At 55.7% G+C, this 57,671-nt stretch carries 47 protein-coding genes and 1 tRNA gene (1 of these 48 only partly in view); 19 read left to right on the plus strand and 29 right to left on the minus strand.

Annotated elements, in window-relative coordinates:
- Nucleotides 1-130: 130 nt before the first annotated feature.
- The 5 genes from AC1RSM_RS07960 to AC1RSM_RS07980 form a co-directional block, all read right to left on the minus strand.
- A complete protein-coding gene (locus AC1RSM_RS07960; protein ID WP_492931164.1) occupies nucleotides 131-1,078 on the minus strand; it encodes a FecR family protein in 948 nt (315 codons plus the stop codon).
- On the minus strand, nucleotides 1,075-1,569 hold the full coding sequence (locus AC1RSM_RS07965; RefSeq protein WP_492931166.1) for an RNA polymerase sigma factor: 495 nt from the start codon (nucleotides 1,567-1,569) through the stop codon (nucleotides 1,075-1,077). Before AC1RSM_RS07965 ends, AC1RSM_RS07960 begins: the two co-directional genes overlap by 4 nt.
- A 170-nt stretch (nucleotides 1,570-1,739) precedes the next feature.
- Nucleotides 1,740-2,279 carry a hypothetical protein gene (locus AC1RSM_RS07970; RefSeq protein WP_492931168.1) on the minus strand — a complete coding sequence of 180 codons (540 nt, stop codon included), beginning with the start codon at nucleotides 2,277-2,279 and terminating at the stop codon, nucleotides 1,740-1,742.
- A gap of 330 nt (nucleotides 2,280-2,609) precedes the next feature.
- Nucleotides 2,610-2,954, minus strand: a complete 345-nt coding sequence (locus AC1RSM_RS07975) for a zinc ribbon domain-containing protein YjdM (protein ID WP_492931170.1) — start codon at nucleotides 2,952-2,954, stop codon at nucleotides 2,610-2,612.
- A 124-nt stretch (nucleotides 2,955-3,078) separates the two neighbouring features.
- On the minus strand, nucleotides 3,079-3,249 hold the full coding sequence (locus AC1RSM_RS07980) for a hypothetical protein (RefSeq protein ID WP_492931172.1): 171 nt from the start codon (nucleotides 3,247-3,249) through the stop codon (nucleotides 3,079-3,081).
- Between AC1RSM_RS07980 and AC1RSM_RS07985 the strand changes: the two genes are divergently transcribed.
- On the plus strand, nucleotides 3,244-3,453 hold the full coding sequence (locus tag AC1RSM_RS07985) for an IclR family transcriptional regulator domain-containing protein (RefSeq protein ID WP_492931494.1): 210 nt from the start codon (nucleotides 3,244-3,246) through the stop codon (nucleotides 3,451-3,453). The two genes, AC1RSM_RS07980 and AC1RSM_RS07985, sit on opposite strands and share 6 nt — an antisense overlap.
- Nucleotides 3,454-3,524: 71 nt before the next feature.
- On the opposite strand, the gene AC1RSM_RS07990 is transcribed toward AC1RSM_RS07985, so the two are convergent.
- Both AC1RSM_RS07990 and AC1RSM_RS07995 read right to left on the minus strand, forming a co-directional pair.
- Nucleotides 3,525-4,733, minus strand: coding sequence for a GGDEF domain-containing protein (locus AC1RSM_RS07990; protein ID WP_492931174.1), 1,209 nt, complete (start codon nucleotides 4,731-4,733; stop codon nucleotides 3,525-3,527).
- 287 nt (nucleotides 4,734-5,020) lie between these two features.
- Complete coding sequence (locus AC1RSM_RS07995; RefSeq protein ID WP_492931176.1) at nucleotides 5,021-5,893, minus strand: LysR substrate-binding domain-containing protein; 873 nt, start codon at nucleotides 5,891-5,893, stop codon at nucleotides 5,021-5,023.
- Nucleotides 5,894-5,997: 104 nt separating this feature from the next.
- On the opposite strand from AC1RSM_RS07995, the gene AC1RSM_RS08000 reads away from it, so the two are divergent.
- Nucleotides 5,998-6,702, plus strand: coding sequence for an SDR family oxidoreductase (locus tag AC1RSM_RS08000; protein ID WP_492931178.1), 705 nt, complete (start codon nucleotides 5,998-6,000; stop codon nucleotides 6,700-6,702).
- Nucleotides 6,703-6,977: 275 nt separating this feature from the next.
- Here the strand turns inward: AC1RSM_RS08000 and tauC are convergent, their stop codons facing one another.
- The 6 genes from tauC to AC1RSM_RS08030 form a co-directional block, all read right to left on the minus strand.
- Nucleotides 6,978-7,868: a taurine ABC transporter permease TauC gene (gene tauC, locus AC1RSM_RS08005; protein ID WP_492931496.1), complete on the minus strand. Its 891-nt coding sequence runs from the start codon at nucleotides 7,866-7,868 to the stop codon at nucleotides 6,978-6,980.
- Between the two features lie 16 nt (nucleotides 7,869-7,884).
- Complete coding sequence (tauB, locus tag AC1RSM_RS08010; protein WP_492931180.1) at nucleotides 7,885-8,670, minus strand: taurine ABC transporter ATP-binding subunit; 786 nt, start codon at nucleotides 8,668-8,670, stop codon at nucleotides 7,885-7,887.
- A gap of 5 nt (nucleotides 8,671-8,675) precedes the next feature.
- Entirely contained in the window at nucleotides 8,676-9,674 is a 999-nt protein-coding gene (tauA, locus tag AC1RSM_RS08015; protein WP_492931182.1) for a taurine ABC transporter substrate-binding protein, read from the minus strand.
- Between the two features lie 241 nt (nucleotides 9,675-9,915).
- Nucleotides 9,916-10,317 carry a hypothetical protein gene (locus tag AC1RSM_RS08020; RefSeq protein WP_492931184.1) on the minus strand — a complete coding sequence of 134 codons (402 nt, stop codon included), beginning with the start codon at nucleotides 10,315-10,317 and terminating at the stop codon, nucleotides 9,916-9,918.
- Between the two features lie 16 nt (nucleotides 10,318-10,333).
- Nucleotides 10,334-10,978 carry a VUT family protein gene (locus tag AC1RSM_RS08025; RefSeq protein WP_492931186.1) on the minus strand — a complete coding sequence of 215 codons (645 nt, stop codon included), beginning with the start codon at nucleotides 10,976-10,978 and terminating at the stop codon, nucleotides 10,334-10,336.
- 330 nt (nucleotides 10,979-11,308) lie between these two features.
- A tRNA-Met gene (locus AC1RSM_RS08030) sits at nucleotides 11,309-11,385 on the minus strand.
- A 324-nt stretch (nucleotides 11,386-11,709) separates the two neighbouring features.
- Between AC1RSM_RS08030 and AC1RSM_RS08035 the strand changes: the two genes are divergently transcribed.
- The 4 genes from AC1RSM_RS08035 (at nucleotide 11,710) to AC1RSM_RS08050 (ending at nucleotide 17,527) form a co-directional block, all read left to right on the plus strand.
- On the plus strand, nucleotides 11,710-13,113 hold the full coding sequence (locus tag AC1RSM_RS08035; RefSeq protein ID WP_492931188.1) for a GntP family permease: 1,404 nt from the start codon (nucleotides 11,710-11,712) through the stop codon (nucleotides 13,111-13,113).
- A 519-nt stretch (nucleotides 13,114-13,632) separates the two neighbouring features.
- Nucleotides 13,633-16,452, plus strand: a complete 2,820-nt coding sequence (locus AC1RSM_RS08040; protein ID WP_492931190.1) for a xanthine dehydrogenase family protein molybdopterin-binding subunit — start codon at nucleotides 13,633-13,635, stop codon at nucleotides 16,450-16,452.
- Complete coding sequence (locus tag AC1RSM_RS08045) at nucleotides 16,449-16,991, plus strand: (2Fe-2S)-binding protein (protein WP_492931192.1); 543 nt, start codon at nucleotides 16,449-16,451, stop codon at nucleotides 16,989-16,991. Before AC1RSM_RS08040 ends, AC1RSM_RS08045 begins: the two co-directional genes overlap by 4 nt.
- A 263-nt stretch (nucleotides 16,992-17,254) precedes the next feature.
- Nucleotides 17,255-17,527, plus strand: a complete 273-nt coding sequence (locus tag AC1RSM_RS08050) for a hypothetical protein (RefSeq protein ID WP_492931194.1) — start codon at nucleotides 17,255-17,257, stop codon at nucleotides 17,525-17,527.
- Between the two features lie 125 nt (nucleotides 17,528-17,652).
- Here AC1RSM_RS08050 and AC1RSM_RS08055 read toward each other — a convergent pair whose 3' ends face one another.
- The 3 genes from AC1RSM_RS08055 to AC1RSM_RS08065 form a co-directional block, all read right to left on the minus strand.
- Nucleotides 17,653-18,639 carry a tripartite tricarboxylate transporter substrate binding protein gene (locus AC1RSM_RS08055; protein ID WP_492931498.1) on the minus strand — a complete coding sequence of 329 codons (987 nt, stop codon included), beginning with the start codon at nucleotides 18,637-18,639 and terminating at the stop codon, nucleotides 17,653-17,655.
- Between the two features lie 55 nt (nucleotides 18,640-18,694).
- On the minus strand, nucleotides 18,695-19,594 hold the full coding sequence (nadC, locus tag AC1RSM_RS08060) for a carboxylating nicotinate-nucleotide diphosphorylase (protein WP_492931196.1): 900 nt from the start codon (nucleotides 19,592-19,594) through the stop codon (nucleotides 18,695-18,697).
- A 94-nt stretch (nucleotides 19,595-19,688) separates the two neighbouring features.
- Nucleotides 19,689-20,633, minus strand: coding sequence for an NUDIX hydrolase (locus AC1RSM_RS08065; RefSeq protein ID WP_492931198.1), 945 nt, complete (start codon nucleotides 20,631-20,633; stop codon nucleotides 19,689-19,691).
- 399 nt (nucleotides 20,634-21,032) lie between these two features.
- On the opposite strand from AC1RSM_RS08065, the gene AC1RSM_RS08070 reads away from it, so the two are divergent.
- The gene (locus tag AC1RSM_RS08070) at nucleotides 21,033-22,763 is read left to right on the plus strand and encodes a methyl-accepting chemotaxis protein (protein WP_492931200.1); all 1,731 of its coding nucleotides are present in this window, start codon (nucleotides 21,033-21,035) and stop codon (nucleotides 22,761-22,763) included.
- Between the two features lie 286 nt (nucleotides 22,764-23,049).
- Nucleotides 23,050-24,705, plus strand: a complete 1,656-nt coding sequence (locus tag AC1RSM_RS08075; RefSeq protein ID WP_492931202.1) for a methyl-accepting chemotaxis protein — start codon at nucleotides 23,050-23,052, stop codon at nucleotides 24,703-24,705.
- A gap of 99 nt (nucleotides 24,706-24,804) precedes the next feature.
- On the opposite strand, the gene AC1RSM_RS08080 is transcribed toward AC1RSM_RS08075, so the two are convergent.
- From AC1RSM_RS08080 to AC1RSM_RS08135, 12 genes are all read right to left on the minus strand, one after another.
- The gene (locus tag AC1RSM_RS08080; protein WP_492931204.1) at nucleotides 24,805-26,121 is read right to left on the minus strand and encodes a DUF445 domain-containing protein; all 1,317 of its coding nucleotides are present in this window, start codon (nucleotides 26,119-26,121) and stop codon (nucleotides 24,805-24,807) included.
- A gap of 198 nt (nucleotides 26,122-26,319) precedes the next feature.
- Nucleotides 26,320-27,900, minus strand: a complete 1,581-nt coding sequence (locus tag AC1RSM_RS08085; RefSeq protein WP_492931206.1) for a vWA domain-containing protein — start codon at nucleotides 27,898-27,900, stop codon at nucleotides 26,320-26,322.
- A gap of 4 nt (nucleotides 27,901-27,904) precedes the next feature.
- A complete protein-coding gene (locus AC1RSM_RS08090; RefSeq protein ID WP_492931208.1) occupies nucleotides 27,905-28,411 on the minus strand; it encodes a hypothetical protein in 507 nt (168 codons plus the stop codon).
- Nucleotides 28,412-28,421: 10 nt separating this feature from the next.
- Nucleotides 28,422-29,168 (minus strand): hypothetical protein, encoded by a 747-nt coding sequence (locus AC1RSM_RS08095; RefSeq protein ID WP_492931210.1) that lies wholly within the window; start codon nucleotides 29,166-29,168, stop codon nucleotides 28,422-28,424.
- Between the two features lie 33 nt (nucleotides 29,169-29,201).
- Entirely contained in the window at nucleotides 29,202-30,758 is a 1,557-nt protein-coding gene (locus tag AC1RSM_RS08100) for a formylglycine-generating enzyme family protein (RefSeq protein ID WP_492931212.1), read from the minus strand.
- Nucleotides 30,748-31,956 carry an ABC transporter permease gene (locus AC1RSM_RS08105; protein ID WP_492931214.1) on the minus strand — a complete coding sequence of 403 codons (1,209 nt, stop codon included), beginning with the start codon at nucleotides 31,954-31,956 and terminating at the stop codon, nucleotides 30,748-30,750. The genes AC1RSM_RS08100 and AC1RSM_RS08105 overlap by 11 nt, the downstream gene beginning before the upstream one ends.
- On the minus strand, nucleotides 31,947-32,660 hold the full coding sequence (locus tag AC1RSM_RS08110) for an ABC transporter ATP-binding protein (protein WP_492931216.1): 714 nt from the start codon (nucleotides 32,658-32,660) through the stop codon (nucleotides 31,947-31,949). The genes AC1RSM_RS08105 and AC1RSM_RS08110 overlap by 10 nt, the downstream gene beginning before the upstream one ends.
- A gap of 1 nt (nucleotide 32,661) precedes the next feature.
- Nucleotides 32,662-34,653 (minus strand): vWA domain-containing protein, encoded by a 1,992-nt coding sequence (locus tag AC1RSM_RS08115; protein WP_492931218.1) that lies wholly within the window; start codon nucleotides 34,651-34,653, stop codon nucleotides 32,662-32,664.
- The gene (locus AC1RSM_RS08120) at nucleotides 34,650-35,696 is read right to left on the minus strand and encodes a hypothetical protein (RefSeq protein WP_492931220.1); all 1,047 of its coding nucleotides are present in this window, start codon (nucleotides 35,694-35,696) and stop codon (nucleotides 34,650-34,652) included. Before AC1RSM_RS08120 ends, AC1RSM_RS08115 begins: the two co-directional genes overlap by 4 nt.
- Nucleotides 35,693-38,269 carry a virulence factor SrfC family protein gene (locus AC1RSM_RS08125; protein ID WP_492931222.1) on the minus strand — a complete coding sequence of 859 codons (2,577 nt, stop codon included), beginning with the start codon at nucleotides 38,267-38,269 and terminating at the stop codon, nucleotides 35,693-35,695. Before AC1RSM_RS08125 ends, AC1RSM_RS08120 begins: the two co-directional genes overlap by 4 nt.
- A 5-nt stretch (nucleotides 38,270-38,274) precedes the next feature.
- Entirely contained in the window at nucleotides 38,275-41,493 is a 3,219-nt protein-coding gene (locus AC1RSM_RS08130; RefSeq protein ID WP_492931224.1) for a virulence factor SrfB, read from the minus strand.
- A gap of 16 nt (nucleotides 41,494-41,509) precedes the next feature.
- Nucleotides 41,510-42,997 carry an SrfA family protein gene (locus AC1RSM_RS08135; protein ID WP_492931226.1) on the minus strand — a complete coding sequence of 496 codons (1,488 nt, stop codon included), beginning with the start codon at nucleotides 42,995-42,997 and terminating at the stop codon, nucleotides 41,510-41,512.
- A 494-nt stretch (nucleotides 42,998-43,491) separates the two neighbouring features.
- Between AC1RSM_RS08135 and AC1RSM_RS08140 the strand changes: the two genes are divergently transcribed.
- The 3 genes from AC1RSM_RS08140 (at nucleotide 43,492) to AC1RSM_RS08150 (ending at nucleotide 50,380) form a co-directional block, all read left to right on the plus strand.
- Nucleotides 43,492-45,582, plus strand: coding sequence for a PhoX family protein (locus tag AC1RSM_RS08140; protein WP_492931228.1), 2,091 nt, complete (start codon nucleotides 43,492-43,494; stop codon nucleotides 45,580-45,582).
- A 409-nt stretch (nucleotides 45,583-45,991) separates the two neighbouring features.
- Nucleotides 45,992-47,068: a FliC/FljB family flagellin gene (locus tag AC1RSM_RS08145; RefSeq protein WP_492931230.1), complete on the plus strand. Its 1,077-nt coding sequence runs from the start codon at nucleotides 45,992-45,994 to the stop codon at nucleotides 47,066-47,068.
- Between the two features lie 159 nt (nucleotides 47,069-47,227).
- Nucleotides 47,228-50,380: an O-linked N-acetylglucosamine transferase, SPINDLY family protein gene (locus AC1RSM_RS08150; protein WP_492931232.1), complete on the plus strand. Its 3,153-nt coding sequence runs from the start codon at nucleotides 47,228-47,230 to the stop codon at nucleotides 50,378-50,380.
- A 456-nt stretch (nucleotides 50,381-50,836) separates the two neighbouring features.
- Here the strand turns inward: AC1RSM_RS08150 and AC1RSM_RS08155 are convergent, their stop codons facing one another.
- The gene (locus AC1RSM_RS08155) at nucleotides 50,837-51,598 is read right to left on the minus strand and encodes an RNA polymerase sigma factor FliA (RefSeq protein WP_492931234.1); all 762 of its coding nucleotides are present in this window, start codon (nucleotides 51,596-51,598) and stop codon (nucleotides 50,837-50,839) included.
- A gap of 227 nt (nucleotides 51,599-51,825) precedes the next feature.
- Between AC1RSM_RS08155 and AC1RSM_RS08160 the strand changes: the two genes are divergently transcribed.
- From AC1RSM_RS08160 to fliF, 8 genes are all read left to right on the plus strand, one after another.
- The gene (locus tag AC1RSM_RS08160) at nucleotides 51,826-52,227 is read left to right on the plus strand and encodes a flagellar protein FlaG (RefSeq protein ID WP_492931236.1); all 402 of its coding nucleotides are present in this window, start codon (nucleotides 51,826-51,828) and stop codon (nucleotides 52,225-52,227) included.
- Nucleotides 52,228-52,316: 89 nt separating this feature from the next.
- Entirely contained in the window at nucleotides 52,317-53,705 is a 1,389-nt protein-coding gene (fliD, locus tag AC1RSM_RS08165) for a flagellar filament capping protein FliD (RefSeq protein WP_492931238.1), read from the plus strand.
- 6 nt (nucleotides 53,706-53,711) lie between these two features.
- Entirely contained in the window at nucleotides 53,712-54,143 is a 432-nt protein-coding gene (fliS, locus tag AC1RSM_RS08170) for a flagellar export chaperone FliS (RefSeq protein WP_492931240.1), read from the plus strand.
- Nucleotides 54,144-54,220: 77 nt separating this feature from the next.
- Nucleotides 54,221-54,556: a flagellar protein FliT gene (locus tag AC1RSM_RS08175; protein ID WP_492931242.1), complete on the plus strand. Its 336-nt coding sequence runs from the start codon at nucleotides 54,221-54,223 to the stop codon at nucleotides 54,554-54,556.
- Nucleotides 54,553-55,833 (plus strand): flagellar hook-length control protein FliK, encoded by a 1,281-nt coding sequence (locus AC1RSM_RS08180; protein WP_492931244.1) that lies wholly within the window; start codon nucleotides 54,553-54,555, stop codon nucleotides 55,831-55,833. Before AC1RSM_RS08175 ends, AC1RSM_RS08180 begins: the two co-directional genes overlap by 4 nt.
- On the plus strand, nucleotides 55,823-56,143 hold the full coding sequence (locus AC1RSM_RS08185; protein WP_492931246.1) for an EscU/YscU/HrcU family type III secretion system export apparatus switch protein: 321 nt from the start codon (nucleotides 55,823-55,825) through the stop codon (nucleotides 56,141-56,143). The genes AC1RSM_RS08180 and AC1RSM_RS08185 overlap by 11 nt, the downstream gene beginning before the upstream one ends.
- 143 nt (nucleotides 56,144-56,286) lie before the next feature.
- Nucleotides 56,287-56,622 carry a flagellar hook-basal body complex protein FliE gene (gene fliE, locus AC1RSM_RS08190; protein ID WP_492931248.1) on the plus strand — a complete coding sequence of 112 codons (336 nt, stop codon included), beginning with the start codon at nucleotides 56,287-56,289 and terminating at the stop codon, nucleotides 56,620-56,622.
- Between the two features lie 114 nt (nucleotides 56,623-56,736).
- Nucleotides 56,737-57,671, plus strand: the 5' portion of a protein-coding gene (fliF, locus tag AC1RSM_RS08195) for a flagellar basal-body MS-ring/collar protein FliF (RefSeq protein ID WP_492931250.1). 799 nt of this gene lie beyond the right edge of the window; the window shows 935 of its 1,734 coding nt (coding positions 1-935); the start codon lies at nucleotides 56,737-56,739; its stop codon lies beyond the right edge, outside the window.

Raw genomic sequence — 57,671 nt, forward strand, 5'->3', positions numbered from 1 at the left:
GACGGCTTGTACAGCAAGGCGCACTTCATGATTGAGCATCCTATTTAAATAACTACCTGCAGGACGCTCTGACACCCGCCGTACCTCACCCCTATTTTTCATCGTATTTTTTAATTGATAATAGTTATCATTAGTAAATAACTATAAGCCCAGGAAGTTCCACAATTTTCAGGCCATATCCGCTGGTCAATAACTCCAGGGCAGCAACAGGCCAGGCCGCTTGGACCAGGCCAGACACGCGGATGGAGCCAGCCCGTTCGCTACCTATCCATATGGCTCTATGGGTGTAGTCGCCCAGTTGCTGGGCTGCCTGACGCACACTGACATCATCAAAGCTCAATAAGCCGCTGGTCCATGCGGGCGCAGATTCCACCCTCAGCGCGTCGCTGGGCTTGGCCACATGGACATCCATCTGTCCGCCTGAAATTTGTGCACTATCGCCCGGCTGCAAAACAGCCTGCTGTTGCGTCATGCAAGAAAGACATTGCACCTGAACCGCATGCTCATAAACGGAGACACCGCCCACCTCATTGATGAAGCTGACCTCGTAGCGTGTTCCCAAAGCCCTTGCTTGAGCCTGTCCGGCCTGTACCGTGAATGCACTCATCCCGCTGCCGGCTGGCACCACCTGGAAGAAGGCCCGCCCCCCTTCTACCTTGACCTGCCGTTGGCCTTCATCAAAATTTAGCCGAAGGCGCGTTTGCGCATCCAGAATGGCCAGGGAGCCATCAGGCAAAGTGAGCTGCGTCACTGCAATGCCGCTGGTGACGGTGTTCTGCCCATCAAAGATAGTCCAGGCATAGAGAGAGGCCCCTGCCAGCACACAGGCGCTGGCCAGGGCCTTGGCCCGGCTTCGTGGTTTTTTCCTGTGGGCTATGGGCAGGCGGGAGACTTGGTCCAGACGCCGCCAGCTTGCTGCCAGGGCCTCGTAGGTCTGCGCATGTACTGGATCAGCCGCGTACCAGGCATCAAACTGCGCCGCCGCCTCCGGCTCCAGGGTGTCGCCTTCTTTGCGCACCACCCAACGTGCGGCCTCTTCGTCCACTCGGTTCCAAGCCGGATTTTGCAACGCACTCATGGTGTCGAATTGAAAACGTGATGCGCCACCAGCAAAATGCGCATCATGTGTTTTTGGACGGTACTTTCAGTGACGGACAAGACTTGGGCGATCTGGGCATAGCTCATATCGTCACAGCGACTCATCATGAAAATACGCACACTGCGCTGGGGTTGGGCCAACAAAGCCTGCTCCAAGCGTTGCAGGGTTTCTCTGGCCAGCACTTCTTCGTACGCATCTGCCGCTTGATGACCCGCCACGCTCAAGGCGTAGCCGTCAAAGGCCGTTTGTTCGCGCTGCTGGCGTCGATACCAGTCCGTCGCAATATTGGCGGCGACTCTGAAAACATATGCTTTATGGTTTTCAACCGTGACTCGCTTGCCCTTTTCCAGCAGGCGTAGCCAGGTATCGTGCGCGCAGTCCTGCGCCAGTTCAGAACAATGGGTACGCCCGCGCAGAAAGCGGATCAAATCCGGGTAACAAGACAGGAACGCCGCCGTCAGCTTGGACATATAAAGACAATCAGGTTTATCTAATTAATAATCATTCTCATTATTATATACACCGATCGTCCTAGGTCGGCTACTGAAAATCATCAAGCAGGAAATCGAATACAAGCTAATCAGCGGAGAGTAGAAAGCTTAGCCGGACGCAAGCCCTTGCGTCTTTGGCTACGCAGCAATTACTGGCTGATCGCCCCCAGCGGCAATGTTGGAATCACGAACGGCGCCCACATGATGGACTCAAGCAGATTGTGTGGCGCGCTCAAACTGCCTTTCAAATAAGCCACCTCAAGCTGAATCGGGGATGGAAATTTAATGGCGGTCCCTGTGGCAGGCTGCGCTTCAAGCACCCGCCCTTTAGCCATCCTGGCCTGCTTGATATAGAGCGTATCGCTCCGCGTCAGGGCCTGGGCCAAAGCCGGAATCCGACGCACAAAACTGGCGCTGTCCGGTCTGAAAATCTGGAATTGATGCGTATCGATCAAAGCAGCTTTGTCCGCCTCGCTCAGACTGTGCGCCCCTATGTAGATATAGAAAGTCGCCTGTACTTCCTTGCTGGGAAACACCCGAACGGCACTGGATAAATGGGAGATCTGCGCGCCCAAAGGAGATTGCCAGAACGAGACAAATGGTTCGGCCTGCACTTTGGGAAAAGCGTAGGACTGCTGATCTGCCGTCAACAGGTAGACCTCGCTTTGATCCACGACGATCCCCGTCATGCTTGTCTTGTCCGTCTTTTCTGGCGAGTACGTCGTGGAACAGCCCGCAATTAGGCCAAGCAGAAAAACCAGCCCATATTTCAGCCAAGGAGTCATACCAGCACGCGTCATTCTTGCCTTGTTCCCTAAAGATGCCCAGAAGCAATCTGATGGCGATTAATCCAAAAACCGCCCCAGCGGCTTGCCATGCAGATGCCAACAATGCGACTGAGTGTACACGGCCCTACTGCCGCTCCTGCCCATCCAAAGAAGTACAGAACCGAACACTTCACAGGCAACAAAAAAGCGCAGTGCGAAGACACTGCGCTCAAGCCAGCAAAGACGTAGAACTTACGCCTTTTTCAAATACATGGCTTTTAGCAAGTAGCTGATGCCATCAATTTTGCAATCGACTTCGTGGTCCCCACGCACCAGGCGTATGCCTTTGGCTTTCGCACCCTTTTTCAAGGTTGTGGAGCCTTTGACCTTCAGGTCGCGGATCAAGATCACGTCATCGCCTGCGCTGAGCAGATTACCGTTGCTGTCTTTGACGATCAGCTCATCGCTATCGTCTTGCGTGTCTGCGGCACTTTCTGTGTCTTGCCATTCATAGCCACAATCGGCACAAACCCATTGTTCACTGTCGTGGTAGGTGTTTTCCAAGGTGCACTGAGGACAGGGAAGTAATGCGCTCATGTTGGTTCCTGTAAAAAAGCTGGGTGCTGCTGCACCAGAAGTGCGGCCAGTGTAGCCCTTTGTTTCAGGAAGGCCAAAAACAGGCCGGCGCGGCGGATATGCAAGGCCGGCCTGTTAGGTGAAACTACATGCTAGGCATCAAGAGCTGTGGCAACCAGGTCGACAGTGCCGGTATATAAGTCACCATCACCAACAGAACCAGCAAAATTAAAAAGAACGGGGTGGTGCCGCGTATCACCTGCGACAAAGGCACTTTGCCTATGTCTGATACGACAAACAAACGAGACAGATTCATTTTTTTAACCGCAGCGGCGAGCAGCATTTACATCTAGCGGAACTAGCGGCCTTGGCCGTGCCGGTATTCAGTGGCGATGGAAAACTATTGGGGGCGCTGGGGCTATCGGGAACCAGGACACGGTTCCAGGAGAATGACTACAGGAAGGAACTCTGTGCGCACTTAAGTGCTGCGCTGGAGCGTATCAATAGCGCTGTTCCTTAAGTTCAAAGCAGGCCCCGTCTGGTCGATGCAACCTGCTCTCTGGCCAAAGTTCTCCCCCTTTCTGCGAGCTGTTATCCCATCAAAGTAGATTCAGGCACAGGAGCCAGATCCCAGCTACCCACACCGGGGGGCCCTTCCACGCGATCCCGCCCCGCCGCCTTACCCTTGTAAAGCGCCACATCAGCTTGTCGCAACGCGTCTTCAAAGCCCTGCCCACTATGAAAAGCAGGTGAAATTCCGATCGTAATAGTGCAATGCAACGGCTGCTCAAGGCCTGACAGCATGATCACCTCATTTTTCAGCCTGGTGCGCAAACGCTCTGCCAAACGCCAAACACCAGCTTCATCGGTCTCCAGACAAATAGCCACAAACTCCTCGCCCCCGATACGCCCGGTCAAATCCCCACGACGCACCGTAGAAGACAACAGATCTGCAACATGGCAAATCACCCCATCCCCTGCCTGATGTCCATAGCTGTCATTAATTTTCTTGAAATGATCAATGTCGATCAGCAGCAAATAAGCGGGTAGCGCACTACGCATATTAAAGTACACGTGCAGCGCCTCCATCAAACCCCGGCGATTGAACAGATTGGTCATAGGATCACGCGCGGCCCGATTACGCAGATCATCCGTCAGGCGTCGCAGTACCAACCAGACAATAGACGGCGGCACTATCGTTGCCAGCGTAGACATATAGATGTAGAAAACCAGTTGGAAGCGGCTATCCATTTGCAGCGCATCCAAACCGCCATCCAAGATCTTCAGGAACTTAAGGGCATTAAGAATGCAGATCCCGCCAATCAGCAAGGCGAAGAAAATCATCTCTCCATGCAAGTCTTTGGCAAACGTGCGTACCCCGTAAATAACCGTGATCGTCATCACCAAAAAAAGCAAAGAGGCCATGGCCGCCAACATGGCATAACGCCCCGTGGGCCCCAGCCCCCAATGTGCCAGCCATTGCATCAAGCTATAGGCTACGAAAAACAGAATCAAGGGGCGCCACAACTGAACCGGTCGCGCAAAAAAACGCATGGCACCCAACAAATACGCCATGGGGGAGGCCAGAGTCAGGTTGTGATTGATGACACTAAGCAGACTCCAGGCTGGGCCTCCCTCAAGCAGTTGCAGGATATAGGCCAAAGCCAGCAGAAGATTGCCTGCTGCGAAGAAGTCCATCCCCATGCGGTTGCCAGGCAAGCGTCGGCTGATCAACAAGAACATGACTGAAAAGCACAAAAGATGTGCGCACAGCATGCCGACTAGAACGGAAGCAACCATAGAAAGACATTGAAAAAGAAAACAGAATTCCTGCGCCTGGCGAGCGTCATGAAGCCAGTGATGCATCAATAGGGGAAGATAATCAGCTCGCGGGCAAGACGCCAAGCAAGGAAAACCCACTGAACGCAACATGCGCTACAGTGAGCTGCCCTTTGCTGACAACCTGTCTCTGCAGCTGTCTGTGACACCTTGCCCTTGGCCAGACTTGCTAATTGTAAGTGTTTTTTACTAGGCCACGAAACATCTCATTAGCCCTTTGCCTTCAATTGGTTCGAGCCGCCAGATTTTTAAGGCAACAACAGTCGATGCAAGCACCAATCCCAAACAGCCTCAACAGACTTTCTGACTGGGGCTGAACGCTTACGCAGCAGATAAAAATCCGCTCCTAAGGCTCCCACTTCGGCCACTTGGACTAAACGCTCCGCTGCCAGATCCGTCGCGACAAATGCTTTGCACGCCAAAGCCACACCTTGACCAGCCATTGCGGCATCCAGTGCCAGCGTTGTCTGATTGAACACGGCACCCGGCAACTGCTGGGCTGTTTTTAAAACCGTAGGCCAATACCCATGGGCATCGTGCAATAAGGGCAAAGAGCGCAGCTGCTCCAGAGACAGCGGAGGCGCCAAGCCTGCTACTAATCGGGGGCTGGCCACTGCTACTAAATCCTGACGAAACAGCAACCGTGCCTCCAGGTCCGCCGCAAACGGCGGGCGAGTCAGGCGTACAGCAATATCCACCTGATCTCGCTCGAAATCCGACAAAGCCTCTGTCGCCACCGTGCGTAGTTCCACGCCCGGTAACATCACCTGCAAATCCCCTAGACGCGGGATCAGCAACTTGGCCGCGACAGTTGGAGTCACACTGATCGTCACCATATCGGGGCGTGCCAAGAGGCGGCTTGTTGAATCCGCCAAGGTATCAAACGCACGGGTGACATCGGCAAGGTAGGCGGCACCCGGCAAAGTCAGCATCAAGCCCCGTGGATGACGCTGAAACAGCACGACGCCCAAATGCTCTTCCAGTGCCCGTACCTGCTGCGCAACAGCGCCTTGTGTTACGCCCAGCTCATCTGCTGCCGCACGAAAACTCAATCGTCGGCCCGAAACTTCAAAGGCGCGTAAGGCATTTAGGGGAGGCAAGCTGCGGCGGGATGGGGACATGGCTCAGACAGTAATTTTTCTACATTCTACTGCTCTTATTTATCGCATGCATTTTACGTTTATGGCTGAAATAATAGCTTTAATCTAAATATCAGGAGTCGGTCATGGCTGTAGAAAAAGTAGCTCTGATTAGCGGGGGTGGCTCTGGCATCGGTGCCGCTGCTGCCCGCAAACTGGCCCAGGACGGCTATCACATCGCCATCCTGTCTTCTTCCGGCAAGGGGGAAGCCCTTGCCAAAGAGCTAGGCGGCGTCGGGGTGACTGGCTCCAATCAATCCAACGAAGACCTTCAGAAGTTACTTGATCTGGCCATGCAGCGCTGGGGACGCATTGATGCTTTGGTCAGCTCCGCCGGCCATGGTCCACGTGGCCCTATCCTGGACATTAGCGATCAGGACTGGCACACCGGCATGGATGTCTATTTTCTGAATGCCGTGCGCCCCGCACGTTTGGTCGCACCGATCATGGCCGCGCAAGGGGGCGGTGCCATCGTCAACATTTCTAGCGCCTGGGCTTTCGAGCCGGCCGAGATATTCCCGACCTCCGCTGTATTCCGCGCAGGGCTGGCAAGCTTTACCAAGATTTTTGCAGATAGCTATGCAGGCAAGAATGTACGCATGAACAATGTGCTACCTGGCTGGATTGATAGCTTGCCCGCCACAGAGGAGCGGCGCGACAGCGTGCCAATGGGCCGGTATGGCAAAGCAGAGGAAATTGCAGCGACGATTGCTTTTCTACTGTCGGACGGGGCTGGCTATATCACGGGCCAGAACATCAAAGTAGATGGCGGCCTGACTCGGTCGGTGTGAGTTTTGGACGGGGTTTTGGAGCAGGAAAGTTCATGCTGCATGACTGCCCATCCAAAACTCCGCACTCAAGACGTCTACTCAATACCTGAGTGGGGCAACAAGCGTGTCTTCGCACAGCCGTCAGTTCAACTTAACGCCAAGGTTCGAGGTCGATATCAGGCCAAGCCAGAGCGGTTCAGACAAGTCCAGGTTCAGTATGCTGCGCTGTAGCCCGCCCTACCTTAGCCGCCCCGATCAGATCATGACTATCGAAACCAAAGAAAGGAGTCTCCTTTCTAGTGCATCTGCCCGTGCCAAGGCACAAGTTTGGCCTGCAATCGGCGCAAACCGATTTCTAGTACAAAGGCCACCAACGCAATAATTAAAATCCCCGCCATCACCACGTCCGTGGCCAGAAACTGCCCCGCTGACTGAACCATGAACCCCAGCCCACGCGTGGCTGCAACCAGCTCCGATGCGACCAAGGTGGACCAGCCCACGCCCAAGCCAATACGTAGGCCCGTCAGGATGTCAGGCAAGGCACTGGGGATGATCACATAGCGCAGCAACTGCCTGCGCCCTGCCCCCAGAGACTGCGCGGCGCGCAGTTTCACCGGGTCCACATTACGCACCCCGCCTGCAGTCGCAATCGTAATGGGCGCGAAGATCGCCAGGTAGATCAACAGCACCTTCGAGAACTCACCAATCCCAAACCAGATAACAATCAGCGGCAGGTAAGCCAGTGGTGGAATCGGGCGGTAGAACTCAATCAAAGGATCAAGAATGCCCTGGGCAATGCGATTACGGCCAATCGCGATACCCGTAGGAATCGCCAGCAGTACCGCGGCTACCAAAGCCAAGCCGATACGCCACAGGCTGGCAGCCAGATGCTGCTGCACGGTGGCATCCATATAACCTGCTGAAAACAGCCGTAGCATCCGGCGCAGCACCGCTTGAGGTGAAGGAAGAAACAAGGGATCTACATAGCCCCATGCGCTTACGGCCCACCACAAGAACAAGGCACCGAACAAGGTCAACAAGCTGATCAGGCCGATAGATGTTTGCCGCTGTTTTTTGGAGACTAGCCGATCAGGGCTGGCCGTATCGACTTTGTGAACAGGCAGCGCCCCCGGTAGACCGGCGACATCGCTAGCGTGCAAGGCTTGTGCAGTGGCAGAGGATTTCATCATTGATTATCCGTACTCAGGGAGTGGCGGCAACGGGATGTGCCGAGAACACGTGCTCCAGCACGCGTTCTCGTGCGGCGATAAACTCCGGCGACGATTTAAGCTGCCGGACCGGTTGACCCTCGGTATAGCGTTGACCAAAATCCAGCTTTAGCCGCTCTACTACCCGCCCAGGTGTACCGCCCAAAATGATCAGGTCCGTGGCAAGAAACACGGCCTCTTCAATGTCATGAGTGATCAGAAAAACCGGCTTGGCACTACGCTCCCAGACCGTCAGCAAGAGCGTCTGCGCCTGCTCGCGAGTGAAAGCATCCAGCGCACCGAAAGGCTCATCCAGCAATAAAACACGCGGGTCAGCCGCCAAGGCGCGGGCAATACCCACCCGCTGCTTTTGACCACCAGACAATTGCCAAATGCGCCGATCCTCAAAACCCTCCAGCCCCACTAAAGCCAATTGGTGACGAGCCACAGCCTGCTGCTGCGCCTTGGATTCACCCCGCAGCGCAAGACCAAAAGCCACGTTCTCTACTACCGTTTGCCAAGGCAACAAGGCATCGTCTTGAAACACCACACCGCGATCAGCTCCAGGGCCGCACACAGGCAAACCATCCAGCGTGATGCTGCCAGAGCTGGGCTGCGTAAAGCCCGCAATCAGGTTCAACAACGTGGTTTTGCCACTGCCCGACGGGCCAAGCACAACCACCAGTTGCCCTGGTCCCAACTGCAAGGACACATCGTGCAGCACCACATGATCCGCTCCGGGATAACGTGCGCTGACGTGGTTCAGTACTAGCTGCGCCATCTGGATCACTTCGTCTGCGAAGCAGCAGCCTGGACATACTTGGCGCTGGTGTAATCGGCATAGCTAGGCAATACCTCGTCAATGCGGCCCTGCTCTCGCAGGAAGGCGGACGTGTCAGCCAAGGCCGTGACAGTCGCTTGCCCCAGCGTCTTGACCTGATCGGGAGCCGACAGGAAACCACTCCCTGCCAACACATTGGGGATCTCTTCCGGGGTGGCGCCCGTCAAACGCGTCAGCTTGGCGATATTGTCTGCGTTGCCGACCCAGGCTTCAGGGTCACGCGTGTAGCTGTCGTAGGCGGCCAATGTGATGCGGGCAAAAGCGGAGACCACATCAGGGTGTTTTTCAGCAAAATCCTTGCGCACCAACCACACATCAAAAGTCGGCGCGCCCAGCTTGGCCAGCTCGCCCGAACTGATCAGCACCTTGCCGCTTTCCTTGGCTTTGCTCAAGGCGGGGTCCCAAGTATAGGCGCCATCAATATCCCCACGCGTCCAGGCCGCCACAATATTGGCTGGCGTCAGATTGATGATATTGAGCTGCTTGGGGTCTATCTTCCAATGCTTGAGCGCTGCCAACAGACTGTAATGACTGGTCGATACAAAGGGCGTGGCAATCGTCTTGCCGACTAAATCCTGCGGGGTCTGAATACCTGAGCCATTGCGCACAACCAACTCTTCGCTGGTACCCAGTTCTGCAGCGATCAAGAATGTCTCGATAGGTAATTTACGACTTGCGGCAGCAGCCAAAGGACTGGAGCCCAGATAGGCAATCTGCACATCACCCGAGGCCACGGCATTGATGACTTCAGCGCCACCATCAAACTTGCGCCAATCGATTTTGGCGCCGGTTTCTTTCTCGTAGATGCCATCAGCCTGCGGCACATTCGAGGGAGTAGGAATGGTCTGATAAGCAACCGTCAGGCTGGTGGCCTGGGCAGTCAAAGACACGACGCTGGCCGCTAACACCAGACCCAGATGCTGCAAAGTTTTCGTCAACAACATGGAGCATTCCTTGAAGAGAGTGACGGCTTGATGGGCCGCAAGATCAAGGAATCAGAATAGACAAAAGCGCGAGCCAGACAAAAGAACCATTTGGCCTATTGTTAGTGCCTGGATTTATGAAGGGTAAAGCGAATGGGCGGCCGGGCTGCTGGATCAAATTATGGGTAGAGGCACGTTACCTTTGATTGACTGTTAACGGAGCAGGCCAGCCCGCACTGCTCGCGTCACTGATAACCGAACACTAAGCCCCTGTCCGCACGCAGGTACGTACGGTCTGCCCTAATGCGGCTAAAACAAAATACCCCTCTACTTCCACGGCATGGCCCAGCAAGCACTGGCAATCGCGTGCAATAGCCTGACTCAAGTGCTCCACATCTCGCACTAGAGGGTGAGCAATAAACGCCTGCACATAATCGCGCAAAGAAAACACCTCTAAAAATCTATCTTTGCTGTCATAGCGTATGCGCAGGTAGGAGCCGGCACCAGGATTATGAGAAGCCGGACACAGCTCGGGCAAATCAATGTAGTGTTCTTGTTGCGTAGCAAACTGCGGAAAAGGATTGCCGATTGCTTTTAATACGGCACCGGTATCGGGCGACACATAGCGCCGGGCATCGGCAGGGGCAATAGTATGGTCTTGCATGGCAGAGCTCTGGTATTTAAAGGACGGGCGTGGCCGTGCGGGGCGCAATGCCGGGGATATAAGCGATGGCGGTCGCAATGACTAACTTACCCAGCACATCGGCATAGATAATTTGGCTCATGTCATACAGGCTCAGGCTACCGGCAAAAGCCAATAGAGTGAACGCCGTGCTATCCAGGGGGATACAGATGACATTGCTACCTAGCACTCGCTTATGCCAGTGCCATTGACGCAGATGTTGAAACAGTGCCGTGCTGCTTAATTCGCTCAGCAAAATAGCGCAGAAAGACGCCATCAGAAACCGGGGGCTGATATCGGCTACCCATTTTCCGTAGGCCATATTGACCAGCAAAGCCAAGGCGATACCCAGATACACCGTATGCAAACCATAGCTGTGTAGCCGATTTCGCAGGGTGAAAACAGCAGCAAAAAAGATAGAACCTACGCTAAACAGGCCAAACCAAGGTAGACGAATAAAAGTGTCTAAAAACAGGTTCGCCAGCAGCACCGCCCCGACAAAGGCGGACAACCACAACAGGCGCAACATAACAAGACTCCGTTCCACCACCATCAGCACAATAAGCCGGGGCAGCGTAGCGTGAAAGGACACGACACAGGGCGAGGGCCCAAGCCGCAAAGTCTGATTATAGTCAGTATCCATGTCTGCAGAGACTTTAGAGGCGGCAGGGATAACAGGCCGGTACATCGATATTCAAGGGATTGATCAATCTGCCTCCCTTCTGGGGCGGACAGTACGCCAAGTACCGGCACATCGCGGCCGTCAGAGAAAAAACCTAGTTGGATTCGATGTGCACACAATGACGCCATCTTGAAGCTGCCATCAATTGATGACGTAGAGCAGATGATCGGACAGATGGAAGCAAGGCAATCCTGCTGCAATCAACAAAAAAAGCCACCCCAAGGGTGGCTTCCACTTTTTCAAGCAAACAATAAAAAACGGCCCACATTGCTGTGGGCCGTTTTCTTTATCTGGTGGCGCATCCCTGATTCGAACAGGGGACCTGCGGATTATGATTCCGTCGCTCTAACCTGCTGAGCTAATGCGCCGAAGAAGAAATTATAGCAAGGTTTCTTCTTTTGGCAAGCGTTTCTTCCGATCTTTTTTCATCTTTTTGTCGATTTCCTCCTATGAAAACGCTAAGCCCTTGTATTGCTTGGGTTTCCCCGCCAACAGGCCCTTACCTCCCATCCCTACAAATGATACTAAAAGTAAGCAATCAGTATCCCCCCCTCTATCCACTCGTCTGAACCCGCCCTTGCGCCCTATCAAGCTGCTTTGTCATCGCGTATTGCTACACTGCCTGCTTGGCGTTAGATCCGTCTTTGTTTATCGATGTCCGTGATCCGGACCTTCCCACAGGAACTTCATTTATGGCCAGTACGCTTGCTATCGTTGTCTCGCTTTTACTGCTGATGTTTTTCGCTTACAGGGGGGTGACGGTTCTGTTGCTGGCCCCCTTGATGGCTGCCCTGGCGGTGCTGCTCTCGGGTGACTCCGGGTTCTTGCTGCCCATCTACACCTCTACCTTCATGACTGCCCTTAGCGGGTATGTGCTGCAGTTCCTGCCTATCTTCTTATTGGGTGCCTTGTTTGGTCAGTTGATGGCTGACTCTGGTGCCGCTCAGGCGATTGCGCAGTGGATTACACGCAAGCTGGGGCATCGCCATGCGATCGCCACTATTGTGATGGTCTGCGGTGTGCTCACTTACGGTGGCGTGTCTTTGTTTGTGGTGGCTTTTGCGATCTACCCGATTGCTAAAGATCTGTTCCGGGCTGCGGGCATCCCTAAACGTCTGATTCCAGCCGCCATTGCGCTGGGCTCCTTCACCTTCACCATGACCGCCCTGCCTGGCACCCCCGCCATTCAGAACGCCATCCCTATTCCTTATTACGGCACTAACGTGTTTGCCGCGCCTGGGCTGGGGATTATTGGTGGTTTGATCATGGCGTTTGGTGGGCTGTGGTGGTTGCAGTCGCGTGCTCGCAAAGCAGCGGCCAAGGGTGAGACCTATGGCGATCACGGACAGGATCATTTTGATGCCAGCACCGATGACAGCACGCATGAGCAAAAGCCCATGCCTATCTTCCTGGCTATCCTGCCTTTGATCCTGGTGATTGGCGTCAACGCCTTGTTCACCTATGGCATCTTTCCCGGCACGAACTTCGATTTCATGGCGGATCGCTTCCCGCAAGTTGATCCTGCCAAGATCACCGGTCTGTGGGCTTTGATTATTGCGCTGATTACGGCCAATTTGGTGCTGATCATCAGCCGCCTGGGTCACTGGAAGAGCCTGCGGGAAAGTATCAACAAGGGCGTCTTTGGTTTTATGTTGCCTTTGTTCAATACCGCGTCCGAAGTGGGTTACGGTGCGGTGATTGCAAGCTTGGCCGGTTTTGCGATTATTCGGGACTTTGTGCTGAACGTGGCCCCTGGCAATCCGCTGATCTCTGAAGCGGTGGCCATGACCACGCTGGCCGGGATTACCGGTTCGTCGTCGGGCGGTTTGAGCATTGCTTTACAGACCTTGGGTTCGGACTATCTGGCCATGGCTCAACAAGCCGGCATCAGCCCTGAATTGCTGCACCGTGTGGCGGTGATGGCTGCCGGTGGGCTGGATACCCTGCCCCATTGCGGCGCAATCATTACCTTGCTGTCCATCTGCAAACTGAACCATCGTCAGTCTTACGGCAATATCGCCATGGTGACCATGGCAGCGCCTATCGTGGCACTGATCACCGTAATTACCTTGGGGACGATTTTTGGCAGCTTCTAGACGTGCTCTGCCTGACTGAATCGAGCCAGCCCATTGGGCTGGCTTTTTAGTCCGCACAGGGACAGTGGACACGCGCGATCCGTGGCGCCCGCACAATAAAACCACATCCCAAAACCGTTCATAACTTGATCAGTAGAAACACCAATAATAAAAAACACTATTTCAAGATCATGATTTATAAGACAAAAAATACGTCATAACAAAAACAATATAATCATTATCACGCAACCCGAAAGTGTTCTCCGTCACTATCAGAACTGCTTCATACTTATGAAGTTAGTCAACTAACTAAATAACTAAGTCCCGCTAGGCTACCTACACAAGAGAGGGCCTAGCGAGGTTCTACCTAATAACAACGATTCGGAGACACACGCATGACATTCGGCCAACAGCCCGACTCTGGGTTCTGACACGTCCCCACTACCAAGCCCTTTCAACGATGCAGTACAGCTGCCTAGCTGAAAGCGGAGTGCTGCTCTCTATTTCGCGACGTATCTTTTTATTATCCGGAGGTCTTGCATGACCACAGCGTCCTTTAACCGGCGACGATTCCTGAAATTTGGTGTCGTTTCCGGCGTATCCATTTATATGGCTCCCTTTATACCCAAAGCGGCACAAGCCACCCTTCTGGGAGAACAAGACTCCCGCCCTACGCCCTGGAATGGCCCAGGGCGACAAGTGCCCTTTAAGATTGACGGTACGCGGCAAGTCACCGGCAGCAAATTTTTTGTGCGCGATATCCGCGCCAAAGATATGCCCGGTTGGCCAGAACAACAGGCTCACGCCTTTATCCTGCGCGCTATCCAGGCTGATCACCAGTACAGCGGCCTGGACCTGGAAAAACTAGGTGCCGACCTACAACCCGATATCCTGATTCAAGCCCAGGACCTGGCCACGGCCAAACTTGAACTGCCCGACTATTACAACGACGAGATGCTGCTGGCTGTCGGTAAAACAGCACGCTTTTTAGGCCACCCGGTCGCCATCCTGATCTACAAAGACTTCGATCGCTGCCGCCGCGCTAAAAACGCCAGTAAGACCTCTGCCGTAGTCACGTATGGAGAGAAAACGGGCTTCAGGGAAATGGATGCCTACGGTGGTGCGCGCTATATCCGCGTAGAAGGCGATAGCCTGGGGGCTGACGATGTGTTCTCCAGCATGAAGGACGGGGCCGTATTCCCCGATAAGGTCCAAGGAAAAACACCGGTATGGCCCTCTAGCAAAGGGGACACCCATTCAGCAAAGGCCATCGCCTTAAGCGAAGCGATGCAACAAAATTTCGATCAGCCACCTAGTGATTGGCTGGTGTTCGACGGCGAATACTACTCCCAATCCATCGACGGAGCCCCCTTAGAACCCGAGTGCATCAACTGCTGGTATGACAGCCAGAGCAAAGAGCTGCAAATGGTCGTCGGTTCCCAAACCCCAGGGGCCGACGGTGCAGAAGCGGCGGGCATGGTGGCGGCATCCCAATTTGGCTTGGACAACATCATCGTTCACCCCTGTACAGCCACGGGTTACGGGGTCAAAGAACACAGCGCTTTCAACCACTATGGAGTAGTGGCAGCCCTATTCGCAGGCAATATGCCCGTACGGCTTGCCAATGACCGCTATGAGCAATTTCAAGCTGGTCAGAAACGACACTCCAGCCGCATGAAAAACCGCATTGCTATCGACAAGAACAGCGGCAAAATCATGCAGTACCAAAGCTTTAGCCTGACGGATGGCGGCGGGCGGGCCACGTGTAGCTGGGCAGTCACCACAGGCGGCGCACAAAGCGCCCAAGGTATTTACTACCTGCCCAAAAGCGACTCCTGGGGGATTGCCTTGGCCTCTCGAGCAGTGGAAGCAGGCTCCATGCGTGGCTATGGCAAAGGTCAAACCATGACAGCGATGGAGCTGATGTTGGACGAAGCAGCGGCTCGCCTAAACATGGACCCCATCGAATTGCGCATCAAGAACGTCATGCGCAGCGGCCAAAAAAATATGGAGGGCGGGATTCCCGCAGGTTCGCTGCGGGCTCGGGAGATTTTAGAAAAAGCACATCAACATCCCTTATGGACGGGACGTAATCAAAAAAAGAAAGAGTTTGAAGCCAACAAGCCGGACAAGCTATACGGCGTGGGCTTTGCCTGTGTGATGAAAAACTATGGCACCGGCGCGCAGGGAGACCATTCCGGGATTGAAATTGATGAGCAAGGGCAAGTTCACCTACGCACGTCCATTGTAGAAATTGGGACGGGCTCGGCAACGTCCCAGGCGGTAATCTGTGCCAAGTGGGTGGGCCGCGCTGCCCACACAGTACAGGCTTCACATCTTGACTGGCCCGAGCTGGATATGCAGGCCACTCACAATCCCTACACCTTAAAACAGCCTGATCAAGACAAGAACCAGACCAATCCACGCTGGACCCCCGTTTTATCCTCGGGCTCATACGCCAGCAGTTCCTCTTACTTTGGTTCTCACGGCACCTCGGAAGCGGCTCGCTTGCTGTTTCTGTATGGACTATGGCCGGCCGCTCTATCCATCTGGGGGGAAGGTTATGGTGGGGGTCAGATCGCCCCATTAACCGTACGCCCCGAGGATGCTCGCTGGACTGACGACGGCTTGCTCAGCACCGGCGGCCTGGAGCCCCTCTCTTTGCCGCAATTGGCCAAACGCGCCCACGAGCTCAAACTGGTCACCGGCGTTGTGTTGCATGCGTTTAACCGCTACCAATGGGCGGAGGCTGACTTCGAGGTGGCTGGTCAAAACATACGCCTGCCACTGGACGGCCTGGCATTGCGTTACGGTGCGGGTGCCGACACAGAACAGGCCAAAGCACTGAATGGTTACCAGCGACTGGAGCGCCGCCATGTCAGCTACCCCCCTGTATCACGTCGCCGAGGTGGCTACCTGTATTACTCCGCCGTGGGTGTGCTGACAGAGGTGGAGGTGGACCGCAAAAGTGGTGAGCAAACCTTATTATCGGCACATACATGGATCGACTGCGGCAGGCCCATTGTGCCGCAATTGGTTATGAGTCAAGCCGAGGGGGGCTTAGCCATGGGCTTGGGTCAAGCCTGGTTCGAGGATTTGCCGCTACATGAAGGCGGCCCCGGTGACGGCTCCTGGAACTTTCACCGCTATCGCCTGCCCCGCGCCAAGGATGTGGCTGTCTGGAACACCAGCTTTGAACTGCTGGACACGATTTCCGAGACAGATTCACCTAAAGGCATTGCCGAAGTGGTGATGATCCCCATCATTGCTGCCGCCGTCAGCGGCGTTAATCACGCCACCGGACAGTTCTTTCGCGAGCTGCCTGTGACCGCAGAAAAAATCAAGGAGCGTCTGGCATGAGCAGCCCTACTAAAACACTACGCCTGAACATTAATCGGGTGGACTTGCAAGCGATGCAGGTTAGCCCCGACCTGCCCATGATCGACTTTCTGCATGAGTACGCTGGGCTGACCGGCACGCATTTGGGTTGTGGAATGGGTATTTGCCATGCTTGCGTGGTCATCGTGGACCACCCGGACGGACGCAGCGAAGAGCTACAAACCTGCATCACGCCAGCCAGCTACTTTGAAGGCAAAAAAGTACGCACGATTGAAGCCCACGCCCAGCGCGATGCTCAGGACAAGGTCACTCAGCTGCATCCTGTGCAGCAAGCCTTTCTGGAGCATTTTGCCTTTCAGTGCGGTTACTGCACACCCGGCTTTGTGAACGCAGGAATTGTGCTGTACGAGTCCTTGCAAAAGCAGCCTGTTTCACGTGAGCAAATCGAAGCCAAGGTCTCAGAAGGCTTACAAAACCACATCTGCCGCTGCACGGGTTATGTACGCTACCACCAAGCCATGAGGGACCTGATCATCGCTACGCCAGGGATGGTCAGCTAGTTAAGAAGGGGCGCGGGGGATCATCAGGTCGATTCCCCGCCGGCTGCATGGTAGAAGCCTGGACCAGCCCAAGCCAGTTTCAGCCGCTTGGCTAAGCGACAAGGCGTCTTTATCAGCAATGCCGTCTGTCTACTTGCAACCTGGCTGGCCAGACGCGGCAGACAAGGAGCTGCGTGGCACCACTACACACAGTTGCCCTTGCCACGTGCTAGGATTTGGCTGTAAGGCCCCATATTTTCAAGGCCCAATATCAGGAGCACACCATGAACTACACCTACACCCTTAATGAGTTAGGCACAGAGGCCATTCGTCAGTTTGTGCTGGATCGTGGTCAACCTGATCTGAGTCTGCAAGCCTATATGGCGACGGCCGAAGTTGAGGCCGACAATTTCAATGCGGGCGGCAGCCAACGCGGCCAGATCGAAATCGACTCCACATGCAGCAAGGACGGCTTGACGCATACCTTGTTGTTGGAAAAACATTGGTTTACGACTCAGCCTGTCCCCGAAGAGCCTAGCGACGACAGCCTGTTCTAAATAAAAAACAGGTTTGCCTGCAAGACGCTTGCCTTCCTACCGGCAAGCTAACTTTCTATACCAAGGCCCATGCAGGCAAACGGCTGCAACTGCGCACCTCGCAATCAAGCCCAGAATAAAACCTCTTAATCTACCTGCAGCCCAATCTTGTAAGCCAGGGCGCCAAAGCGATCAATATCATTCCAGATCATGGCCTTGAACCCGCTGGCCAAGGCAGATTCATTGGCCGCTTGCGGGGTGTAACCCAAAGCCTGCAATTGCGACTGCATGGCCGGATCCATCAGCGCTTTTTGCACCACTCGGTTCAAGATAGTGATGATGTGCTCAGGAGTATGCGAAGGCGCCAGCAATCCATGCCACTGGTCCAGCTCAAAGCCTGTCTCGCTAACTTCGGCCACAGTGGGCACATGCGGCAGAACAGGGCTGCGCTGGGCAGAGGTAACGGCCAGCGCACGCAAATGTCCTGACTCGATCAAAGTCGCTGCGCTGGACAAGGTCACGATGCCAATGGGCACCTGCCCTGCCACCACATCATTTAACGCCGGGCCGCAGCCACGATAGGGGATATGCAGCAAGGCCGTGCCTCGCAGGTCGTAAAGCATTTCTCCGGCCAGATGCTGCGGCGTACCGTTTCCGCAAGAGGCATATGCCAAGGCCGGTTCAGATTGCTGCTCCAGCACTTGTTCCAGATTCTGAATATCTGAACCCTGTCCGGTCACGAGGACTGACGGTACAAAACCCACATTGGCGATAGGCGCAAAGTCTTCTTTAGGCTTGAATCCCAGATTACGAAAGACGCCGGGGTTGATGGCGAAGGAGCTATTCGCCATCAATAAGGTGTAGCCGTCCGCACGCGCATAGGCCACGGCACGCGCACCGATATTGCCGCTGGCCCCAGGACGGTTGTCGATGATGACAGGCTGCCCCAAAGCTTGTTCCAATCTGGGGCCTAGCTTGCGCGCCAGCAGGTCAGTTCCGCCGCCGGGCGGAAAGGTAACGATGATCGTTATCGGCTTGGTGGGGTATTTGACCGCTTGCGCTGGTGCCTCCCCTTTAGCCTGCACGGGCAGGCTTGCGCTCGCCAGTGTCGCCACCCCCAGCAAGCTTGCCAAGGCTAGCCGCTTACCTGCTTGAAAACCCGCTCTAACACCTAACACGTTTATTTACTCAGGCATCCAAGCCAATATCCAGCACGCGGGCGCTATGCGTAATCCAACCCACAGCAATTCGGTCTACCCCGCAGCGGGCAATCTCTACGGCAGTCTCTGGCGTGATGCGTCCCGACGCTTCGGTCTTGGCACGGCCTGCTACTCGGGCTACGGCCTGGGTCAAGGTAGCGGTGTCCATATTGTCTAAAAGAATGCTGTCCACCCCCAGTTCAAGCACCTGATCCAGTTGCTCCAGGGTATCGACTTCCACTTCAATGCAGACCAGATGGCCGATATAAGCACGAGCAGCCTCTACAGCGGCGTTGACGCCCCCGGCAACCGCAATGTGGTTATCTTTGATCAGCACGGCATCATCCAGGCCGAAGCGGTGATTGCTGCCACCGCCTACCCGCACCGCGTACTTCTGTACGGCGCGTAGGCCCGGCATAGTCTTGCGGGTGCAGGTAACTTTGGTGCCATAAGGCGCAATCGCACGAGCAATAGACGCTGTGGCCGAAGCCACGCCACTTAAATGACCTAAGAAATTCAAGGCACAGCGCTCAGCCGTCAACATGGAGCGGGCCGAGCCACTGATCACGGCAATCTGCGCGCCAGGGGTCAGCGTATCGCCATCTTGCAATTGGGCTTCAAAGCGCAGCGTGGGGTCCAGCAAGGTAAAGGCCAAGCGGGCCAGATCCAGGCCGGCCAATACCCCCTCTTCACGCGCGACCAGGCGCATTTGTGTACGCGTGCTGACAGGAACAATAGAGTCCGTCGTCAAATCACCTGCGCGCCCCAGATCCTCTTGCAAGGTGGCGCGCACCAACGGTTCCAGGATTACATCGGGCAAGGAAGGAATACGGTGTGCCGTTGTCTCTACTGCCTGAGCAGTCGGCTGAGGGGTGTTTGTTATGCTCATTATGAGTATTAGATTCGCTAAAAATAAGGCCTAATGGCACGATGCACTTATGCTATTCCTGAGCATAAACGCTGTCAAGCCATAGGCCTTGTTTTTAACGGGCCTGTTTAGCCAACGGTAATTTACTGCCGGAGATTGCCCGTTCGAACAAAACATCCCCGCGAAAGCGAAACAGCTTGGCGGGCCGACCCGAGCCGCCCAGGCTCATGGAGCCGGTTTCTTCAACCAAAGCCTGCTGTTCAATCAAGCGCCTGAAGTTCTGTTTGTGCAGCCCACGTCCTGCCAGGGCTTCAACGGCCTGTTGCAACTGCAGCAAGGTAAATTCGGGCGGCATCAATTCAAACACGACAGGACGGTATTTGATCTTGGCTCGCAAGCGTGCCAGTCCTGTGGCCAGAATACGGCGGTGGTCGTGGCGCATGCCCAGACCTAATTCGTAGTGCTTGCCCTGCTCTTGCTGCTCGCGCTGACGATGCCGACAGGACTCAGGCAGCAAGGCGGCTTCATATAAGAGCTCGTAGCGCTGCAAGACAAAGTCCTCGTTCCAGATCGCCCCTTCCAGCCCAAAGCTGTAATTGACGCGCTGGCGGCGCAATGCACGCAAAGAATCTTCTTGATCGCACCATTCCAGCAGGGCTGGCACGATGGTGTCCTGAATAATGGTCGGTGCGCCTTCCCGCCAGTCTTCCCACGGAAAGTAGCGATAGCAGTCTTGCCAGATCACTTGAGCCACATCAGGCTGGCCAACTTCGCGCGTCAGCCCCACATAGCTGACCGACACAATACGCGTTCCCTGCGCGTCAAAACGATCCCGATCAGCAAAGGTGTAGAGCTGCTCTACATAGCCCACAGGATGATGCGTTTGAGTTTCCACCCAATCACGCAGCCCCGTTTGCAAAGAACGGTGCGTGTGCTGAAACGGCCCGGCAGGCAACGCTTGGCCTGCATCGGTGGTCAAAACCCGGGGCTCGCCGTCACTGACTGCCACTAAAACAGCGACCAGCTCAGCACTGACTACAGGTTCCTGCGTATTGATCACATAGTCTCCTTCTAAACCGCGCCAACGCGCGTCTGGCGAATTATAAGCGAGCCCTGTGCCCGCCCGCCTGCCCGAAGCCGTTCAAACACCAAATAGATTCCTTCCATTATTTTCAGATGGTCAAAGTATTGCCTGTAACCATCTAAGCCTAAAGAAAACGACCGAACGTCCGTAAAGCGTTTGAACTGTAGTGTTTGCAATAAATGACAAGTAAGCACTCGGTCAGAGGCCGGATCAGTCAACAGTTTCACGCTTTGCGCAGGTCCGCCATTCGCAAAAATAGAAGGTTTCTGACAACACAGCTCATTTTCAGAAAACGCAGCAGCCTCCCTCTTTTTTGCATGGCCCATGCGGGCTTGACAGCCCCCGCGCCCCCTTTGTTCTCCTCCAGGATGATGAATGCGTAAGAATTTCCCCATTACCCAGGACGAGGTTCGCGTCCGGGCCGACCAGTATCTAATTTCAAAGACCGACCTGAAAGGCCGGATCACCTACGCCAACGCCGCTTTTATTGCCATCAGCGGTTTCACGCGCGAGGAGCTGATCGGCAAGGCTCACAATATTGTGCGTCACCCGGATATGCCGCCCGAGGCGTTCCAGGACTTCTGGGATACCTTGCAAAACAAGCGTCCCTGGATGGGCGTCGTTAAAAACCGCCGCAAGGATGGTGGGTTTTACTGGGTCTACGCCATGGCCGTGCCGATCTACGAAAACGGTGTCGTAGCAGGCTATGCCTCGGTGCGTGTCAAACCCACGCAGGAACAGATCGAAGAAGCCGAGCGCCTGTATGAGGACATCAATGAAGGCCATGCCAAAGGGGTTCGTCTGCATGAAGGCCGCGCTGTGCCTACCGGCTGGCGCAAGCTGCTGAACCAGCTGCGTCGCCCTTTCAGCAATTCCCTGCGTGCCAGCCTATTTCGTATGGGTACATTGGCGCTGGCCACCACTGGCACAGCCTTGTACTTCGCTCTGACTGGCGGTGTGCCGCAAGGCTCCGGTCTGTGGCTGACAGGCGCTCTGTGTCTGGCCAGCGCCGTCATGATGGGCTACGGCTGGCTGATTGCCCAACGCGTGATTCGCCCTCTGGATCAGGCCTCCTTGATTGCCCAGCAAATTGCTACCGGCAACCTGCAGTTGGACATTGACACCAACTCCAGCGAGAGCAATTCAGAAATTGGCCAGCTGTACTTCTGTCTGGATCTGATGCGTAAGAGTCTGGTGGGTATTGCCAGCGATGCGCGTGCCGGTATTGACGCTTCCATTAATGCAGCCCGCATTCTAGAGGTCAACAACACCAACCTGGCCTCGCGCACTGAAGATCAGGCAGCCTCTTTACAAGAGACAGCGGCCAGCATGGAAGAGCTGACCGTTACCGTGCGCCAAAACGCAGACAACGCCAATCAAGCCAGCCAGTTGGCCGATGCCAGTATGCAAATCGCCCAGCGTGGGGGTGCCGTGGTGAACGAAGTGGTGCAAACCATGCAAGGCATTCACGACAGCTCGCGCCGTATTGGCGATATCGTCACGGTGATTGAAGGCATTGCATTCCAGACCAATATTCTGGCGCTGAATGCGGCGGTGGAATCGGCCCGTGCTGGTGAAGCTGGACGCGGTTTTGCCGTGGTAGCCGGTGAAGTGCGCAGCTTGGCGCAAAAGAGCTCGCAAGCCGCAGGCGAGATCAAAAACCTGATTGATGCATCGGTCAGCCGCATGGCCGTAGGCGCAGAGCAAGCTGCCCGCGCGGGTGCCACCATGGGCGAGGTCGTGGACTCGGTTAAACGCGTCACCGACATTATTGGCGAAATCTCCACGGCTTCCATTGAACAGGCCAGTGGCCTGGATCAAATCAATGAAGCCATGGCCAAAATGGATGGCGTAACCCAACAGAACGCCGCATTGGTCCAAGACCTGGGCAACACCATGAGCGATTTGGCTTCGGAAGCTTCCGAACTGGCTGACGCCATTAAAGCCCTGAACACCGGTTCGGTTGATCTGGCCCAGAGCGCACCCGCGCTGGCCCAATTGAGCCAGGCCCCCAGCATGCAGGTTCTGTCCTATCAGAATCCGCAAGCTTTCCAGGCCAAAAGTGCCAAAACAGCGAATGCCCGTCTGGGTACGCTTCGCCGTTAAGCGATAAAATCAGGATCGGCCACAGCTTGGCCGATCCTGACAAATGTGACAGCTAGACAAAACAATAAATCTGGGATCGCAGCAGATACCTAGAATTAGACAAAATCAGAATCAATAATAATATCAAGGCCCTATAGTGATCCTAAGCCAGCTATCAATCTGATTTTTTCGCTGTCATCACGATGACACATTTAGACTCTAATGAAAATACCAAGTAACAAAGTTGAGTCGATATGAAACATAATGGTCAGTCCTTTCCCGCCTACGTCTTTAACAGGGCCAGATCATGCGTGAAACCCAAGCTATTACGTCACATGAAACACAGGTACCCGAAAAAACCTATTTAATCTCCAAAACAGACCTGAAGGGACGCATCATTTATGCGAACCCGGTCTTTATCGAGGTTAGCGGCTACAGCCATGAGGAGCTGATTGGTGCACCCCACAATATCGTGCGCCATCCCCATATGCCGGCCGTCATTTTTCAGGATCTATGGCAGACCCTTCAGCAACAGAGGTCCTGGTCAGGCCTGATCAAAAACCGCCGCAAAGATGGCGGTTTTTATTGGGTGAAAGCCCGCGTCATTCCCTTGATTGAAAACGGCCGCGTCAATGGCTATGCCTCTGTCAGGGTGCGTGCTCAAGCGCAGGAAATCAAAGAAGCGGAGTATCTTTATCACTCCATCCAGCAACAGGGGCTACGAGGCTTTCGTCTGCACGAAGGTCAGTTGCAAGCCAAGGGCTGGCGCTCTGTGCTCAGTACCCTGCTGCAACCCTTGAATCGCAGCCTGCGCGCCAGTCTGCTGCGCTTTGGCATGTTGACCAGTACCCTGGTTGCCTTAAGTGCGGGCTTGCTGATTGGGAGCGGGGCCTCAGGGACCTATCTGACCGCAGGTCTGGCCGCTCTGGGCCTAGTCAGCATGAGCACCCTGGGCTACGGCTGGATTGTGACTCAACGCATGATGCAGCCCTTGCGCAGTGCCACCCATATTGCCCAGCAAATTGCCACCGGCAATCTGCTGCTGGACTTGAACCCCAAGCACACCCGCAGCCAGGAAATTGCCCAGTTGTACTTCTACATGGACATGATGCGCAAAAGCCTGCTGAGTCTGGCCCGCGACGTGCACCACGGCATTCAAGCTTCCCTGGATGTGTCTACCCAGATTGAAGACGGTAACCGACAGCTGTCCAACCGCACCGCCGCCCAGTCCGGCTCCTTGCAGCGCACCGCTGCCAATATGGAGCAACTGACCATGAATGTGCAGCAAACGGCTGACAATGCACGCTTAGCCAATCAGTTGGCCGATCAAAGCCTGTCTACCGCCAGGCGTGGTGGCGAAGTGGTGCAAGACATGGTCAGCACCATGCAGGACATTCACAACAGCTCCGAGCGTATTGGCGACATTGTGGCCATTATTGAAGGTCTGGCCTTCCAGACCAATATTCTGGCCTTGAACGCAGCCGTAGAATCCGCCCGTGCCGGGGAAGCAGGCAAAGGTTTTGCGGTGGTTGCAGGAGAGGTACGCAGCCTGGCACAGAAAAGTGCGCAAGCCGCCGGAGAGATCAAAACACTGGTGGAAGATTCATTGAAACGCATGGCAACCGGTGCCCATCATGCCAAACGAGCCGGCTCGACCATGGATGAAATCATGCAATCGGTCTCGGATGTGACGCATCTGATCAGTGAAATATCCACGGCCTCCAGTGAACAGGCAAGCGGCTTGGCACAGATAAACGATGCCGTCTCCACCATGGACAGCGACACCAATGACAATGCGGATCTGGCACGCAGTCTAGGCGTAACGGTGAACCAATTAAGCCGTCAGGCCCAAGAGCTGAAACTGTCGATTCAGTTATTGAACACAGGTGCGGCTGGCCGCTCTACCTATGTGCCTGACCCTAGGGCTACGCAAGAGCCAGTGCCTTTGCTGAAAGTTGCCTGAGAACGCTGTGCCCCATTACCGGAAGGTTTGCTCTTTCAACGCCTCAACATGGCGAAAAAAGGCGCAAACCATCCAGCTGGCCTGCCTGCTGCAAGGTCTTTAGACCAGACCCAATAACAAGATGGCATGCAGGCCTACTCCCACCAGTCCCCCTACGACGGTGCCGTTAAAACGTATGTATTGCAGATCGGTGCCCACCGTGAGCTCCAGTTCACGCACCAATTGCCTGTCATCCCATTGGCGCACAGTACGGGAAATATGTTCCTTAGCACCTTCGCGCAATTGCTCGGCCAGACCCGCAGCGGCAGACAGCATGTGCTCGTTCAAGGTCTCGCGCAGTGTGGCGTCTTGATTCAAACGCGCCCCCAGGTCCTGAGTCATTTGCCGCAAGTGCGCCGCCACCGCAGAGTCCGGTTTTTCCAGGTCAGTGCGCACCACTCGCATCACATCCGTCCAGACCCCGTCTATGTATTCGCCCACCTCTTTATGGTCCAGGAAACGCTGCTTGATGGCCTCTACCTGCGCCATCAAGTCCGGGTCCTGCCCCAGGCGCTGTATATAGTCTTGCACCCATTGCTCGTAGTCTTTGCGCAATGGGTGATCCGGTTCACTCAGAATGGTCTGCACCTCATCCACCAAAGCACGCGCCAGTCGATCTGCCATCTTGCCCGATAGCTCATCCACCGAGGTCACCACCCCAACCATGGCCAAGAGCTTGGGCCATTCTCGCTGTGCGTAGCGAACCAGTACCCCGGCCACCCGTTGTTTGACGGCTTCGTTAGACAGGTAGCCACCCAGCTGCTGCAGCACCTCGTCCAGCAAGCGCTGATGACGTGCATTGCGCGTCAACAAGCCCAGAATCTGCGAAGTGGAGCCCGCCATATCCATGCGCATCAAATAAGCACGCACGCCGTCGGTCAGGGCCTGCTTGACGCTACGTTCATCCAGCAAACGTAAAGCTTCCCCCATGGCAGTTTGCAAAGCACGGCTGACACGCTCGCTTTGCGCTGGCTGCGACAACCACTGCCCCAGCCGTGCTGCCGGGTCCAGGCTGCGCAGCTTTTCCAACAACATGGCTGAATCCAGGAAGTGATCTCGCACGAACACACCCAGGCTTTCACCCAAGCTGTTTTTCTTGTTGGGAATAATGGCAGTATGAGGAAATGGCAGCCCCAACGGGTGGCGGAACAAGGCCACCACAGCAAACCAGTCTGCCAGCGCGCCCACGGTGGCCGCTTCGCTGAAAGCGCGCAGCCAAGGCCAAAACGCCGCGATAGCTGCGGCCTCCCCCTGGCGCATCATGGCGTGGCTCAGAAGAAACAGGCTGATTGTCAGCGCCAGCAACACCAGGGCATTGCGCTTCATGCGGCGCAGGCGGCGTTCAGGCGACTCGGTACGGGATGGGGATGTAGGCATTTCCACAGTCTATGCGCAGTTCAGCAGAAAGACCGCACTGAATAGAAGCGAGCCGCCCAGCTGCAAACAAGCACAGAGTCCTGGGCACCCCTTTGAACAGTCCGGCCCCTTATTGTGGCCCTGTCGTTTTCGGTCTGTCCAGAAACGAATCAGCCTGGGCGTGCCCAGGCTGATCGTCGAACTTATAAAAGATCTGGCTTACTTGCAGGCCTGCTCGGCACGCTTCACAAAGTCCGTAGTCGCTTCGCGCAGGGCTTTGGCAATCTGACCGGTCTGTTTAGGGGCCAGGGTCACCCCGCCGGTTGCCGTGGCTGCACATGCAGACAAACCTTGGCCGGTGATATCCACCACGTTAATGCGCAAACGGGGTTTGCTACGCGCCAGACTGCGGGACACCGCGCAAATATCCTCGCCACAACCATCGTTGCCATCCACGAACAAGACAATCAAAGCATCCCGATTTACGCCATCAATTCGGCTGGCGGCCAGATTCAAGGATTGCACCAGATTCGTGCTGTCCTTAGCCTCGATATTCTGAATCAACTGCTTTAAGCGACCTCGCTGAGCGGTGTTGAAACGGCCTTGATAAATGGGGGCCATGCACTGCTGGGCAAACGTCACCAGGTGCATATCCTGTCCCGACGGCAAGCTGTCTACCATGCTGGAAAAGGCACTGCGTGCCGCATTGATACGGGACGTGCCTTCAAACAAGGTTTGCGCCCGCATTCTGGCAAAGTCGCTCCAGGAACCCATATCGCCCAGGTCTTGATTAAAGAACCATTCCTCATCCTCGATCTTGGCATCAACGCTCAAGAGCATGGACATGGAGGTATCAAAAATAATGTAGACCTCGGGTTTCAGCACCTCCCCTTTCTCATCCTGGACGCAGACAAAGTTAGGGTCGGAAGACACCTTGGGAACCGGCTTGGGATCGGGTTTAGGCTCTGGCTTGGGCTTAGGCGGTGGTTCGGGCTTGGGAGGAGGCTCCGGCGCTGGAGGAGGCGCAGGCGGCTCTTCAACGGGCACAGGTTCAGGCACCGGCTCCTCTTTGACAGGCTCGACCGGCGCAGGCTCTTCGGGTGGCGCAATGGGCGCGGGAGGCTCCTGCACCACGGGGTCAGCCTGGACCACAGCAGGTGGCTCCGGAGGCACCACTTCTTTGTCCCACCAGCCCGGCGGCCACTTGAACCACCAGGACAAAAGCAACGCCAGTAGTAAAGCCAGCAACAGGGCCAATAAAATCCACCAGAATGGCCGTCCCTTACTGACGTCTACCGGACTGGCAGCGGCACCCACAGCCGCAGCCCCCGTCGCAGCGGCAGCTGCCGGCACGACCGGCGGTGGCGCGGTTCTTTTCTGATAAGCCGCAAACAAGGGCTCGGGTGACAAGTCCGGGTTCTCGCTCATCACCAGCAAAGGTTTGCCACCTACGCTGTAAACCGCCCCTTTTGCCTCTGTATCTTTCAGCAAGGCCTGCAGCGCCTGGGAATCCCCAGTGGCGCCCTGCTGCTCCAGCTTACGGCTCAAGCCCTCGATCCGGTCCAGCGACTGCTGGTAACGCGCCTCCAGCGCTTGTTGCTGAGCAGCAGACAGGCTGCTCTTGGGCACCGCCTGCCCTTGCATGCCCGTCCACCAGGCCGTGGTGGCAGAGCCGTCAGCCTGATAGGTGGAGAACAGATGCGTTAAGGGTTCATCTTGTTGCTTGAGCAGACTCAGCGCGTGCTGATGCTGCTGATAAGCAGAGGATGGTCCGACCGGATCAAGAATGACACGCTGCATAGATTTACTCGTCGTAACCCAAGCTGGACTGCAAACGGCTCACGTCTTTTTGCAGCTTTTGCAGTTGCTGTTGCTTTTGGGCAATAGCGGCCGGGCTGCCATCTTCTGTAGCCCGGTTCACATCCTTCAAGCCCTTGTCCAGATCCTTGAGCTGGTTTTGCAAGCCCGCTTCCTTGCCTTTGCTGGCCTGCAAGCTGCGAACCAACTGGCCCATGGAACGATTAAGCGCGGTTTGGGCCTGACGCTGTTGAGCCAGGCTGGCCTTGCTTAAACTTTGCTGGGTCTGGATATCTTTATAGACCTGATGAAACAAGGCATTGGCTTCCTGACTACTCAGCAAGCTTTGTTCGCGAGCATCAATATGCTGGCGATACGCACCGGAAGTGTCGCAACTGATTTTGGTAAAAAAGCCCGCTTCCGTATCAGACGGATCGCACTCGCTCATGGTGGTGGCACAACCGGCCAGCAAGATGCTGGCCGCCAAGGGGGTCCAACGCAGAAATACTCGCATAAGAAGCTCTTTAACCCAAAGTAACGGCGGAACGCATGGAATACAGGTCATCGACCTCTTTTTGCAGCACAGCCACTTTCACATTCATTTGATCAATCTGACGATCCAGGCGTTGCACTTCCGCTTTCTTGCCACCATCGCTGCGTTCAGCATCGGCCACATCGCGGTACAGCTTGACCTTCTCGTTCATGTTTTTCAGATCACGATTCAGAACATCGATATTTTTATCGATACGGGCCAATTGTTTCTCAGCCTGTTTTTTCTCCATCGTTTGTTCTTTCATGTGCTTTTCGATATCGGCAATCTGCCTTTTATCGTCGGCAATCACTTGCTGCGCCGTCTGGGTGCGCTCGATAATATTGGCCGTATCCATTTCCACGTCTACTTGCATGGCGGCCAGACGATCGCTGGTATTCGCGTATTCAGCGCGGCGCTGGTCCATGTAGTAGTTCGTGCCCATGGCCACACCACAAGCAGCCACACCCGCCACAATCGCACACGCAGCCTTATTGCTGGAGTTTGACAGCATGCAAGCGAGCACACCCACCGCGGCGGCACCCGCACACGCCTGAAAGCCGGAGCGGCTAAAGAACTTCGCATCCTGACCGGTAGTCAGGCGATCATCGGCCTGGGCTCCACCCAGCAAACTGCTCCCCGTACTGGCACAACCCGACAGCAAAGCGACGCCCAGCATCAGGCTGCCGATCAAAGTTCGAGGGGTAAAACGGCGCACGTGTTGCATAACTTCCTCTTCCATTTCAAGTACGTCTATTTTTTATTGACCCGCTTTTTACGAGTTGGGTACGGATTTACAACTATTTTTCCAAGCATTGACATCAATAGAATCCGTTTTCAGATAATCCTGCTGATTTTTCCAATGCACATCCAAATACGGTTTCAACGCATTCAGGCTCTTGTTTTGTTCCATGATCTGGCGCTCTACCGGCACTTGTTTTTCCAGCAGATTCAAACCATACAAGGACGATGCATCAATTAAATTACTCGCATAATAACGCGCCAATTTAGAGACACGATCTTCCTGCTCGTCCAGTTTCAATTTGCGGCTGGCGCATTGCTTATCGTCCGTACCGGCTTCACACAAGGCATCGTAATTTCGGTGCAGCAATTCCACAAAAAGCACATCGTCTTTTAATTTGGTGCACAGAAAGGAACCCAATTCCAGGTTGGCGCGAATAGCTTGATCGCGCATTTCTTCCTGACGCAAATTAGCTGCCCGCAAATCCCCTTCCAACTGTTTAAGCTGGGCTTTCAGGGTGTCATCTTCCAGCGTGCTGGCCAGTGAACCCAAGCGCTGCACCGCAGATTGCTCGGCGGGCTCACTGGGGTTGACGGCACCTTGCTCGGTTCCTAAAGCCTGCCAACTTTTCTCGATTTCCTGCACCCGCTCGCGCGAGGTCAAGGCAATCGACACCAACGCCAAACGCATGCCCGTGGTCTTGGCTTGTGTCGGGCCTTTAGGGCCGTAGTACGCCAACTCTTTACGCGCCGACGAACGCAGGGCTTCGGCTTTGGACAGGTAATTGCCACCGCGCACCACAAAACCGCCTGCCTGGCCGTGCTGGCGATCCAGCTTGTTCAAGCGGAAAGATTCCAGAATCAGTTCGTCCACATTGCCCAGCATGTCGTGCAGACCCAGTGGATTGGGTTTTAAGCGGCCCATCAATTGCACTGCGCCGTTAGACGACTGCGCACCGCCAAACCATTCGTAGTCATTCATGCCTTCAGGCATGGGATAACGCACATCCCGAAATTCTGCGGAAGACAGGGATGAACCCCCACGTGCGGCGTATTCCCACTCTATTTCCGTAGGCAGGCGCACAAATCCCGCCAGACCATCTTCTTTAGGCAATTTATCGGCGGCATTTTCACGCAGCCATTTGTTATAGAGGTCAGAAAAACGTACCGCATCCATCCAGCTGATCTCGGCCTGCGGCACCACCAGCGTGTTCTTTGGGGCCGGACACTGCTCTTGGGTCATGGCCTGATATTGCAGCTTGTTCAGCTCGTACTTGGCCATCAAGTAGTAACGCGAGGAACCGGCCTTGGTATCAGTGAAACTGCCTGCAATGAACTCGGGGCGCTTGTGTTCGATATAGCCCCACTCCTCGGCTTCCTGCCCCACCACCACCCGCATATCGTCCAGCGGTCCGGCCACTGGCACATCCACACGGCGAAACACCATGGCGCCTTCGCAGGGCATGGGCAAAATAACATCGCCTTCGGCAGGCTTGGGGTTGTAGAACTTCTCTTCCCAAGGCTCAGCTTGCGCCAGGGCGCTAAAGCCCAGCAGCAAACTGGCTGCACTGAACAAAGGATTAAATTTCACGCAAACTCTCCGCAGGTTGTACTCGGACGGCCCGCCAGGCTCCAATCGTTGCCACCACGCAGGCCAGGCCCGCGACCATCACCAAGGCATACACGGCATGGGCCACGGTGATGCGGCTAACAAAATCAGTCTGCAAGCCATCGCCCACCAGTAGGTGATTGAACAAGGTACTGCCCAAGCCATACAGGCCCAGCCCCAAGGCATAGGCAATCAGGCTCAATAAAACGGCTTGAATCAGCACGTAGCGAATCACGCCACTGCTATCAATGCCCAGCAGCCGCAGGACCGCCAGATCTTTACGCTTGCGATCCACATTCGCCAGAAATGCGCCCCCTAAAGAGGCCGCGCAACCAGCGATGGCAGTGAACGCAATTACGCTAAAAATCAGGCTGAGCACCCGGTTAATAGCGCGCACATTCTCAATATCAGCGTAGCGGCTGGCAACAGGAACACCCTGCTGCTCCAAACCCGTTGCCACCTGCCCAACTTGTTCTATCGAGCTGGCATAAATACGGGCCCGTGCATACAGCACCGGCATGTCAGCCGCCAAGGGCTTGCCTGTGCTCAATGCAAAATCAGCGGTTTGAAAGCCATCACGAGCATATTCCAGCGCCAGCAAGGTTTCGGGCGCGACAAAGACAGCGGGACGCGAATAGCGGTGCTCCGCCAGCACGTCTACCACTGTCATGGCCTTGTCGCCATACTCCAGCCGCCCATCCAGACGACGGCTAAGCCGGATGTGCACGGCTTCACCCAAGGTCCAGCCCAATCTACGGGCAGCCTCTTGGGTGATGATCAGTTCATCTGCGCTCAGATCTCTGGCTTGGGCCTGCAACAAAGGATCGCCCTGCGCACTGGCCAAAACCTCTACGTTCTCCAGAAATCGACGCCGGTCCAAACGAAGATCTGCCTGCGTGTTCAATGAGCGCGTCATGCCAATCGCATACCCTACTCCCGGCGTCTGGCGCAGCGCATCCAACCAAGCCTGGTCATAGCTACCACTGGTCAACATTTTGACTTCCAGATTGCGCGGATCTTGCAGCAACTCCTGCTGTAGCTGAGTGACCACGCCGTGCTTCAAGCCAAAGAGCAACAGCAAGGGGGCCACTACCGCCACCATGGAGGCAACCATACAAAAGGAAATGCGCCAGTCAAAGCGCAGATCGGCCCACGCCAGACGGAAAATATTTACGAGCATGGCGTGGCGGCCTCGGGAACAAAAACACTCAAGCCCGGTTCCAGCTTGGCCTGCAGGCGGGGAATACCAAATTCGCTCAAACTATCCCAGTCATGCGACACCAACAAAACGGCTAGGTGCAGTTCTTTGGCCAGACTGAAAAATAGCTGGAACACATTGCGAGCGGTCTCCGGGTCCAGTGCGGCCGTGGGTTCATCAGCCAATACCAGACCGGGCGCATGCGCAATCGCTCGGGAAAAGGCCACGCGCTGGCGCTCGCCGATGGATAAGGCGGCTGGGTACAAACCCAATAAACGCTCCAGTTTCAGAGCCGAAATTGCCGCATCCAAATGATCCGCCTGGACCGGCAAGCCCAGCAAGCGGCGTGGCAAAACCATGTTTTCCCACACTGACAGATATGGCAGCAGGCCACCATTTTGCAAAACAAAACCTAGATTTCTGGCGCGCCACTGAGCCAGTTCGGACTCACGCCCGCTGGCGTACAAAGCCTGTATGTCTTTGGCCTCCTGGCCCAAGGTAAAGACCTGAGCCTGATCTGGCCGCAAAAGTAAGCCCAAGGTTTCCAGCAAAGTGCTTTTGCCGCAGCCACTGACGCCCGTTACGGCCACGACTTGGCCCGCGTCCAGCGCGAGCTCGGGCAGTTGCACACGAAAAGCCTGGGGGCCTTGCCCCCGGGATACCTCTAGCTGCTTGATGCGGAGCATGTCAGGGCATCATCTCCAAGGGCACGGGATAGACATCATCGCGTGCATCCGCCCCTTCGGCCAAGGACACCCAACGGTCCGTATCGGCGTTGTAGCGTTCGTAGTGGCGCAGCTTGGTGCTTAAATCACGAATGAATTTTTCCTGGCTCAAGGCATCCCAACTGGCCCAGGTATCTTCATCCAGGGTAAGAACCGCGCTTTGATACGGCAAGTCGTCCAGGTATTCGCTCATCAAGCCTAATTCAGCCAGCTTGGTGCCCTTTTCCTGCTTCAAAGTGCTTGGGTCCGCTCCCATAGCCGCAGCCACAGAACGCAAACGGTTGAACATATCGGTAGGCGAGATCATGCCTTCATTGGCCGCATCCAGGATTTGCTTGACCACATCGCTCAAGTCACTCAGTTGCGCTTTGGTCAGCAAGACACGTACATCCGTGGTGGGGATATTCTGGCGTACCAGATCACGGTCGCTGATCCAGGCTTGAAACACCTCGGGTGCTTGAGTGCCGGTGGTTTTACCCAAATAAGCCAGACGCATGGCGTGTCCAATCAGTTCCGCATCAGACAGCATTTGATCGGTGGTGGTGTCACCGGAGTCCGTGGCGCGAGCCGCGCTGCCGATGGCATCGCCACCTTGATACGCCACTTTGACCTGCTCGGTAATAGCCGTTGCCAGGCTATCGACCATCTTGCCAAACTGATTCACGTCGCCCGCATTAACGGGGTAATACAGTGAAGTTTGCGTGCCGCTGTACGTGGACAGTTCACGATACTGGTCTTCTGCTTTGGCGTGGTTGTTCTTGCCCGAAGGGGTTTTCAAATGCAGGGTGTAGATCGCCACGCCCGGCTTGGCAGCTTCTATACGCAGCTGCGGCGCATCCAAGCCGGTGGAAGAATACTTGTTGCTGCCTTCCAGGGCGCCGGCGTCAGTAATCAGCACCACATAGCGTGCCCCGAACGCGTTCCAGTCCACCTTGTCCAGCGCTTCCAGCACACCGGCATACGCGTCTTCGTCGTAGGCGACGGTGGACACTTTGGCTTGCTTTAAATCAGCCACTTTGGCCAAAAAGTCATCGCTGCTGGTCACCGTATTGGGGTCGGCATACACGTGGGTCAAGTATTCAATGCCGGGGGCTGCTTCCACATTGGAGCGAAACGCAATCAAGCCAAACTTGACCTGTTCGGACAGCCCTTGCTCTTCCACCTTGGTATAGACCTTGCGCACGGCTTCGCGGGTGCGGTCAATGTACGGGTCCATAGAGATGGTCGAGTCAATGACAAAGACCACGGCGGCACTAAAGCCCTTGATCTGCGAAGTACGCTGGGCCTGATCCGGGGCGGGCTCTGGCTCCTGCTTGGCCGCCGCATCCGGCTCTTTTTGATCCGCCGTATGTTTGGTGACCGAGGCCACGTTCAGCAAGCGGGTTCGAAACCCGTTTTCAGTCATGACCTCTTCCCCGCTCAAAACGGGCAAAAGATAAAACTGTTCCTGCACATCCACAAAGTACTCAGGCTCTTGCGCCAACACGCCGTCCGCCTGCGAGTCTTTACGCAGGGACTGTCGAATAGGGGCAACCAAGGTTGCCGGGTCGGGCGTATCCAGCACTTTTTCCAGCAAGGCACGATCTTGGAAAAACAGCATGCGGTCGCGGTTGGCCGGATTGGTAAAGGCCAAAGTCAGCTGCATTTTCCAGTCCACAGCGCAGGCCTTATCCAGCCAGCCTACGGTTTTGCCTTGGCTGTCCGGCCCCACTTGCATCCGCTCTGCCCCGCCTTGCTCTTGGCGCTGATAAACATAAAAGCGGCTAAAAGCAGGTACGGGTTTGCCTTGCTGATCGCTGGCCGACGAAAACAAGCGGCAAGACGGTGTGGTCAGCACGCGTTGATACAGCGTCTTCTTGCCCTCTTGCAGTAAGGGAGCAGCAGCCTGCGCCTGGCCTGCGCCCACCAGCAGCGCAGCAAACAAACTCAATCGAACAAGGGGACGCATCATCATTGACTCAACTCCTGGAAGCGCGCCTTGGCTTGCGCGTTGTCGGGCTCAGACAGCAAGACGGTTTCATACCAGTACGCCGCAGTAGCCGGGTTAGGCTTGCTAAAGCAGGCATGGGCCTGGTGATCTTTAGGGTCGTATTCGCGGGCGTAAGCCATCGCAATCTTCACATCGCCGGACTGCGCCTTATTCACGTACAAGCGCTGGGCCACATCGCATTGCTCAGCGGCTTTAGCCTCTTCGATCACGGCCAGCCACTGTTCAGAGGTCTTGTCCTCTTTCACGCACTCTTGCACAAACTGCAAGCCGGGACGATCTTTAAGCTTGTCCATAGCGCAAGCACCGGTTTGCGCTACCGCAGGCTTGGGCTCCGGCGCATCGGGGGCGGCCGGGCTATCTTTGGCGGATTGGCTATAGAACCAATAACCTGCTGCGCCCGCCACAATCAACAAGAGCAACAAGAGTGCAATCCATTTGCCCATGCCGCCTTTTTTTGCAGGCGGCGTTTCAGGCACGGGAGCCGGTGCTTCCACTTTGGGTGGCGGTGGTGGTTCAACTTTCACCGGCTCTGCAGGTGGTTCTGGCACTTCTGCAACTGGCGGCGTTTCAACAGGCAGCTCGGGTGCCACTTCAGCAGGCGCGCTCACCGGCATAGTCAGCTCCATCGCCTGAGCGTTGCCACCGGCGGTGGACGGCAAAATAGCCGTATCCAGTTTTAAGGTGCTGTGTCCCAGGGACTCTCCATCAGCGTCTGCCAAGGTGATTTGATACGCGTCGCTGGCGTTAGCCAACAGCGAATCCACAATATCAACCCCGACCAGAACGGCAATCCCCTCTTCGTATTCGGTCCAGCCTTGTTGTGGCAACCAGCGCAAGGACGCGTCCCAACTATTGGCTGAATGCAGATAATGCCGGGCTCCTTGGCTGCGCTGGATGGCGATGGCGTACTCACCCAGCTCCAGCTCTCCATCAATATCACGCACATACAGGCGAGCACGGCCAGGGACGGCAGGCTCTAAAGCCTGCAAATTAAATCGTAATTTCATGCCACGCTCTTATTCGTAAAACGTTCCAAAATGCGTCCCAGTTCCTGGTTTTGCTCCAGGCTAAGTTCGCGCCCACCTTCATAACCGGCGTTATGCAAGGTGGTGTATGCCAAAGCGGCAACCCATTGTTCAAAAAAGCTCAAGCCGTGGTCCTGGGGCTGTGCTGGCAAGGCGGGCATTCCGTCTTGCCCGAAGGCCTTGGGGCTCTTGAAGAAATCTTCAGCCGCTTTATCGCCTTTCAGGTAGAACCAGGTCACGAACTCGCTGATCGTCATGGCGACATTGCACACTTGGCGGTCAGCCAGACGTTCGCGACGCACACCGCTTTGACGACGCTTGGTCAGCACCTCCAACAGCTTGCCCTGCAAGGCCCAGCGGTCGGAGGCCACAATCAGCTCCTCCACCAGGCTGGACAATAAATTTACCGGCATGCGCAAGACGTTTTGATTAGCGCGGCTGCCCGGCAAGTCGCGCAACTGGCTGACCCATTTGCGATACACCAGCTCGGCGTACTGCTGCTCAAAAGGCTGTTCCTGGCTTGGCACACCCAGCTCATCTTGCTCAGGCTTGCTGGCCCCCAGGCTCAAGAACAATTCTCGCAATGTGTCCTGCGAGAGGTGCAAAGCCGCCAGCAACTCGCCAACAATCGGGCGGTACGCAGGCAGTTGCTCACGAAACTGCTTAGCCAAGGCTTCTTTAATGACCGACTGCTGATCACCATCCTGGCTATACCAGGAATGCAGGGATTTTTTGACCAAGGATTCATACAAGCTGCGAAACTGCTCTTGCAAGCGCATCAGCTTGAAATCCAGACCGCCAATTTGCGCCACATAGCCGCTCAAGCGCTGCATGCCGCCATCATTCAAGGCCAGCATGGCATCCCAGGCTTGGGCAGGATCACTGATCTGCTGGCCCACCAAAGGATTGACGATAAAGCTGGCCCGCATACGCTCCATCTTGTCCACGACAGAAGCGGTAAGGGACAGTTCGCGATTATCCGTGCCCAGATCAATAAAGGGCGTAGGCATGCCCGGTTTACGGACCAGGAAAGTATTGGAAAAGGGCTCGCTCGGACGCCATTGCTGCAACCATTCGCAATGACCAAAACGCTCTTTGAAACTCATCTTCATCAAGCCGTCCCAGCTGTCACGCACCTGGGCATCGTCTTGAATCAAGGAGTTGGAAATACGCTTGTCGAACATGGTGATGGCCCACATCAGACCCACTTTACGGTTCTGACGCTCATCAGGCGTGGCACCTTGTGTGCGATGCACCCAGCGCGTCAGCACAGGCTCCACATCCTTCACATCGCTTTGCTTGTCCGAGTTGGTACACATCACCAGACCATTCATTTCCTGCTGATCGGTGTAGCGCTCAAACAAATACGCAACTTTGCCACGCAAAATCAGCTGCGAAGCGGGATTGCCACCACTGCTTTCAGAGGCTGCACCCGCATCCTGGACCGAGCGAATATTCAAGCGCCCCCGATAACCCGGGAAGTCCAGCAAATCCACTTTGTCCAGACCCTCGGACTGAGTCGCACCGATCAGGGGAAAGGTCAGTTCCACCGTCAAGGCCGCCAAATGCGCCAAGGGTACATCCACGGGCTGCGCGGCAACCTGCTGCTGCCCATCTTGTTCACGTACAGGCAGCACTCCCAGGCTTTTTTCAGTGGGGCTGCCCAAGGATTCCAGCACATCCACGTTCATAATGCTGTCTTGCTGCACAAAAGCATCGCCCTCGCGGCGGATCAAGGCCGCCAACGGTGCGTAGACCTTGGCTGGGTGGCCCAGCACTTGCAGCACTTTCGCCAAGCCGATGTACAGCTCGCTCAGCTCCGATTGTTCTCCCCACAAAATTGAGAACAAGCGCGCCCGGTCTTCCAGACCCAGTGCAGGAGCCAGGCGAATGACGGCTGGCCAGTAGGCATCGTCCAGCATCCGGGTGCTATTACCGAAGCTGCCGCGCACGTAGTCCCACAGGGACACCGCATCATCTGCACTCAAGCCACCCTGGGCCGCGCCCGCGCGGCTTTTCAAAGAAGCGATCAGCTCATTGATGCGCTCGGCACTGAAGGTGTAGCCGATCTGTTCCTTGTCAAAGTCATTGAAGTAGCTATTGACCAGGATTTTGACCATATCGACTTCAGAGAAAATCTGCAGTTCGACGGGAAAGGCGTCAGGCCCTTTGTGTTCAGTGCGCGTAAAACGGGTGACCAGACCCGTGGCTTCTTTACCGCCGCCGGGTGGATTCACATGACGCAAAAAGTCGATAGTTTCGCCGCCGTAATTGGTCTCCAGACGGCCATTGGCTCCCGCCGCCAGACTGGAAATCAAATAAGACTTGCCGGCCTGGGACAGGCCAAAAAAACCAATCGTCATCGGGCGACCGGAAACCGTACCCAAGCTGCGTGCGGTATTACGCGCACGGCGCAGTTCCAGCAACAAGCTGTCTGCCTGAGCATTCAAGCGCTGCGAAGAACCACGGGCGTTTTCAACCCAGTCAATCGCCTGCCCGGCCCCTTGATATACGTTCTGCCAGTCCTGGCACAAGTTCTGCTGTAAGGTCGTCATGTCCTTCATTTGAGCACTACGCTCCCGCTATCGAGCCAATATGGAGAATCACCCAGGCCGGCTTCCAGCATGGTGTTCAGCTGAATCCGGACGGGTTTGGGGATGGAGCCCGTCAGTTTGAAATCACGCGGTGCCGAGCGACGTACTTCCAGGCGATCGCTGATCATGCGGCGACCTTGCTTGTCACGCACTTTTTGATTGACCTGCAAGCTCACTTCCATGGCGGGCAACTGGCCATCATCATCTGGTGCATCGGCCATCTGGCGACGCACGCGTTCGTTCAAGTGCAGGTAATACAAAGGCGAGGCGGGCCAGCGTTCCACATCCAACTGCCTATAGCCCAGACGCAGATAGCTGCCCTGCATCAAGAGGTGATAGCCGTCCGAGTCTTCACTGCTGATGCTCTCCAGCGTCACCACTTCTTCGCGGGTATCCGGGTCTTGTTGCAGCACGTCTTTATAGACAATGTCCTGATCCTTGATCTGATTATTGGAGTCAATAATCCCGATATGACGCAGGGTGGAACGGGGCCGCAGATTCGATACTTTGAAATTGAACTGGTCAATATTCATGTTGTAGCAAAGCAGGCACAGCATGGCACCGACCGAGGCCGTGCTCTTGGGATCATCAATACGACCATTGGTATGGAAGGGATACCAACTGCCCGTGCGGTAATTATGCAAAGGCAATAGTCGCGCCGGGGACACGGGCATTTGCGAGCGCACATAGGCTTGCACACCAGGAAGACGCGAAGGACGCCCCGCCATCAGCACAATGTCGCAATCGTAGTAGTTCAACACTTCGCAAAAGGCACGCAGTGGATCGTTGATGTTCAAAGAACCACTGACCAGGCCCTGATGCAAATGCGCCAGATCGAAACCTTGCTCTACCTTGTCCAGTTCAAAATCAACTTTATGGCCCGTATGCTTGTGCAACTCTTCCTGCACGTACTGCACCACTTTGCTGGATACGCGGGGCAGCGCATCAGCCGACCCGGCAGAGGCGTGGGACAGAGGCGCATTGCTCTGGTCGCCCTGCAAATGCTCAAACTCCAGCAAGTCGCCCCAAGGCAGGGACTGGACGGCACGTGCATCCTCGTGCGGATCATACGCTTCGTAGCGCTTCAAAAACTCCAGCCCCAAAGGCACAAACACTTGCAAGGCCAGTTGCTGACGCAAAATAGCTTTATCCGCATCGGCTTTTTCATTGCCGCACAAGCGCGACAGGAAAACATCCGTATCCTGGACACCGGCATGGCTCAAGGCATCTTCCAGCACGGGCAGAACGTAGCGCTGAATCACGTCCAGCAAGATATCGTCCCCCGCAACGCGGAAGCTGTCACGAAAACGCTGCTTGGGCGAGATGGTCAGGTTGCTGCCACTGCCTGCACCCGCCGGACGGCGTAAGGTGTAATCGCTGATGACGATATCCGTGGTCCCGCCACCAATATCAATAATGCCCAACGTCAGGGTTTCCCGATCCTCTTTGTACGGAGCGGCGACGGCATCAAAAAACTCGTCCGCATGGCCCGCAAAGTTCTGTGTGATTTCAGTAAACAGGTAGACCAATTGCGAGCTGGTGGCCTCGTCCCATTCCACCCGGAACTCAGGCAAGGGAACGCGCAAATTTTCCGGCAACTTAGCGGACTCGGACAGTTCCAGACCGTAAGGGTCTTCTTCGCCTCGGTACCAATCCAGGCTGGTCCAGAGCAGACCAATAGCCTGGCGCAGACGCTCGGCCAAAAGACTGCGCTCTACCAAAGGCATGCCCGGCGGCACCGTCAATACGATATTGCTCAGGCGACGCGGCTTGTTGGAGTGCCCCTGGCGTACCCGCTGCGCAGGGCTGTTGATTTGCAGCAGCGCTTGGGCCAACACCTCGGTCAGCATGAAGGTCATGACCGAGCTACGTGAATAAAAGGGTTCAAACACCGGCAAGCGGTCGTCTTCGTCCAGGGTGTACAGCGCCTCACCGCGCTCGTCGATATGCAAAGAGAACGGCGCTGCCAAAGCACGCGGCTCGGCATCCGAGCGATCGTACTGCTGGCTGAAACGCCAGCCGTGCTTGTATTCGTTTTCGTCCCACAAGTAACGCTTGGGGCTGGACAGGCCTGTCGTGCCCTCGGTGCCTCGACGGCGCGCGGCTAGGCGTGCGGCTTCGTCGCCAACACGTACCAGCGTGGGCCAGGAAAAGGCGGTAGGACGGCCACTTTTCAGTGACAGGTGATTCTTGCCAAAGTCTGTCTGCGCGAATTCCACACGGCTTTCAAACGGTTTGCTATAGACCTGATGCGGGTGCGATAAGTCACGCAATTGCAGCACATAGTTTTGCCGCAAGCCCGAATCGTCCTGGCCGTGGTTTTCAATCAGAATGCCGCAGGTACGGGAGTTACCCACGTCCAGCACCAGATCGACTGGAATAACTTGTTCGCTTTGCCAGTTAGCAGCCAGCACCTTGATATCGGGCAAACGCACCCAAGCTTCCGAACGCCCATCCACACATTCGTGGGGCGGCGCAAACAGGCTCAACAGGTTCAAGAAATGCAGCTGCGCAGAGCGCAAGGCCGTGACATCTTCGCCAAAGTCGATATTGCGCGTTTTATTGACGTTGTCTTTATAGACTTCCAGCAACCATTCCTGCACCCAGTCCCGGTTCAGGAACCAGTCCATATGGGCGCTGTCGCAGGCAATGCGGAACAAAGCACCGGCATTGATGTCTTCACGCAAAGGGGCCAGGTAGGCCGCGCCTTCCGTCAAATCCACCACGCTGGTATCGCAGGCAACAGTGATACGGTGAGTATTGCCATCGCGATCGGGCGTTTCCAGACGCACCACGCGCAAGCGGCTCCAACTGGCCGGGCCATTGTCAAAACGATGCGGAGCGACAAAGCGCACATAAGGCACGGGCAGCCACAAACCATCGAACAGGTCCAGCGTGCGGGCTAGCGAAACATCACATTCCTGATCATTGCGCGCGCCCCCCTGATACACCCCCACCTCGCCTTCAGGCTGGTGAAACAGGGTTTGTTCCTGACCGAACTGCAAGCCTTCAAAAAGGAAGCGCCAGTTCTGGCCATTGGTGCTGAAGAAAGAATGGTTCAAGGCACCCAGCTTCTTGCTGCCCAAAGTGGGAGCATTGATGTCAAAACCGAAGTCCATGAACTGGACTCCGGTGTTCTCAATCAAGGTAACCAAGCCATCGTGTTTGAGTAATTCAGGCAACATAAGGTTCAAGCACTCATCATTCGGATTGCTGCAAGATCAAAGGGAAGGCATCAGAGCCATACATGCCCGCACATTGGGCGGCCGCGCCTGGGGCACCAGGATCACACACGATCTTGGGCATATCGTAGGCAGCATTATCAGTACATTTAGCGGCGGCATTGGCATTCAAGACCAGACGGCCTTGCTCGGCCACCGCCGAAACGGGAGCTTCACACTGAACCCCGTCACCACGTTTAATCTGGACATTGCCTGCACCGTCTTTCAGTTGGTATTGCAACTGCACAGGTTTACCCGTCTGGCTGTCTTGCACACCCATGCGGGCAGCCCACTGGCCGTTCAAGAAATCCATTTTGCCGGACTGTAAGGCGTCAGGCGGTACGACCAAGGAACCAGGGGCACCAGCCGGCGAGGCTGGGGCCGCAGGATCGGCCGGATTGGCATCTGGCGCGGCAGGTGGAGTTCCTGGATCAGCAGGCGGCGCAGCTGGATCTTGTGGCAGCTCGGGCGGCGCAGGATTAGCGCCGGGGTCACCTGCAGGATTTGCCGGATCGCCCGGCATCGCGGGAGAGCCGGGCTCCGAAGCAGGACCGGCGTCCGGAGCAGTCGGTGTACCCAGGCCGGGCGGCTCTACCCCCGCCCCAGCGCCAGTTGCGCCAGGAGCCACAGGTACAGTCCCTCCAGGGACCAAGGCCGTGCCATCGACACGCCCACCCGGCACCAGCACGCCTGTATCCAGTGCTGAAGGCGTCCAACCTAACCAATTACGCAATTTCTCCGGCACATAGCCGCTCAGGCTGGTGGCCACAGGTCCTAAAGTCGCACCGGGAAGCGTGGGTGCCGTGCACCAACGCAAGCCAAACAAGAGCAAAGCCAATAGCAGCAGCAACGCCAGCAAGCGCCACCACCAGCGAGACCACCAACTGGCCGCCACTGGCACGACTACTGGTGCCACAGGCGCCACGGGTGGGACAGGAGGAGGCACCGCCGCCGCAACAGGAACTGGCTTGGGGACGGGCATCAACGGTAATAAGGGGTTTTGAGTCTGATCCGCACCGTGATGCTGAAAGCCCCAGAAGGTCAGAACCGGTTTGCCGTTGACCAGATAAACAAAATGTTCATCTGGAAAATACAGGACACGGCGCAGCAAGCTGGAAAACAAGGCCTTGTCTCCAAGCACTTCTTTATCTTGCTCATCCTGTTCGGAGGCAGGCGCCATCTTGTCCAACTGGGCTTGAAACGCCTTGAGCTGCTTCAAGCCTTCTTCGCGTTCTTGTTCGGTGGCCGCAGTCCAGGGCACAACCTGCCCGGAGATGGGGCTGTACCAATCCAGCGTGGAGCCGGTTTCATTACTTTGAGGAATCGCCAGGTGGTCGGCAAAACCGCCTGCCCGACGACGCAAGGCTTCTCGCAACTGTAAAGCAGAGCGAAATACCGGTCGGCCTCCTTCACCTAAAGCCATAAAAGCGTCGGCACGGCCACTGCGCAGTAAAACCCCTTGCTTCATTGAGTTCCCGATGAAAAAAAGGAACATAGTACATCAAATAGTAAGCCTCAAAGCCTCTGAAAAACGCCCATTCACAGGGCGTACAGAATAAAGAAAGGCCAGTTTGAACCTTAAAAGAAGCTGAAAGAACACCAACGACAAAAAAGGGCTTAGAGCCCTGATATTAAATAGATAGATAAAAAACGAAGCGCAATTTGAACAAGAATTTTTAAAACTGTACGGAACTGTACAGAAAATAAAAAACAGGTTCTTTGAAACTCTTATGCACTGATTTTTTTAATCAAAATTCATCTAGCGAAACACAGCTGCCCGCGGCTGTAGCGGGCCTGCAAAAACCTTCCCCCCGCTGATCTCACTGGCCAGAAACAGCGGCATACAGCCCCCCTGAAAAAGGAGCCAGCACGCTCTTTCAGCTAGCTGTCATAGTCCTTTCACCTTCACCCCCTAGCATTGCTCATACCTTTCACCACCCCGCCTTGGCGCTAATCATCACTATGAGCAAATCTATCTCCGACAAGACTGTGCGCAACCTCAGTCAGAACACCCCTTTTAGTGAAATTCTGGAAAAGAGCCTGACTCGCCGCGCCATGATGCGTGGTGGTTTGGCGGCCGCACTGGCCACCATGACCAGTTTCAGCCTTGCAGGCTGTGACAGCAGCAGCACGGGGGGTGATTACACTCCCGATGACGGCGGCCAAACACCCAAGCCAAACCCGGACCCCGACCCACCGGCCAGCGTCAAACTGGGTTTTGACTCCCTGCCCACCTCCATGACCGATGGCTGCGTGGTGCCCAAGGGCTATATCGCCCACGTGCTGGCACCATGGGGAACCCCCATCAATGACAATGCCCTGCCCTGGGACAAAAACGGCAATAACAGCTCCAACGATCTGCTCAACTCCATGGGCATGCACCATGACGGCATGCATTTCTTCCCATTGGAAGGCAGCTCCACCGAGGGCCTGCTGGCCGTTAACCACGAATACATCGACGAAAACGCCCTGCACCCGAATGGGCCAACGGTGGTCAAGGGCAAGCGTCCCGCCGAAGAGGTGCGCAAGGAAATCAACGCGCATGGTGTGGCCATCATCCATATCCGTCGTGAAAACGGTCACTGGAACATCGTCAATAACTCGCGCTACAACCGCCGCTTTACCTCCGCCACAGCCATGAAACTGGCTGGCCCCATCAGCGGCACGGACTGGACCAAGACGCCGTTTTCACCCAATGGCACGCAGGTACGTGGCACCAATAACAACTGCGGCAACGGAACGACGCCCTGGGGCACGTACATTACGGCCGAAGAAAACTGGGCCGCCTGCTTTGTGAACACGGGCACACGCCCCGCGCATCAGTTGCGTGTTGGCGTGTCCGCCGGCCCAACAGGACGCTACCTGTGGGAAACCGCCGCTAAAGACCCATCGGAAGTACTGGGCGAATTCGCACGCTTTAACGTGACCGAAACCGGCTCCAGCGCGTCAGAGGACTGGCGCAACGAAGTAAACGGCTTTGGCTACCTGGTCGAGATCGATCCTTACGACCCCACAAGCATTGCGACCAAACGCAGCTCCATGGGCCGCTTTGCCCACGAAGGCTGCGCCTACAGCAAACCCGAAGCGGGCAAGCCCCTGGCCTTTTACAGCGGCGATGACTCGCGCTTTGAATACGTGTACCGCTTCGTCTCTGACGCAGTCTGGGACCCAAAAGATGCCCAGCGCACGGACCGCCTGGCAGTGGGGGCCAAGTATCTGGACAAAGGCACACTGTATGTTGCCCGCTTTAACGAAGATGGTTCCGGCGAATGGCTGGCCTTGACCGGTAGCACTAAAGGCAAAAATGGTCGCACACTAGCCGATGAGTTTGGCGGCCTGGACGCCATCTTGATCAATACCCGCGGTGCGGCCGACTTCGTAGGGGCCACGCCCATGGACCGCCCGGAATGGACCGCCACCCACCCCAGAAACGGTGACATCTATCTGACGCTGACCAATAACACCAGCCGCAACGCCTCCTCCGGCACCAACCCGGCCAACCCGCGCTTGAACAACGTCAACGGTCACATCATCCGCTGGCACGATGAAGCCGGCTCCAACAACTTCAAATGGGATATTTTTGTATTCGGCTCCGACGCAGGAGCGGATGCCGACACCAACCGCTCGGGACTGACGGACTTGAACCAACTGGCCAGCCCGGACGGTCTGGGCTTTGATAGCCGTGGCATTTTGTGGATTCAGACGGACAACGGTATCGACGGCGGACGTAAAAACAATGTGGCCCGGGCGACTAACGACCAGATGCTGGCCGTTATCCCCGGCGCATTGGCAGACAGCACGGGCACCGGCCCGGCCATCAATGCCAGCAACCAGGCCGATTTGCGCCGCTTCTTCGTGGGCCCGAACGAAGCTGAAATCACCGGTTTTTCCATGACGCCAGACCACACCAGCCTGTTCCTGAACATTCAGCACCCGGTGAACTGGCCGGCCTACAGCACCCAAGACGCTACTGTCTCCAGCATGGATACAGTGCGTCCCCGTTCTTCCACCGTAGTGATCCAACGCGCCGATGGCGGCCCGATCGCGGTGTAAGCAAGAGTGCATGGGCGGGTTTGAGAGATTAATCCGCTGTATTAAGTAAAGCCAGAACAGGGGCCATCTACGGATGGCCCCTGTTCTTAACGCAGCGCCGGCCCACTCAATCCGTCTGCAAACAGGCGATTTCAAACAGCAAGCGACCCGCTTTGTTAAACGGCAGCCCCTGTAAGATTGCTATTCAAACACGCGTTAAACCGCGATTTTCAAGGTTTCAGGGCTAAAAACAGAAAATTTTCCTGTCTGCCCCTAAAGACTTTTTAGCCCCCTCCGTTAATGCTGGTGTACAGGAAGAACGCAGCGTGTCGAATACGCGATTACCCCGTGTGGGGCGAGCAGAAAGTCAACGCTTTCCTGGGCAAAGGGCGAAACCGTTTCGCCGCTCTACTCAACATTGGGAGTTACCATGGCTGTTATCAACACCAATTACCTAGCTCAGGTTTCGCAGAACAACCTGAACAAATCTCAGAACTCGCTGGGCACCGCTATTGAGCGCCTGTCCTCCGGCCTGCGTATCAACAGCGCTAAAGACGACGCCGCCGGTCAGGCTATTGCCAACCGCTTCACTTCCAACGTGAACGGCTTGACTCAAGCTTCCCGCAACGCCAACGACGGTATCTCTATCGCTCAGACAACCGAAGGTTCGCTGAACGAAATCAACAACAACTTGCAGCGCATCCGTACTCTGAGCGTGCAAGCTACAACCGGCACCAACTCCGACACCGACTTGGATTCGATTCAGGCTGAAATCAACCAGCGTCTGGCCGAAATCAACCGTGTTTCCGAGCAAACTCAGTTCAACGGTGTGAAAGTTCTGGCCAAAGACCAGTCCTTGGCTATCCAAGTTGGCGCTAACGACGGCGAAACCATCTCGGTTAACCTGAAGCAAATCGACTCCGAAACTCTGAATCTGAAAGATCTGGACGTTTCCAAGCTGGCCAAGAAATTCGACGCTACCAAGTTCGAAATGAAAGCCGCTGCGGGCACCACCAGCAACCCCATTCCTGCTCAAATGGGTAACGCCAACACTCTGGTGACTGCAACTGGCGGTGGTTCCGTCATGACTCAGACCACCGGTGCAACTTCCACCAACTACATCCTGCACGAAGGCAAGGTGTACGCTGCTGGTACCGTTACTGCCAACGCTACTGCCAACACGATCTCCGTGGCTCGCGGCGCTGAAGTGACCGACAAAGAGACTCTGTCTCTGGTTGCTCCTCTGGCATCGATCGACGCCGCCATCCAAGACGTGGACAACCTGCGTTCCGACCTGGGTGCTGTGCAGAACCGTTTCGAGTCCACCATCGCCAACCTGAACAACACGGTTACTAACCTGTCTGCTTCGCGTTCGCGTATTGAAGACGCCGACTACGCAGTCGAAGTCTCCAACATGACTCGTGCTCAAATCCTGCAACAAGCTGGTACATCGGTTCTGGCCCAGGCCAACCAAGTTCCACAAACGGTTCTGTCGCTGCTGCGTTAATTTAGCCGCTACACACCGGGCCGCCAGGTTTAACTTGTCGGCCAGTTGCACGAAAACCGGATATTGCCTGCAATATCCGGTTTTTTTTGGGCCAAAGACCTGAAAATCCGGCTTATTTCACGCATTGCCCTCCCCGCCCGACCGGTATGCTAGCCAGATTTGAACGAGACTTCAGCTCCCTATCACGCCATGTCCTCCTCTGACCGCTCAGTGTCCCCTGATACGCGCTACCAAGACGCCCTCCAGCAATTTAATGGCAGCCAGTTCTCTGCCGCCATTTCGATTTTGGACGAGCTGCTTGCCCAACACCCCGATCATCAGGCCAGCCTGTCGCTCATCATCAAGGCGCTGATCAACGAACAACGCCCCCTGGATGCCCGCAGCTACCTGCCCCAACTCAAAATAAAGAAAGATCTGGCAGCCCGGGATCTCGCAGTGGACGTCTACGTAGCCTGCCGGGACTACACCGCAGCCCAAGCCTTGCTTGAAGAAGAAATAAAACAAAAACCCAGTGCGATCGCCCTGTTCAAACTGGCCGAGCTACATGCAAAGCGCGGCGACCTGGATAGTTCACGCAAGCTGCTGCGCCAAGCCCATCGTCAGGACCCGAAAAACGATCTGATTCTGGGCAAAGTCATTACCGACGAGCATTTCAACCCCAATCTGGATCTAGCGACTATTCGCCAACTGCAGCAAGACTGGCAAAAACGGTTCGCCTACACCCTGCATTCAGCAGCGGATACCCGTCGTATCCCTAACCGCACCTTGCGCATCGGCCTGCTATCCGATGGTTTTAGCAACCACCCAGTTACTCGCATGACCAGTGGTTCGCTAACGCGCCTGTCCAAAAAAGAATTCAAGCTGTATGCCTACAGCAGCACGGACAAGCCCGACGACCTGACCGAACAGTTGCGCGGGCACTGCCACGCCTGGCGCGAAACGGCTGCCTTGAGCGATGAGCAACTGAACCAACAAATCCGCCGTGACCGGATTGATATTCTGATCGACATGAGCGGCTATCACAAAGGCACTCGCCTGCGCATGCTGTCCATGAAGCCCGCTCCGCTTATCGTGAAATGGGTAGGCGGGTTGAACAACTCCATGGGTTTGGACTACATCGACTACTTGATTTCGGACCGCTTTGAAAGTCCGGAAGGTACAGACGCAGACTACACAGAAAAGCTGATTCGCATGCCCAACGGCTACATCAGCTACATGCCCCCCTTCTACGTGCCTGAAGTCGGCCCGGCCCCCCTGACGGAAAATGGCTACATAACCTTTGGCTGCTTTAATAACGCCAACAAGATTAATGAGCCCACCATCCAGGCCTGGGCCGCGATTTTGACAGCGGTGCCCAATTCCCGTCTCTTGCTAAAAGGCTCTTTGTACGAAGGCGAAGAGTTCAAGCAAAAAATCCAGAAAGGCTTTCAAGCGCAAGGCATTGATCCCGAACGCCTGGAATTCGAGGGTCAATCCAATCACCGCAAACTGCTCAGAACGTATAACCGCGTCGACATTACCCTTGACCCCTGGCCCTTCTCGGGTGGCCTGACTACGCTGGAATCCATGTTGATGGGTGCCCCAGTCGTTACCCTGCCCGGCCCCACCTTTGCCAGCCGCCACTCCACCAGCCATATCAGCAATGCCGGCTATCCTCAGTTGGTTGCCCAATCCTGGGATCATTACGTGTCATTGGCCTGCATGCTGGCTGAAGACCATGCATTGCTGGCGTCCTTGCGCAGTGAAATGCGCCAGATTTTTCTGAACTCCCCAGTCTGCGATCACGAGTCTTTTGCCCAATCCTTACGCCAGGCCTTGCGCGCCATCTGGCAGCGTCATTGCGACGGAGCCTTGCCAGCGGCACTTAGCATCCAGGCAGATCACCAGCTCCGTTTTGAGGATCAAGAAAGTGCGCGCCTTGCAGTACCTTTGCAAGAGGCGAATGGCGAACAAGACTTCAAATTCGAGCTGCGGCACCCTGTGGTCGTCATCGATCATGGCGCACGCTTGATTCAGGACGCCAAGTTCGAACAGCTCTATGCGACCGGAGCGGTGCATCTAATTTGCTTTGATCCCGCAGCAATCACTCAGGACCTGCTTCTGCCCTTGAATCGCAATCGCTTGCAGATCGTCCAGCAAGCAGTGCTGGGACATGGTGGCGCCGTCAATTTCCAGGCCCGCATGGACAATCAGCAAAGCGGCACCCTGCCACCCGTCATCAATGCCAGCCAGGAGCTGACCCAGTTTGACCTGCCCTCTATTCGTCTGGATGATCTGGAGCGGGACGCCCCTATTGACTGGTTGATGCTAGCCGACAACTACGACAATCACGCCCTGCTCGCCCATGCCAGCCGCAGCCTGGAACAGACCTTGCTTGTCTCAATCAAAGTTCATTTCGCACCGGGTGATGCCCGGCAATTGGACTTATCACAGGCTCGGGACCTGCTCGCGCCGCATGGCCTGGAGTTCTACACACTCATGGCTTTTGACTGCGAGAGCGGCTACACCGACGAGCAGCTCAGGAACAGCCACAGCGGCAGCCGGACCCATTCGGCTATTGCGGTATTTTTGCCGCGTGACACACATGCCCTTCCCATCGACCGCCTGGAAAAGCTGGCCTTTATTCTGCACGCCTACTTTGGGGCTCACGACTATGCGCAGCGCTTGCTGACGCAGCACCAGCACCCCAAAGCAGAGGAATACCTGAAGCAGGCCCGCTTGCGCAACCTGCCCAGCATGACAATTCCTGACATCCCGGCTATGACCAGCGCCGAGATCGAGTTTTTCGAGTCCTGCCTGGATAAGGCTCAACACTATTACGAGTTCGGCAGTGGCGGCTCCACCAAGCTGGCGGCCAGCATGGGCTTGAACGTCCATGGAGTTGAAAGCGACCGCCGCTGGCTGGAGCAACTGCAATCTGAGGTGGGCGATGCCTGCCAGGTCAATCACGTGGATATCGGCCCCACTAAAGAATGGGGCTACCCCGTGGATTTGCGTGCGGCGGATCAATTCCCCAATTACAGCCGCTCCATCCACACCCAGGATCTGCCCTTTGATCTGATCCTGGTGGATGGCCGCTTCCGTGTTGCCAGCACCCTGGAGAGCATCGACTACGTAATGGACAAGGGAGATCCAGCCTCTGCACGGATCTTCATCCATGACTTTTGGAACCGGGAGTTCTACAAACCGGTATTGGAGTTTCTGGACGCTGAAAAAACCGTTGAAACCGCTGGCTTGTTCAAAATCAAGGCCAACATCAACCGAGATCAACTCAAGAAGGTGAAAACAGCCTTCCAGCAAGACTACCGTTAAAACAAATTTGGCCTCTTTTACAGCGAAGCTGTAAAAGAGGCCAAATTCTTAATCAATCTGCACTCGACACTGTATACACCAAGCAATAACCCAGCTTGAACAACTTGATTTTGTAGCCAATGCCTGCTGTTAGCCCCCTCGCAAAGCAGAGCCCGGCACATGCGGGGCATCTAAGCGTTTGCGTATCAGGCTTGAGCTCAGGGCTGCTCAAGATCCACCTGGACCACAACAGTATTTTTTACTGCCAGCCGTCGACACACCAAGTCATCCAGGTCTCGGTTAGCCATTTCCTCAACCAATTCCTCAAACAAGCGCGGAATCACCATATAAAAAGCGGGCCGATTATGGCTCAGCATGGGTACCGGTTTTTTCCCGCCGTACGCAAAGACAGGAGCATTGAGAAAAACGCCTGTTTGGCCACAGAAAGGAAAAAAGCCTAAACCCAAAACCGCCGGTTTATAGAAGAACCTGAAACTCCGCGCTATCGGAGATGGCGTCCCACTGATCTTTAGCCAAGCTGGCACGAATGCGGGCTACGGCCTGGCTACGTAATTGGGAAACGCGCCCTTCGGTCACACCCAACACCAGAGCAATTTCTTTTTGGTTCAAATCTTGCTCAAACTGCAATGCGAACAGCAGTTTTTCCCGTTCCGGCAGTTGGTCAATGGCAGTGATCAACGCCTGCCGCAAGCCCTGAGAGGTCAAGAGGTTCAGCGGATTATCAAAGTACGCCTGTTCACGGGTGCTGTCTTCCAGAAACTCCAGCGCATCGGCTGACGGATCTGAATGACGCTTCAGGTCTTCGTAGTGGATGACCTGAACCCCAACGGCCTCATCCAGCAGCTCGTAGTAATCATCCATGCTCAAGGACAGTGCCTGGGCAATTTCCGGCTCGCTAGGTTCGCGCAGCAACTGCTGGCGCAAGGCACTGACAGCCACTTCAATCTGACGAGCCTTGGTGCGAACACTGCGCGGCAACCAGTCCTGGCTGCGCAGCTCGTCCAGCATGGCGCCCCGAATGCGGGTGACGGCATAAGTTTCAAACTGAGCCTCGGCCACCACTTGGTAGCGGCGTACCGCATCCAGCAAACCCATCATGCCGGCCTGCATCAGATCATCCAACTCGACACTGGGAGGCAGGCGCGACACGAGCTGGAGCGCTTGACGGCGCACCAAGGGGGCGTACTGCTCAACCAGGACGTCTTCAGAACAAGGCATGGACTGGCGCGAATCCGGACAATATAGATTGAGCTATTTTGCCTGCGCACCTAGCCGGACAGTCCCCAAATTAAACAGTCTTTCGCCATCCTATTCAGGCTTTACAAGGATCAAACAGAAAATAACTCCTAAAGATACGCGCCTGCATGCCGTAATTGAAACGTTACAGGTGCCAAGCCCTGCCCGACTTTATTGGCCTGCCACCAAGTCCCTTCTGGAGTGATGTCATGATCAGCTCAGTTTCATCTCAAACGACGGCCTTGGTGCCCCTGGCTTCCCCTGTGGAGCAAAACCCCGGCACCCCGACACCGTCGGCGGCCACAACGGTCACCCCCGTCAAAGAAAGCGGTACCGATACCCAGCTGCAGCAACGCTGGCCAGACAAGCGTGAACCCATCCCTGGGGTGGTCAATACGCTGGACGACACCCTGGACCAGATCAACAATTCCTTGCAAGCCTGGTCTACCGGCATTCGTTTCAATATGGATGACGAGGCCCAGCGCCTGGTTGTGTCTATTGTGGACAACTCAACGGGCGAAGTGCTGCGCACGGTGCCTTCCGACGCGGTGATTCAGATCGCCAAAATGATCGTTCAGTTGCAGGGCAACGCGATCAGCGTGAAGGTATAAAAACCAAACTAGCATCGAAACTTCCCATTGACATGGGCTTTGCGCGCGGCACATTCGCGACAAAATAGGACACTACAGGAGTATTTGATATGGCTATTTCTGCAATTGGCGTAGGTTCAGGCCTGAAGCTGGACGAACTGCTGGAAGATCTGCGCAAAACGGAAAAGAAGAGCCTTGCCGTCATTCAGAACCGTCAGGTTGCCAATACCAACAAGATTTCGGCCTACGGTCAACTCAAGAGCAGCCTGGCAGAGCTGCAAACAGCCGCCGGGACGCTGAACTCGGAAGATTCGTTTGGCGCGGTCAAAGTGGCCTCCAATAGCGAAAACATCAAAGTGACCGGCTCCTCCAAAGCGGCTCCTGGTCAATACGTTATCAAAGTTGATAATCTGGCGACCCGCCAGACATTGACGGCCTCGGCTCACGAGTCACGTGATACGGCAATCGGCGAAGGCGGAAAAATCACCGTTCGCCTTGCCAATGGCAAAGAACACACGCTGGACATGCAGGGCAAAGACACGTCCATGCAAGGCATAATGAACGCCATCAATGCCGACGAAGAGCTGGGCATGAAAGCCACCATTATCAACACTGGCGACCCCGACGAGCCTTACCGCTTGCAGTTGTCCGCGGGTGCAACTGGCGAAGCAGCCTCGATCAGCTCCATTAGCGTGGACGGCAATGATGATTTGGCCGACATGCTCACCTTTGATGCAGCCGACCCAGCAGCCAGTGGCTTTGAGCAGACTAAAGCGCTCAATGCCAAGTTGACGGTCAATGGCATTGTCATCACCAGCCAGAGCAACACGCTGAAAAACACGATTGAAGGTCTGGAAATCACGCTGACCAAAGCCAGTGACGACCCGATCAATGTGGAAGTCACGAAAGACGATGCCGCAGCCACCAACGCAATTAAAGATTATGTGGCGGCCTACAACAAGTTCAACAAAGCCGTTCGCGCCCTGACCGCCTACAACGTTGACTTGAAACAAGGCTCTGCCCTGACGGGTGATTCCATGGCACGTGAAGCTCACAATGCCATGCGTGATGCCACTCTGGGATACGTTCCTGGCGAAGGTGAAATCCGCTCTCTGGTCGGCTTGGGCATCAATATCGACCCCAAAACGGGCGATCTGCAGCTGGACGAGAAAAAGCTGAACGAGGTCTTGAAGACCAATATGGCGGACGTCAAGAATATGTTTGTGGGCGATAACAGCATTGCTGGTCGTGTACATTCCGCCGCAGACGACTTCATCAAAAAAGGTGGCCGCATTGACGGCGCCCAGGAAGGCGCCGAAAAAGTAGGCAAGCAACTGCAAGATCAGTTCGATGCCGCTGACCTGCGTATCGAGAACAAGATGGAAGCCTACCGCAAGCAATTCGTCCAGCTGGACGTCATGATCAACCGCATGCAAGGCACCAGTAACTATTTGAGCCAGCAGTTATCCATGCTGGGCAATATGAACAACAGCAAGTAAACCCTTATGAGCTATCCTGCCCCTTCCCGTCGTTTTGGACAACAATCGGCACGGACCTACGCACAAGTAGGCCTGGAAACCGAGGTGCTCAGCGCCAGCCCGGAACACTTGATTACCCTGTTATTTAACGGTGCGCGCACAGCTATATTGCAAGCCCGCCTACATATGGAACAGGGCAATGTTGCGGGGCGGGGGCAGTCATTATCCAAGGCCATCGATATTGTCGATAGCGGCCTGAAAATGGCCGTCGATACCGAAAAGGGCGGAGAGCTGGCTCGCAATCTCGTCGCAACCTACGATTTGATTTTGCAAAACCTGATGCTGGCCAATCTTCGCAATGATGCGGAAAAGCTGACACTGGCCGAACGTATGTTGACCAATATTGCCGATGCCTGGCGCAGCAATGTTGATAAGCAACGTGCCAAGCAGCCAGCCTGACTCCGGGGCTCGCAGGTCGGTATTCGTACCGGCCGGCACCTCCAACCTCCTTTGCGCCTTTAGCGCCTGGTATGAACATGAGCGATACCCCTAGCCCAATCGTCGATCAATATCAAATTATCGCCAGCATTACCCGTCATATGCTGGAGCTAGCCCAAACGGCACGTTGGGAGGATGTGTTCGAACAATCCGAACACTATCAACTGGCCGTGGAAAAGCTCAAGAATATGGAAGACTTGTCCGTGACGGAAAAACAGGCACGTCGCCACCTGCTGACCCAAATCCTGGAAGATGATGCGCAGATCCGCCATCTGGCCATGCCCGAATTGAGCCGCCTGGGTGCGCTGCTGGGCAATATGAAGCGTCAGCAAACTGTATTGCAAGCGTATTACAGCCCTAGCGTCCATCCATGAGCATAGGCGGCCCCTCTCCCCTGGGGACGCTGCTTATTCAGCGGCTTGATGCTGTCCTGGGTATCAGCACTTCACAGCAGAGCAATATTGCGACCGGCGCCCGCCCGGACGCCATCAGCCAGACACCGGGCGCTCAGCGCCCGGATCGCGCAGAAAACCAGACCGCGAGAGATCAACGCCAAAGCGTAGACCAAGCCCGTGCCCATACTCAGGGCCGTGATAGCCGCAATCTGCGCACCCAAAGCGGCCAGACCTCCACCGATCCCGCACTAGGTTCACGCGGCCCCAATACGGCCAGCACCAGTTCGGCTCCCACCACGTTGGGGCGTACGGCACAACTGATTCTGGCCTTGCTGGAACGCTTTCCTGATCGGGCCCCTGCCGTGCAAGGTCGTCAGCCCTTATTGAGCGGCAACCTGAAAGCACAGGCCGAGGGCGCTGACTCGGGCCGGCCAGCCGCAGAGAGCAGCACAAGCAGCAGAGCCGGAACCGCGCAGACCAATGCCAGCACGATAGCCACTTTGGCGCAGCAAAGGCTGCCCTTGCCTGGAAGCACCACCGGCACGAGCGGCAATACTAGCTCTGCCGCAAGTTCTACCGCTGGCACCGGTGCAGCGGGCGCCAGTCATCCCGCCGGTACGGCTGCAGCCGGAACAGCTGCGGGTAATGCCTTACCTACCAGTAGCACCGCCGCCCTTGCCCAACATTTCACTCAGGCTCTGCCACAGGCTCTGCAACACAGCGGTCTGTTCTATGAGTCTCATTTAAGTGATCTGCACTTTGGGCAACGCAGCGCGGCCGAGCTCGCTCAAGAGCCCCAAAACCTGAATCGTCCCGCCAGTGCCGAGATCACCACAACGACCACCAGCCCAAACAGTAATACCCACGCTGCGCCCCAAGACCCCGCCCAGGCCATGCTGGTGCGCCAGCAACTGGACACCTTGGCCCACCAAAGCTTGCAGTGGCAAGGTCAGGCCTGGCCCGAGGCCGAGATGGACTGGACTGTAGAGCGACATCCAGCCCAATCGGAAGACGAAACCGAGCACTGGTCCAGCACCTTGCAACTGGATTTGCCCACACTGGGACCCATTACTTTGCGGCTGAATTTGTTGAATCAGCAATTGTTGGTTCACATCCAGTCCGATCAGTCTGCCCCTTATCTGGACGAAAACAGCTTGCCGCTACGCGAACGACTGCAAAATCAAGGTCTGGTGTTGAGCCAATTGCAGATTGAAGCCGAATCCACTTTGCCGCAGGAACCGTCCGATGAGCCCTGACTCCACCGGCCATCGCCCACAGGCTCTGGCACTGCGCTATGACCCCAAGGACGGAGCCCCCCGTGTCGTTGCCAAAGGCTATGGCACCTTGGCTGAGAAAATTGTCGAGACGGCACGCGAGCACGGCCTGTACGTGCACGAGTCCCCCGAGCTGGTAGGTCTGCTCATGCAGGTGGATCTGGATCGTCACATCCCTGCTCAGCTATACCAGGCAGTGGCCGAATTACTGGCCTGGCTCTACGCACTTGAACAGGGCCATCCCCAGGCCACACAAGCCTTAGAAGCGCTGCACGACGCCCCAAAACCCTGAGCGTCCTATTTCATAAGGGCTGAAAAGCCCCTGTTTTTGGCGATAGATACCCTGCTTAGTCTGCTGCGCCAGACGTTACATTAAGCACGGCAAGCTGCCTGCACCTGTGCGCGCGGCCCATCCTGACTTTCTGGCAAGCAAATATGTCGATCTCCAATCTTTCCAGCATTGAAAACCTGTTGTCCCAGATGCGTGCAGTCGCTCAAGCAGCGGGGGCAAGCAGTTCTGTGTCCTCTTCTGCCAGCAGTGCTGCCCCAGGTGGCTTTGCTGCCGAACTGGCTCGCTCTTTGAACCGGGTATCCCAGGCTCAGAACGCCGCCAATACGCAAGCACAAGCCTTTGAAATGGGCGAACCCGGGATCTCTTTGAATGATGTGATGATTGACCTGCAAAAAGCCAGCGTTGGCTTTCAGGCCACCGTCCAGGTACGCAACCGCTTAGTGGCCGCCTACCAAGAAATTGCCAGTATGCCGGTGTAAAGAGCCTGATTCGTTCATGCCCACCGCCCCTTTCCTCTTGCTGCCTGAGCCCGTCCTGATTTGAACTCCCCTGATTCCATGCAGAACCCCGCCTCTGCCTCACCAAGGTCACCCATGAGTCAGACAGCACAGTTGCTGAACAAACTTCCTGGCTACGACGCGATTCGCGCACTCCCCAAAGTGGTGCTGATCGGGCTAGGTGCCGCGCTGATTGCTCTGATTGTCGCCCTCTTGATGTGGGGCCGCGGCCCTACTTACCAGGTTCTGTTCTCCAATCTGGACGACCGCGATGGGGGTGCTATTGTCTCGGCCTTGGGCCAGATGAACGTACCCTACCAGTTCAACAGCACTGGTACCGCCATTCTGGTTCCCCAGGATCGCGTGCACGATATACGCATGCAAATGGCCTCCCAGGGTTTACCCCGCGCTGGCAATGCCGGTTTCGAGCTGCTGGACCAGAGCCGATTCGGTGCCAGCCAATTTACGGAACAGGTCACGTATCAACGCGCCCTGGAAGGTGAGCTGGCTAACTCCATCAAGGCCGTGCATGCCGTCAAGGAAGCACGCGTTCACTTGGCCATGCCGCGCGAAACCTTGTTTGTGCGCGATCGCCAGTCCCCAACGGCTTCCGTGGTTTTGTCGCTGTATCCGGGCCGGGACCTGAGCGAAGGCCAGGTATCGGCCATCAGCTGGCTGATTTCTTCCAGCGTGCCCAATCTGAATGCCGACAAAGTCTCCATCATTGATCAGAATGGCCGTTTGCTGACAGCGCCGACTGGCGAGATGGGTGCTGACAATCAGCAGCGTAACTTTGTAAACGACATTGAATACCGTGCGGTCCAGCGTATTTTGACGTTGCTGAACCCCTTGGTGGGCGCAGGCAATGTACGTGCCCAGGTAACGGCAGAGGTTGATTTCTCGCGTCGCGAACACACCTCCGAGGTCTACAAGCCCAATCAGCAACCAGGCCAGGCCGCTGTGCGCAGCCAGCAAACCAGTTCATCCTTGCAGCGCAACCCGCAGCAGCCACAGGGTGTGCCCGGTGCCTT

Source organism: Alcaligenes sp. GW821-FHT11D07 (genome assembly GCF_058808495.1).

Bases quoted from the DNA above. Each gene is read 5' to 3' on its own strand.
- AC1RSM_RS07960 (WP_492931164.1), bottom strand. From the start codon at position 1,078: ATGAGTGCGTTGCAAAATCCGGCTTGGAACCGAGTGGACGAAGAGGCC.
- AC1RSM_RS07965 (WP_492931166.1), bottom strand. From the start codon at position 1,569: ATGTCCAAGCTGACGGCGGCGTTCCTGTCTTGTTACCCGGATTTGATC.
- AC1RSM_RS07970 (WP_492931168.1), bottom strand. From the start codon at position 2,279: ATGACGGGGATCGTCGTGGATCAAAGCGAGGTCTACCTGTTGACGGCA.
- AC1RSM_RS07975 (WP_492931170.1), bottom strand. From the start codon at position 2,954: ATGAGCGCATTACTTCCCTGTCCTCAGTGCACCTTGGAAAACACCTAC.
- AC1RSM_RS07980 (WP_492931172.1), bottom strand. From the start codon at position 3,249: ATGAATCTGTCTCGTTTGTTTGTCGTATCAGACATAGGCAAAGTGCCT.
- AC1RSM_RS07990 (WP_492931174.1), bottom strand. From the start codon at position 4,733: ATGGTTGCTTCCGTTCTAGTCGGCATGCTGTGCGCACATCTTTTGTGC.
- AC1RSM_RS07995 (WP_492931176.1), bottom strand. From the start codon at position 5,893: ATGTCCCCATCCCGCCGCAGCTTGCCTCCCCTAAATGCCTTACGCGCC.
- AC1RSM_RS08000 (WP_492931178.1), top strand. From the start codon at position 5,998: ATGGCTGTAGAAAAAGTAGCTCTGATTAGCGGGGGTGGCTCTGGCATC.
- tauC (WP_492931496.1), bottom strand. From the start codon at position 7,868: ATGAAATCCTCTGCCACTGCACAAGCCTTGCACGCTAGCGATGTCGCC.
- tauB (WP_492931180.1), bottom strand. From the start codon at position 8,670: ATGGCGCAGCTAGTACTGAACCACGTCAGCGCACGTTATCCCGGAGCG.
- tauA (WP_492931182.1), bottom strand. From the start codon at position 9,674: ATGTTGTTGACGAAAACTTTGCAGCATCTGGGTCTGGTGTTAGCGGCC.
- AC1RSM_RS08020 (WP_492931184.1), bottom strand. From the start codon at position 10,317: ATGCAAGACCATACTATTGCCCCTGCCGATGCCCGGCGCTATGTGTCG.
- AC1RSM_RS08025 (WP_492931186.1), bottom strand. From the start codon at position 10,978: ATGGATACTGACTATAATCAGACTTTGCGGCTTGGGCCCTCGCCCTGT.
- AC1RSM_RS08035 (WP_492931188.1), top strand. From the start codon at position 11,710: ATGGCCAGTACGCTTGCTATCGTTGTCTCGCTTTTACTGCTGATGTTT.
- AC1RSM_RS08040 (WP_492931190.1), top strand. From the start codon at position 13,633: ATGACCACAGCGTCCTTTAACCGGCGACGATTCCTGAAATTTGGTGTC.
- AC1RSM_RS08045 (WP_492931192.1), top strand. From the start codon at position 16,449: ATGAGCAGCCCTACTAAAACACTACGCCTGAACATTAATCGGGTGGAC.
- AC1RSM_RS08050 (WP_492931194.1), top strand. From the start codon at position 17,255: ATGAACTACACCTACACCCTTAATGAGTTAGGCACAGAGGCCATTCGT.
- nadC (WP_492931196.1), bottom strand. From the start codon at position 19,594: ATGAGCATAACAAACACCCCTCAGCCGACTGCTCAGGCAGTAGAGACA.
- AC1RSM_RS08070 (WP_492931200.1), top strand. From the start codon at position 21,033: ATGCGTAAGAATTTCCCCATTACCCAGGACGAGGTTCGCGTCCGGGCC.
- AC1RSM_RS08075 (WP_492931202.1), top strand. From the start codon at position 23,050: ATGCGTGAAACCCAAGCTATTACGTCACATGAAACACAGGTACCCGAA.
- AC1RSM_RS08080 (WP_492931204.1), bottom strand. From the start codon at position 26,121: ATGCCTACATCCCCATCCCGTACCGAGTCGCCTGAACGCCGCCTGCGC.
- AC1RSM_RS08085 (WP_492931206.1), bottom strand. From the start codon at position 27,900: ATGCAGCGTGTCATTCTTGATCCGGTCGGACCATCCTCTGCTTATCAG.
- AC1RSM_RS08090 (WP_492931208.1), bottom strand. From the start codon at position 28,411: ATGCGAGTATTTCTGCGTTGGACCCCCTTGGCGGCCAGCATCTTGCTG.
- AC1RSM_RS08095 (WP_492931210.1), bottom strand. From the start codon at position 29,168: ATGGAAGAGGAAGTTATGCAACACGTGCGCCGTTTTACCCCTCGAACT.
- AC1RSM_RS08105 (WP_492931214.1), bottom strand. From the start codon at position 31,956: ATGCTCGTAAATATTTTCCGTCTGGCGTGGGCCGATCTGCGCTTTGAC.
- AC1RSM_RS08110 (WP_492931216.1), bottom strand. From the start codon at position 32,660: ATGCTCCGCATCAAGCAGCTAGAGGTATCCCGGGGGCAAGGCCCCCAG.
- AC1RSM_RS08115 (WP_492931218.1), bottom strand. From the start codon at position 34,653: ATGATGATGCGTCCCCTTGTTCGATTGAGTTTGTTTGCTGCGCTGCTG.
- AC1RSM_RS08120 (WP_492931220.1), bottom strand. From the start codon at position 35,696: ATGAAATTACGATTTAATTTGCAGGCTTTAGAGCCTGCCGTCCCTGGC.
- AC1RSM_RS08125 (WP_492931222.1), bottom strand. From the start codon at position 38,269: ATGACGACCTTACAGCAGAACTTGTGCCAGGACTGGCAGAACGTATAT.
- AC1RSM_RS08130 (WP_492931224.1), bottom strand. From the start codon at position 41,493: ATGTTGCCTGAATTACTCAAACACGATGGCTTGGTTACCTTGATTGAG.
- AC1RSM_RS08135 (WP_492931226.1), bottom strand. From the start codon at position 42,997: ATGAAGCAAGGGGTTTTACTGCGCAGTGGCCGTGCCGACGCTTTTATG.
- AC1RSM_RS08140 (WP_492931228.1), top strand. From the start codon at position 43,492: ATGAGCAAATCTATCTCCGACAAGACTGTGCGCAACCTCAGTCAGAAC.
- AC1RSM_RS08145 (WP_492931230.1), top strand. From the start codon at position 45,992: ATGGCTGTTATCAACACCAATTACCTAGCTCAGGTTTCGCAGAACAAC.
- AC1RSM_RS08155 (WP_492931234.1), bottom strand. From the start codon at position 51,598: ATGCCTTGTTCTGAAGACGTCCTGGTTGAGCAGTACGCCCCCTTGGTG.
- AC1RSM_RS08160 (WP_492931236.1), top strand. From the start codon at position 51,826: ATGATCAGCTCAGTTTCATCTCAAACGACGGCCTTGGTGCCCCTGGCT.
- fliD (WP_492931238.1), top strand. From the start codon at position 52,317: ATGGCTATTTCTGCAATTGGCGTAGGTTCAGGCCTGAAGCTGGACGAA.
- fliS (WP_492931240.1), top strand. From the start codon at position 53,712: ATGAGCTATCCTGCCCCTTCCCGTCGTTTTGGACAACAATCGGCACGG.
- AC1RSM_RS08175 (WP_492931242.1), top strand. From the start codon at position 54,221: ATGAGCGATACCCCTAGCCCAATCGTCGATCAATATCAAATTATCGCC.
- AC1RSM_RS08180 (WP_492931244.1), top strand. From the start codon at position 54,553: ATGAGCATAGGCGGCCCCTCTCCCCTGGGGACGCTGCTTATTCAGCGG.
- AC1RSM_RS08185 (WP_492931246.1), top strand. From the start codon at position 55,823: ATGAGCCCTGACTCCACCGGCCATCGCCCACAGGCTCTGGCACTGCGC.
- fliE (WP_492931248.1), top strand. From the start codon at position 56,287: ATGTCGATCTCCAATCTTTCCAGCATTGAAAACCTGTTGTCCCAGATG.